The organism is Veillonella sp., assembly GCF_018381775.1.
GTDB lineage: Bacteria > Bacillota > Negativicutes > Veillonellales > Veillonellaceae > Veillonella.
In genome coordinates this window covers 1-57,671 of sequence record NZ_JAGZRH010000005.1, presented here as the reverse complement: position 1 = coordinate 57,671, position 57,671 = coordinate 1, and the positions used below count along the sequence as shown (strand labels likewise).

Sequence of the window (57,671 nt, the reverse complement as noted above, 5' to 3'; positions counted from 1 at the left end):
ATCCGTAAAGTCGATAACCTTAATCACCTCTACACTGCGATTAAGCTGTTTAATGATTTGTTCGTATGTCAAATCATCGCATGTGAGCTCAATGGTCATACGAGACATGGTAGGATCTTCAGTTTCCCCTACTGTCAATGTATCAAGGTTATAGTTTTTACCTGCAAAGAGGCCAGAAATTTTAGCCAATACGCCGATTTGGTTTTCTACATACGCTGAAATACAGCGTTTTTCCATATGTAATTCCATAGCCCCTCCTATTTTTTATCCTTTAATAACATATCGCTTAAAGATTTGCCAGCTGGTACCATTGGCAATACATTGAGCTCCGTTGGAATGATGAACTCAAGTAATGTAGGACCATCTTTGAAAGCATCTGCCAATTGGAACCCTTTTTCGATATCCTCTACTTTAGTAATGCGCATCGCCTTTGCACCATAGGCTTCTGCCAATTGTACAAAGTCCGGTACGTATTCAAACTCATCATTATCAATCATATCACGTGTCACAATGGAGCTTTCATCCATCAATAAATTTGTACATGCATATCGTTTATCATAGAACAATTGTTGCCATTGGCGTACGTTACCAAGGAAGCCATTATTCAAAATAATAAGTGTTACAGGTAAACGGTAATGCATAGCTGTGGCAAATTCTTGAATATTCATTTGTACGCCACCATCACCACAGATAGCAAATACTCGTTTATCAGGGTTGCCAATTTGAGCCCCTAACGCCGCTGGGAACCCATAGCCCATCGTACCAAGGCCGCCAGATGTCAACATTTGGTGTTGTCCTTTAATTTCGAGGAACTGAGTAGTCCACAATTGATTTTGTCCTACATCAGTAGCAACAATAGGTCGTGCATAGTGGTTATTAATATAATCAATAACAATTTGAGGTGTTAAGCCTTCTTCACCAGCTTGTGTAACAGGGCGGTCAGCCTTAAGTTGTTGTAATTGTGCAGGCCATTCACCAAGATCATGAGGTTCAATATATTCTAATAATTTTTCAATAGCTAATTTAGCATCTGCTACAATCGGAATATCTACCTTAATATTTTTAGAAATAGATGCTGCATCCACATCAATATGGATAATCTTACAATTTTGTGCAAAGGTACTTAACTTGCCTGTAATACGGTCGTTAAAGCGTGTACCAATAGAAATCATTACATCACAATCAGTGAGTGCCACATTCGGTGCATAGCCACCATGAATACCAATATTGCCGAGATATAAAGGATGTCGACTATCGATAGCACCTTTACCCATCAATGTAGTTACAACAGGAATGCCTGTTTTTTCTACTAGCTTCATCATGAGATCGTTAGCACCACTAATGCTAACGCCACCGCCTAATAAGAATAGTGGTCGCTTAGCCTTGCTGATAATAGAGCATGCTTTTTTTACTTGTCCTACGTGAACTGTTGTATTTGGTTTATAGCCACGAATATTGACTTCTGTTGGATACTCATCAGAGCCCATAGCCTTTTGAATGTTTTTAGGAACATCCACCACTACAGGACCAGGACGACCAGTACGGGCAATATAAAATGCTTCTTTCAAAATACGCCCTAGCTCTTTACGATCACGAACGGTAACAGCATATTTACAGATATTGCGCACAATACCAACCGTATCCACCTCTTGGAATGCGTCATTACCCATGAGGCCCAAGTCTACTTGACCTGTAATACAAACAAGGGGAACACTATCAGCGTATGCTGTAGCAATACCTGTCACAAGATTTGTAGCACCTGGTCCAGAGGTTACCATGCACACCCCTACTTTACCTGTACTGCGAGCATAACCATCTGCTGCATGAGCCAATGCTTGCTCATGACGTGGCAAAATTACTTTTACCTTATCTTGTTTATATAATTCATCCATGATATCAATGGTTGCTGCCCCAGGATAGTTGAATAGTATATCTACCTGCTCCTCTTGAAGGGCCTTCACCACATATGCTGCGCCTGAAATCATAGGTGCCTCCTTAACTATGTAAAAAATGCATATCGCATTCTCAATATTCTCATTCGATATATCTAAAAAATTGAATATCTTATATAGATGTGTTATACTCAGTAGTGTACCACATGTTGTGGTACATGAGTATGTAATAAATCTCAAATTATAGAAATATATATTAATTTTGTCTGGAAAGGACTGTAAAACCATGAAAGAAATCTTAGGTTTCCACTTAAACGGTTGCCCTTATTGTGCAAATGCATTCCGTGCTATCGATGAACTTGTTGCAGAAAACCCTGCATATGCAGACATTCATATCAACTGGGTTGAAGATCAAGACGCTCATGAACTCTTCAAAACTCACCCTTATGAGTATTATCCAAACTTATGGTTCGACCTCGACAAACAATATGAGGCTCAACCTGGTGAAAGCTATGACCAAACAAAAGCATTAATCAAAGCTGTATTGGACAAAGCAATCGCATAAGATTATTACATAAAAACGTGATAAAACCATTAAAAAAGAGGCTAGCATAGCTAGCCTCTTTTTTTGTCTTTCCATTCAAGATACATATGTCTAATGACTTGGATCGGTGATACCAATAACATCCTAGGTCCACCATACCGCATGATCTCACGGATTTTTTCACGATACGTAGGTGCATAACAGTGTGTTTTACACACGCTACAGAATGTTTTACTTTCCATATGAGGACATGCATCAATGCGATGCTCCGCATATTCCCAAACCTGCTCACAATCCTCACATAGCTGCCCTTTAGGAGTATGGTGCTTATTATGACAATAGATGCCAATGATTTGGTACATAGTTTTTAGTTCTAACTTACGTTTTTCATCAACTGTCATACTACCCTCCTATTTCACAGACCATGATACCCAAGCCACTTTATCAACCGTTTTATTATGGATTTCTCCATTAATGGCTAATGGTTCAATGAGATTTCTAATTTCTACTTTCATATCTTCTATATCGCCCCATGTATTATTATGAAGTCTCATAGCAAAGTAATTAACCGCTTTATCAAGGCTCATAACCTCTGTTTCAGGCACTGTCTTATAGGTTACTTTTACATTATGCCCTATTTCATGAATAACATCTAAACATGCTTTCATCTTACCATCCCAAGGGAATGAATCGCGACCAAAGAAATGTTCAGATAACATATCTACTGTTTCATCGCTGCGTTCACTAAAAGCAATCCACAAGCATTTGTCCTTACTTGATTCATGCATAGCGCGAATGTTTTCTACATCAAACATGATAGGGCAAAAAATACTATATGTTAAATCAAAGGTTTTATCCCATTTTAGTTCACGGCGAGTTTCATCAGACCACGGTGCAATATACAAGCTAAGATCTAAACCTTCTGCCTCTGCTAATTGTTTAGCACCACGAATCATACCATCAGATAAATCTATACCGGTTGCCTTATGGCCTTCACGAGCTAATCCTAACGCATAGTCACATACACCACAGCCAATATCAAGGGTACAACCGCCTTTAGGGGGCAAAAGATTTTCATCCTTCAAAAAGGATAAAAACTCTGTAACCTGAGCCTTACGATCATCTCGATTATGCATTTCTACAAAGTAATTGGAACGGTTATTCCACGCATCTTGCTCATCACGCCAAGCTTCGTTGACTGTAAGCTCTTGTATTGTATTTGTCATTCTATCTCCTCTGTATCACTACATCGAAACTATGCATTGATACAATTTAGTACTTTATTAATCTTAATTAGATAATGTATATGTATATGTTATTCATCACGTCCTATATGCCTAGTGTTCCAGCTAGGATGTTCAGATTTTCATAAGGACATTCTTATTGTACATCATTCTCAAAACAATTTGTGTTACCCAAATCACATTCCCATGTTATTTAGATATTATAAATATAAAATCCTATATGAATCTTTTATCTATCACACATCCCCTATATTGCTATATAAAAAACCTCCACTATAATGAGTGGAGGTTTCTCTATTACTTTAGTATTGATTTCCTATACGTATTTCTATAGTTGTGATATACAATTATTTATCTTCTTTTTTCTCTACTGAACTAGATACATCATTTGTTTTAGGTATCTCAGCTGTAGGCACATCAGCTTTAGGTGCCTCTACATCAGTTTTCTCTTCAGTCTTTACAATCTCATGATTAGAAGCAGCTTCACGCTCTTGTTTAAGGCGTTCTTCTCTCTTAGATTGTGCTTCTTGTTCGCGTTTTTCAAAGATAACCAATATGAAGTTTTATTCATGAAATGATATAGATCTATTAGTCACCAATCATAACTCGATATACTGGCATTTTCTCTACTGTTTCTACATATTCTAATCCTTCAAAACAATCTTGTCCCTCTTCTATTTTATTGGCAATTTGGTTATGAATTTTTCTTAATAGCTCTACATTAGTAAAATATCGTCTATTCTCTGCGCTTAACTCGACTTTAATATCGGTTTGAAATACACCATCAATGCGATTCTCTTCGTCTAAATCAGTTACGTCAACAATATGCTCATTACTTCGTAGTTGTTCAGAACCTGTAATGAATGCTTCATAAACGATACATACCTTACGATTATTAATAGCAATGCCATTAGGATTCCAATTATCTTTATTATCCGGTATATAATCAATAATATCCTTGTTAAAAGCATCATCATCTAGATATTCTTGATCAGAAAAAGCCCAATATACCGATGTCAATACATCATCTGTACTAGGAGCAGCTGCTAATTTCTTCTCTACTAATTTTCTTGTTTCTATTGTAAGTAAAGGTTTTTTGATAATGTAAAACATCCCCATTGTAGGTATCAGCATAACTGCTAACACGGATATCATATAGGCCAAACTGGTCATGGTACCACCTGATCGCCCTGCTTGAGAATGAGCGGTGCTCACTGTATTCGCTGTATTCGTCATATGATCCAGAAGCCATGGATATTCAAACATACCAGCTATAATTGCAATCAGTATTAAAGTAGCCATCGTAACACAGATAGCAAATAACTGCTTGGCTACCTTATTACAAACTATTTCCTTCTCAGCAAAGGATAATACATCCATCTCAGATATGCCTTTACTCCATTTAGTAGTTCGTGCATGTATGTCCATTTTTCTCTCCCATCAATAAATACAAACATCGCTTCAATGTTAACTATACACCGTATTTCATATATTACTTATATTTATTATAATAGAGAAAAGGAGGCCTTGAAAGTATGGGAAGCTATATGATAATACTAATGTTTATATTGATAGCTATTGCTGTAGTTTTTGCTACTTATAACCTATCTATAATTAAATCCATGCCTCCAGAAGACCGTTATAAACTTCTTTATTTTACAGATGATCAAGTCTCTATAGGCCTTGGATTAATGAAGAGAACCTATAAATTAAAAGATATTCGAGAAGTACGCTTCTCTAAGGGCAAAAAATTTCGTAGCATGGGAAGCTGGGCTGGCAGAATGAAGATTTGCTTACTAAATGGTAAGACAAGTCGTTGGATAGAATTTGATGGTACAGTCTACTACAAAAAGATGGTATATATAACTAATGAAGAAATCATTGATAAATCAATAGACATACTCATGAATGAATTTAAATCTAGGGGAATTCAGTGTAATAAATATAGATAGTAAACAAAAAAGGCTTCTCGAATTTTCGAGAAGCCTTTTATTTGATGCGCCTAGCAGGATTCGAACTTATAATTCGAATTTACAGTATGTATCAATTACATAGAGGAAAGTAATGTAAAAATTTGAATAAATATCTTTTCATTGATAAAAAACTCTTATTTAAGATTTCATTTCTTTATATAACTCTAATAAATGTCTAACACATTCTAACTCAGTAATATTAGTAGAAAATCCATAAGCTTTCATAACAGCGATATTATTATTTCGATGAGCATCTCTAAGATCAGAAGGCATAATCAAATCATTATAAAGCTCTCCTAATGTAGATGTATTATATTTAGCCCTAATATCTATAATTTGTTGAGCTGTATATTCTATATATTTTCTTTGCTCATCAGAAATATTTTTAGGCCAAGGGAAATTATTATACACAATTTCTTTAGAGTATCTATAGCGCATTTCCAATCGTCCTGCAAAGCTTCTCATCCAAGCCATATGTACATTTGAGATTAAAATTCCAAAATCATATAAATCTGCATCTTCAATAATAGTAGCAGAATTTGTTGGTATCGTATTCTCGTCTAGAAAGCCTAAAGGTATATATCTTCTATTTTCCGATGTAGTTAAAGGAAATAAAATATAGCGCTTTGGATTTTTAGTTTCTCTAAATAAACTAGGTTTATCTGCTAATTTTCTTCTATCTGCAGCACCTTTCAAGCGTTCTTCTCTAGAAGCTTTGATTCTTTTCATAACTTCAGGCATTTTAATTAACTCTGATGGGGCAACATCAACTAGCCATAAACAATATCTCTCCTTATTATGAATAAATTCTTCTGCTCCAACAAGTTTTTTAATATATTTGATAGACTTAGGATCTTTCTTTATAAACTCATTATAATCATCTTTTTCAATAATTAAGGCCTTTCCTGCTGGTCTATTACCTGTAGTCATTTCTTTTGCCTGTATATCTAAAGGTCTCGTTCTACTTTCAAGAAGAATATTATCAGTCTCTATTAAATAGGGACTTAACTTTTCAACCTTTTTAGCTACACCATTATTATAAAGTATACATTGTTTAGATTTAAAAGTAGAAAACCCTAAAATAACACAATGAACTGTAGCCTTCTTTGATGATTCACTATTCCATTTAAATGGAGTCCAAGCAAAGTTTATGTTTATTTTAAATCGTTCAAATAGTGGTTCCCATATCGGAGCTACTTGTTCACCTTGAACAATACTATTAGTAGAGACAAAGGCTACTTCAATATTTGTATTTTGAATAAATTCTGCCGCTTTAAAATACCATGCTGATACATAATCAATCTTCCCCGCTCTACTATAAACTTTCCCGTTTTCATCTTTCCATATAGAAAGCATCTCTTTCTTTTGCTCATCAGATTGATCACCATATCCCAGGAATGGTGGGTTACCTATAATATAAGTAAGTTTTTTAGGTGAGATAATATGCTTCCAGTCAATTTTTAAAGAATTCGCCTCATGTATGTTTGTATTATTATGTAGTGGTAAGAACTCCATCTCACGATTAATAATCCCCTCAGTTTCTGCGAACATTTGAGCTTCCGCTATCCACATAGCAGTTCTTGCAACAGCAACGGCAAAATCATTAATTTCAATACCATAAAACTGTTGAATAGTAACTTTAATAGGATTAAGTTCATCTTCATGAAAGCCTAATATACCAGATCCAGATTTATCAGTGATAGTCTCCCTTAAAATATCATTCTCTAATCTACGTAAAGATAAATAGGTTTCTGTCAAAAAGTTACCTGATCCTGTAGCTGGATCAAGAAAAGTTAAAGAAGAAAGATCTTCTTGCAACTTCTTTAACTTTTCTATTCGTTTCTTCGACATTCGCTCAGACATTGCTATCTTAAAATTTTCTTTATATTCATCTAAAAATAAAGGGTCAATTACTTTATGAATATTTTCAATGCTAGTATAATGCATTCCACCTTGATGTCTAGTTTCTGGGTTTAAAGTACTTTCAAATATTGCACCAAAAATAGTTGGAGATATAGCACTCCAATCAAATGCACAAGCCTTTTTAAGAATCATTTGAATCGCAGATTCATTAAATGGAGGCACTTCAATTATCTCACTAAAAAGATTTCCATTTACATAAGGAAACTCTAACAATTTAGGCTCATCAAATGGATCTCGCTTTTCAATAGGAGTGTCTAATATCCGAAATAACTCAAGTAATGCTTTTCTAAAATGCTGTGGTTTAAACTCACTTAAATAATCATGGAATAGTGCTTTAGTCCCAAATAAACCTGCATCTTCAGCATATAAACAGAACACTAATCGCACACACAGTTTATTAATATTTTGTAAGATATAATCTTCAGTTAAATCAATATTAAACTTATATTGTTCAAGTAATAAATCATAAATCTGACCTACAAGCTCGCCCGCCGTTTTAGAAATCTCTAATTCCTTTTCAACATAACTATCCTTTATATTAATCATAAAGTTGAGCCGATAAAAATCAGTTTCAAGATTTCTAAGATACACAATCTCTGGAGCAGAATTAGGATTATCCATATCCAGAATTTGAAATTCAGAAAAATTACAACCTATAATCCAGCGAGGTCTATCACTATAAGGTAAATTACCTGAATAACGTCTTGCTTGTTCTAAAGGAGTTAAATATGATCCATCCGACTGACGAATTTTTGCATTAAGCGGTTTATCGATACTCTTCTGCTCTATCATAGTATGTGTTGCAGGAATCATAGCATCAATATAACTGATATTTTCTAATTTAACACGTTGTTCAAAACGAATAAAATCAGATGGATTTTCTATACCATAAACAGTCTGTAAAAGTTCAAACCAAAATCGTTGTGTATCTTGTTTTTCATCACCAACACCAGCCCATTTTTCAGCAAATGCTTTAGCCGCTTTTTTTTGCTTTTTTAATGTTAACATATAATCACTTTCCCTTAATATCCCCACTACAATCCCTATATTTATTTTTTCATAAATGTCGTGACATTACGCTTTAAATAAAAGCTTTAGTTTCTAAAAGACTTATTTAGTCAATCTACACAAATACTTCTTCCCCCTTTAAAGTAAACAAACCTAAGCGTTAATGTTTCTATCACTTTATAATCATACTACTCGCCAATATCTGGATTGGTTATTAGATTAGTCCCCCCTATTATTAGGTTACTTTATTCGTATATGAAAATATATACACATTATTTATAAAGTGATTTTACATCTATAAGATTATCCTTATAAAATTATGCTATTTCCCATGATAAAAAATATCATAATAGTACCCGCTCATATTATATTACCAAAGGATCATTTATTAATATCTACAAAAGAACTAATTAAATTAATATATTTATCATTTTAATATTAACATATTATGATCCACTTTATAATATTGATTCATAATGGGACTAATTAAAAAAAAGCTTCTCGAAATTTCGAGAAGCCTTTTATTTGGTGCGCCTAGCAGGATTCGAACCTGCGCACCCGGTTCCGGAGACCGGCGCTCTATCCCCTGAGCTATAGGCGCATGAATACTTAAAAATTATACCATATTACGCTATGGTTCGATAGTATAAAGTATATACAAACACTAGGTTTATACGAAATGGCCCCTATAGTTAAGCATTTTGTTAGCTAACTGTAGGGGCTGTTTCTATTACCTTTGCTCTTTAATCAACGATAATAGAGCGTCACAACTACGACTTACATCGTCATAGGTTTCATCAAAATTTCCCGTATACCAAGGGTCCTTTACATCACGGCTTTCACCAACAAAGGACATGGCCTTATACACCTTAGAGTCTACATCATCGCCAATAATACGTTTTAAATTCCGCCCGTTATTTTCATCCATGATAACGAGGTAATCAAAGTTATGATAGTCATCAAGGGTTACTTGACGAGCCTTACGACGCGTATAAGGAATACCCATTTCATCTAATTTTTGTTTAGTCCCATAATGGGTGTCGTTCCCTATCTCCTCACGAGATGTAGCTGCAGACTCAACATAAATAGAATCGCTGAGTCCAGCCTGCTCAACGATATGCTTCATATAAAACTCTGCCATCGTTGAACGACAAATATTACCGTGACAAATGAATAAAACCTTAACCATCATAACTCCTCTAGTAACTCAACAATCGATGGGTTATTAACGCACAAAATTTGTAGATACTTTTTTCTCTTTATCTGTATCTGGATATGGCACACCTTGCTCCTTAGCTACAGCAAAGCTACGCATCATCCAAATCATATTTCTCGCCAAGTTGCGCATTGTTTGCATACCTTCCTCATCTTGCTTAGCATCTTCTGCTACTAGACCATGGCTTATATTCCAATATGTAGAGCCTGCAATTGGCATTTGAGAAATACCAAAGTATTTATTGAGTACATCAAAGGAAGCCGTTGTACCACCGCGACGAGCTACGGCGATAGATGCACCTGGTTTAAAGGCAAATGGATTTGGCTTTACACTTTCTGCACTAAAGAATACGCGATCTAAGAAGGATAAAATACGTCCACTCGGATGAGCATAGTATACAGGTGTTGCAAAGATAAAGCCATCTGCATCCTTCGCTTTTTCTACGAAGGAATTTACATCATCATCCTTGAATACACATTCGCCATGTTCAAAACAATAGCCGCATTGAATACAATCACGAATAGGTTTATTACCAAGCTGAATGACCTCTGTATCTACATTGGCTTCATTGAATACCTTTTGTACCTCTTGTATAGCTTGCATTGTTGTACCATTAACATGGCTACTACCATTTACGATTAGAACTTTCATATTATATCCTCCTAACTCTTACTTAAGAAGTTACATATTAACTAGCCTTTATATACTAACATAGATATACCAAATTGTTAAAGTATGACCATCACAGCAAGCCAGTTGATATTTGTCTATTGACCGATAAAGAATAATTCACATAGACACTTTTATATAAAAAACTCTGTAGCACCTTACCCACAGGCAACTACAGAGTTTTCATTTATTCAATTAGAAGTTATGTCTAACCCCAGCATCAATACGCCATGTATTATCTATAGTAGCACCAAAGTTTTTAGTGAATGTACCATATAGATATGTGCTAGGTCGTACGCTCCAGGATCCGCCAATTTCAGCATCGAGCCAAGTATCTTTCAAATCTACAGTTGTTTGTACTGTTGGATTTCCTGGTGCAGAGTATGTAGTATTTACCTTACCAGAGAATTCATGAGCCAACGCTAATTTAGCAAAGATATTGGATTTTTCTGTTTCTTTCCCAATGCCAATACCAAGTCTACCTACAGCCGAGTTAACAGCGTCAGATTTCACATGCATAGAACCACCGCCTGCAATAGCTGCATCATAGGATACACCTTTTAAACGGCCTACAATAAATTCTACACTAGGATCGATATAGAAGCCATTTTGCTTTTTAATCCGTTTACCATATTCAGCACTCAAAGATGTACCGTAAGTATGGTAATTACCATTCAATCGTTGGCCACTAACGGAGTATAGGTTATAGTCATTAGATAATCTGTTACCACGAGCAATAATATCTAAATAACGTCCATCATCATGTTGTTTTGTCCCATAAACGGCGATGCCACCAAGTTTGCCATCACCATTACCGTTAGCGTAAGAATTACTAGATGTACTGTAATCAAGGGCGCCACCGAAAATCCAACCATTAGATGCTTTATGGTCGTAACCAACTTGTACCCCATTATATGTCATATGCGCATCTGCACCGTCTGTAATTTTAGATTTACCGCCAATGTATTTTGCCCATACACCTTGGTTTGTATTAGCTAAACGAAGATCGCCCAATCGGCGTTGTAAATCATTAGTGTTATTCTTCCATGCCATAGCGGTCGATGTAAGGGCAGATTTTGTACCGCTCACCAATGAGGATTCACTACCACGAACAATCTTTGTTGTATCGTCTACAACGAGATGCCCTTGTGCATCAAAGTGATCTGTACCTAGCTCTGCAACAGCACTAGGGCTAGTAACGCCTTCATTAATTTGAACTGTTGTGCTAAGCTTCTTATCATTGCCTGTGTATTGTAATTTCTCAGCTAATGCTTGAATATTCTTTTTGTAGCTTGCATCGTCGATGGTATTACCGGAATGGTCGCCTTTCATTGTAATATGGCTATTATCCGCCGCATGTTCAACGACGATTTGGCCTTTTCCAGCTTCGCTTGCTGGTACGCCAGATTTATAAATAGCATTCACATAACCGCTATAATTCTGAATTGTTATAGGCCGCGCATCGATAGGATGAATGTTACCTGCTGCAGTTGGGTTAATACCACCTACAAGATTGCGAACCTTACTCCCCTTGTATAGGTACGCTGCATTATCCCCTGATGGACGTTCTTTTTTAGGTGTAGGACGCTCCATGCCAATCCATTCATTATTCCAAGTAGCTCCGTTTTGTAGGTAAATATCTGCACCAGAATTATGAGGGTTTTTATTGCTTTCAGCATATTCATTCAAAACAGCACCGGTAAGGCTAGAGTTAGGTGTTGTGAAAGCTAGTGCTATATTAGTTGGTTCTACATTGTGATTTGGATCGCGGCCATAATCCTTGTTGATAAGGCCTACATTACCAACAGCAACTAAGTCATGAGTGCCTGGATGTTTGCCATCAGCGCCTGCATTAACATATACATCCCCTTCTTCTGCTACTACAGAATAGGTATCAGATGTTTCTACAGGATGAGTGATAATCTTACCGCCTCCATCAACAAGGATATGACCTCGTTGATTGACTTGTAAACCAGAGCCGATAGCATCGATATCTACATTACCTTTAACGTGAATATTGGTATCCCCAAAATCTCGGTCCGGATTATCCTTGCTAAGACGTGGCACCTTCCCACCGTAACCAGCATAAACAGCACTCATATAATAATGACCTAATTCTCGCTTCGATGCTGGTGCATCATTCTTTAATCGTACAATAAGGTCTTTGTCTACCGTTAGTTGTGAACCAAAGCCATTATAAATACCTGTAACATTCTTACTTTTACCAGCCTCTGTTAAACTTTTACCATGTACATTAACTGTTAATGTATCCTCTATGTGTTTAACCTCAGGTTGCGTTTGTACTGGTGACCCCATTGTTAAACCGAGTAACTCCTCTGCTTTATCGCTAGAAGCATTAATTTCTGTAGCCATTGCAGAATAAGATATACCTGTTAATACTAGTGCAGTCATCACGGCTGATACATGACGTCTAATCTTCATAATTCTCTCCTTCTTATATCATGCTTATAATACTCTCACTAAATCACATAAAATTTATAACACCTAAAAAGCACAAAAAGACCCCCTTAGTCCAACTAAGGAGGTCTTCTATTAACTCACACACTCGGTAAGTACTAAAATTACTAATTATTATTCTTCAGGAGAAATAAGGAAGGACAATGCACTAAAGTATTTATTTTGTTCCCCTTTATTTTGTGTAGGGAATGCAACTTCAACACCTACTACATTTAAGCCATCTGCTGTAACAGCTACAGTAGCTTTACCATTTTCATCTGCTTTAGCTTCACCAGTTAAATCATTTACTAAATCTTTGATAAGAGGTGCATTCGCATATGGTTTACCATCTTTAAACACTTGGATTTCATATGTATCACCTTTTCTTAATGTCAATGGATTAACAGAAGGTACAATTTGAATAAATGCATTCTTATCTACAAATGGTTTTGCTTGTGCATTCCAGTAATGAACATCATATTTGATAGCATGTGTACTCTTAACCGCACCAGGAACTTCGGTGATTGGTTTATGAATTGTTTTACCATCTTTAGTCTTAGTCCAGTAGCCATAATCAAAATTAGTTACAGTTACACCAAGGTCTGCTGGTGGAATAATAGCTACATTTTTTTCATGCTTCACAACTTGTACAGGAATTTGTTTGCCTTGTACATCATATCCAGTAATATTTTTTACCATATCTGCACTATAAGCATTATCTACAGGACCCTCACCTAATACAAGTACTTTTTCATCTGTACGGTTAGCGAAGAACACACCATGTGCATCAACAGAAGAGCATACACTACCTGCAGCTAAACCTACAGCAAATAAAGAAGCTAGAATTTTCTTATTCATAAGAACCTCCATAATCAATAACTAATTTCAACAAACTTGATATTATTATACATCGTCATGGATATTCCGTATATACCGATACCCCTATCAGCAAGACTTTATGCAAAGTAAGTATATACAAGGTTCTATATAGCAATTAATCATAAATGATAAAATTATCATCTATTTTTCATATGAATATAATAAATAGGAATATCCTCTTTGTTATATGTAATAAAAACGACGCCCCCATAGGAGCGTCGTTTTATATCACTAAGGATATTATTTTTTGTTTTTAGCAGCTTTCGCACGTGCGTTACGATCAAGGATTGTTTTACGCATACGAATACTTTCAGGTGTTACTTCAACAAGTTCGTCATCGTTGATCCACTCAAGAGCTTGTTCCAAGGAGAAGATACGAGGTGGAGTCAAGCGAACTGCTTCGTCAGAGGAGCTGGAACGCATGTTAGTAACGTGTTTTTTCTTACATGGGTTAACATCCATATCAAGTTCACGAGTGTTTTCACCGATAACTTGGCCTGCATACACGTCTTGGTTAGGACCAACGAACAATGTACCGCGATCTTGAACAGAGTTTAAGCCATATGGAGTAGTTTCGCCATTTTCGAATGCTACCAAAGCACCGCGTGTACGGGAAGGAATTTCGCCTTTGTATGGTGCATAGCCATGGAATACATGGTTCATGATACCATTACCTTTTGTAGCTGTTAAGAATTGTGCACGGAAACCGATCAAACCACGCGCAGGAATTACGAATTCCATGCGAAGGTAACCAGCTAACTCAACCATGTTAGTCAATTCAGCTTTACGTTGGCCAAGATTTTCCATTACAGTACCCATGAATTCTTGAGGTACGTCGATAGTCAATGCTTCTAATGGTTCGCACAATTTGTCGTTAATAGTTTTGAAAATTACGCGAGGTTTACCTACTTGTAATTCATAGCCTTCACGACGCATAGTTTCGATCAATACAGCCAAATGCAATTCGCCACGGCCAGATACTTTGAAAGCATCTGCAGAATCAGTTTCTTCTACCTTCATAGAAACGTTAGTTTCTACTTCGCGGAACAAACGATCACGTAAGTGACGGGATGTAACGAATTCACCTTCGCGACCTGCGAATGGAGAGTTGTTTACGGAGAATACCATGGACAATGTTGGTTCGTCGATGGAGATGGATGGTAATGCTTCAGGATTTTCAGCATCTGCTACAGTTTCGCCGATATTGATATCGTCGATACCAGCGAACGCAATGATATCACCCATTTCAGCTTCGTCAGTTTCAACACGGTTCAAGCCATTATATGTATATACACGACCGATTTTCGCTTTACGAGTGCTTTCACCAGTCATGATAGCCACTTGTTGGTTAGGTTTCATTTTACCGCGAACGATACGGCCTACTGCGATTTTACCGATGAAGTTATCGTAATCAAGTGTAGTAACCATGAATTGAAGAGGACCTTCCAAATCACCTTGTGGTGCAGGAATTTCTTCGATCAATGTTTCAAACAATGGTTCCATATTTACAGCTTCGTCATCCCAGTTAGTTTTAGCCACACCAGCACGAGCAGATGCGTATACTACAGGGAAATCTAGTTGGTCATCATCAGCTTCAAGTTCCATGAACAATTCAAGAACTTCATCTTCAACCTCTTTAACGCGTTGGTCAGGACGGTCGATTTTGTTGATAACTACGATTGGTTTCAATTTTTGTTCTAAAGCTTTACGTAAAACGTATTTAGTTTGAGGCATTGGACCTTCATAAGCATCTACAAGAAGCAATACGCCGTCAACCATGTTAAGTACACGTTCTACTTCGCCGCCGAAGTCAGCATGGCCTGGAGTATCAACGATGTTGATTTTAATGCCATCATGCATAACAGCAGTGTTTTTAGACAAAATAGTAATACCGCGTTCACGTTCCAAGTCGTTGGAGTCCATTACGCGTTCTGCTACTTTTTCATTTTCACGGAACACATGGCTTTGTTTTAATAACGCGTCCACCAAAGTAGTTTTACCATGGTCAACGTGGGCGATAATCGCTACATTACGAAGATTTTCGCGAATCATAAGATCCTCCCTTTAATTCCTTTAGTATATTCTATATCATATAACGCTTGTGAAAGTCGCTATATAGGTATATTCCCAAAATTGGCAACACTTAATTATAACGTAGTCTATAGAAAAAAGTCAAAGAAGTATAGGATTTCTAATCATGGCAATTTCTACATTTGATTATACTTTTGACTCATCTTAAGACTAAATTAGCTACATAAGCATATGGTATTAAAAAAGATTTCTTATGCTACCTTGCCTCAAATAAGATAAAAGGAACGTCACATAAGAAATCTTGTATTAATATTTAGTTTGTATTAATCTTCACCAATCATACGTACTTCTGGCTCCAGATGTACACCATGTTGATCATATACGCGTTTTTGTACCTCTTTAATAAGATCAAGTACATCTTTAGCTTTAGCATTGCCAGTATTGATAACAAAACCAGCATGCTTATGAGATACTTGTGCGTCACCAACAGATAACCCTTTAAGACCTGTTTGTTCAATCAAAGTACCTGCAAAATACCCTGGTGGGCGTTTAAAGGTTGAACCCGCGCTAGCATACTCTAAAGGTTGTTTAGATTCACGCTTTTCTGTGAGCTCATCCATGCGAGCCTTAATAGCATCCTTATCACCAGGTTGTAACGTCATAATAACCTCCCCAATAACCTCATGATTATCGTGGAATACGCTATGACGATATCCAAAATCTAAGTGAGATGCATCGTACTCCTTAATATTGCCCTCGAAGTCTACAGCTAGTACTGAAGTGACAACATGGCTCATTTCCCCGTCATAAGCACCTGCATTCATAAATACAGCACCACCAAGTGTACCTGGAATACCAATGGCAAATTCAAGGCCAGATAGTCCATTTTCCCAAGCAAATTCAGAAGCATCTTTTAACATATAACCAGAACCAATGCATAATACATTATCATTGCAATCCATGATTTGTGTCATATGTCGAACCGATACGACAGCACCGCGAATACCACCATCTTTCACCAAAATATTGGAGCCGCAACCAATAATAGTTACAGGCACTTGTAATTCGTGAATATTGCGTAGCGTAAAGCTCAACTCATCCATCGTCGTAGGTTCAATAAATAAATCAGCAGGACCACCAATTTTAAATGTCGTATGATGACAAAGCAGTTCCTGTTCTCGTACACGTGTACTAGGTAATTTCTCTAATAAGGCTTCTTTTAAGTCCTTAATGTTTTGGTTGTTGTTGTTCGCCATGATCTAACACTTTCATCCCCTCAGTGATTGGTTCGCTAATGATTTTATAAATATCATTAGAGATTTGGCTCCAACGCATTTGTGCTTGTAAATAAGCAGCCGCTGCAGCATTTTCTTGAATTTGAGGCATCAATTCCTCTTGTTTCTTTTGCAATTCATCAGCTTCTGGTGCACCAGACAACTTTGCGTATTCCCATTGCATTTGTTGTGCCATAAATGTGCGTACCAACGCCGCTGCTACTGCATCAGCTTTCAAAGTCTCTTGAGCTGCCATTAACTCTTTGTACTCTTCGGATTCACGCATAGCGTGAGCTAAATCATGAGCTTTATCGTAGTTCATAATATCCTCCTCTAACAACACCTGTCAAAATACTACCTCTCATGTAGATTGGGTAGGATTTCTAACATATATTTATTGTATATATCTCAATGGTGAAAGTATATTTATTTAGGTTGAATCCAGTTGCCTTCGGCTTTAAGATCTGGATAATCAAGTTGGCGCATAGCTTCATACGCAATAATGGCTACTGCATTAGATAAGTTTAAAGAACGCGCCTCATCTACCATTGGTATGCGAATACATGTTTCTTCAACACCTTCTAATAAACTTTCAGGCAAGCCTCTTGATTCAGGGCCAAATACGAGCATATCTCCGATTTCATACTTTACCTCGGAGTGGGTATGCTTTGCTTTTGTAGTAGCGTAGAAATATCTGCGATCAGGATATTTCGCATACAACTCTTGAATATTTTCATGTACCTGTACATCTACCAAATGCCAATAATCGAGACCAGCTCGTTTCACGTGCTTATCGTCGATAGAAAAACCAAGTGGTTTGATAAGATGTAGGGTCATATGATTAGCTGCGCATAAACGCGCTATATTTCCTGTATTGCCAGGGATTTCTGGCTCATAAAGTACTATTTCCATTTTCGTTCCCCTATTCTTTATATCTATATTATTCTACAAAGGAACGCACAAAATGTCCACTTTTCCCGCCTTCTTTTTCTACGAGGTATGTAGGGCCCATAATCATGCCTTTATCAATGGCCTTACACATATCGTATACGGTGAGCAATCCCACTTGTACAGCTGTAAGGGCCTCCATTTCAACGCCCGTTTTTCCAGTAGTCTTAACGATGGCACGTACCTTGACGGCCTTGTTATGATTTTCATCAGTGCAAGCAGGGCTTTCACCATCTACTAAAGAGCAGTGAACCTCAACCTTTGTGAGTGCTAATGGATGACAAAGAGGAATGAGATTGCTCGTTTGCTTAGCCCCCATAATAGCAGCTAGTTGCGCAACACTAAGGACATCGCCCTTTTTTATAGTACCTGCTGCAATGCGCTCATAAATTGCATCATTGATTGCTATGAATCCTTCTGCGATGGCTGTGCGGGATGTGATATCCTTATCGGATACGTCCACCATCCAAGCATTACCATCTTGGTCAAAATGTGTTAAATCCATACTATATCCTTACTAATTATGCATAAATTATCATCAATAGTTTTATTTTCATTAGTTATATTATACAATAGAATTAAGATTTATATGTATAAGGAAGGAAGTGTTCCTATGAAAACAAAACTAACTTATTTCGGTCATGCTTGCTTTATGCTCACTCGCGGTGATGTGTCCATGATTTTCGACCCATTCTTAACAGGTAATACATGGGATATCGCAAAAAAAGAAGATATCAAATGCCAATATATCTTTGTCAGCCATGGTCACGATGACCACTATGGCGATACAGATTTCATTGCTAAAGCAAATGATGCGCTCGTTATCTCTACTGCAGAGGTAGCTGGTAAAGCAGCAGCTGCTGGTTGTCGTACACACGCTATGCATTTAGGCGGTAAATTTGACTTTGAATTCGGTTCTGTTCGCATAGTTCCAGCCTTCCACGGCGCAGGTATCCCTGGCGGTCATGCAGCAGGTTGTATCGTAGACTTCTACGGAGATATTGTATACTTCGCAGGTGATACAGCACTCTTTAGCGATATGAAGTTGTTGAATCGCTTTGGCGATCTTGACTACGCTTTACTTCCTATCGGCGATAACTTCACGATGGGCGTTGAAGATGCAGCTCTTGCTGCTTCTTATGTAAAAGCGCGTATCTCCATTCCAATTCACTACAAAACATGGCCTGTTATCGACCGTGAACCAGGTGTATTTACAAGCTTAGTTGAAGGCAAATATAATCAAACAGCCCTCATTATCGATCCAGGTTCCTCGATCGAGCTCAATAACTAAAATAAAAAATAGCATCTACGTAGAAATGACGCAATTCTAAGGAATTGCGTCATTTTTATATGCTTTTATAAACGCTTCTCTAGGTTAAACCAAAATATATCACTGCTCACCTTTATAAAGCAGCTTATACCTCTTGGTTAGCCATAGAAAAGCCACTACGACTAGACATACGTACAAATTCATCTATATCTTGTGTTTCATCTACACCCACATAACCTAGTTCACGAACCATGCCATACGGATTATGAAGAGATAGTTGAGGATTTTCTCCTGTAAGAACCCATAAAACCTTATACCCTTTCGGAGCCTCTCGTAATCGTTCCTCGCCTTTGCCATCTGTGAAGTAAACCAATAAATCCACACGGTTTTGATTGGCTAAAGAAAATACTGGCGAGAAAGCTGTTGCACCGCGCACATCAAGGCGAGGCTTTACATCTTTTACTGATTCCATCGTATAAGTACGGCGCACCTCATTATCACATTCTACAACGGTAATGCGATGGTTATAGGCATGTACAATTTGCAGTACTTGTTCTAAGGCGTTCGTAAACTCTGCATCGGTAATACTACCACTCATATCGAGAGCAACCCATACATTAGCCTTATGTTGACGCAAGGTACCAGACAACTCCAAGCGCTCAGGTTGACGACGATTGCGACGCATCGTCGTTTTTTTGTACCCACTTGCTACCTTGCCCATGAGCTTTTTAAGGTAGAAATACCACGGAAGAGCACGACGCGTCTTTTGGAAGGTATCGATGAGACTCTTCACATATCCTTCCATATCACCTTTTGAGGCTTCGTTGATATAGCGCTCCGTAATTTGGTCCATCGTATCCGTATCAATGGAATCAGATTCATCCCAAATATCATGGCTAGTTTGAGGATCAAACTCCATAGCTACAGCTGTATCAGAATTATCTACAGGTACAAAGAGTTCAGGCTTTTCCTTCATCGCCTTATCGATGGCCTTGGCGTAATACTCAATGGTACGGAATCGTTTGAGCATCAATCCAAAACGTTCATTTACATTGGCTACAGTAACCGCATCACGATCAACATGTTCTAAGTAGTCATTTACAACCATATCCATCGCCATATGTACAGCCGTTTTATTAAAGCTTTGACTCAATGTTTTTACGCGCATCAAATGTGCAGAAATAATATGTAGAATTTCACGCTTAATGCCATCTTTCATAACATCTGGTGGCTGGCGTAGTAAGATAAAAGGATTTACATATAATACATAGCCACCTTGTTTTAAGTTAATACCGAAGGCACTGGTCATATCAAAACGAATACGATGAGCCATTTGTAAATAGAAATAACCAAAGAATTGGTCCTCTTCAAGGAGTAAGCTATTTACATCATGCAAAATATTCCATAATCGTTGCTCAAAGGCAGGTGTCATAACGGCTTGTTGCATTACTGCAAAATCGGTGCCTTCAATTTGTATCTCATCTAAGGCACGTCCTATGGTCCCTATATGACTATCTGACATATTGTGATTCATCATATCTGCCGCTATACGTTCTGGTTCCATGCTATGATGTTGTGCTTCATAACTATCTACATAGGCTTCGTAGGCAGCATAGATTTGTGTGTACAAGGCCTCTGCTTCACGATGAATACGTTCCCGTTTTGCATGCCAACGATCGAGAGCCTCGATGGCCTTCTCATCATAGGAACCTGTTTTCTCCCACCCGTCTATATGAGTGAGTAAATCAGAGGCGTCGCGAATATCATCTTTATCTAAATTTCGTTGCATTATTCCACCTCCTTTTTCGTTTAACATCAGATTTTATGTATATCATGTTTTATATATTGGTTATTGTATCCCCAATCATTCGCTAAATTTCTTTGTCCATATAGACAGCTTCATTTAATTAACTATAGAGCAGAACTATTTTTGTGCTTCAAAGAAGGTATCGATGAACAAGTCATCTTCAATCGCATAGGCGTATACCCGCTCATAAGTGTTTCGTAAATCTTTCATAACTGCTACGCGTAGATCACCAGGATACAATGTAAGGAATTCAATGAAGTGATGAACTTCTTCGGCATTGCTATTGCGGTTTAAACGATGCAACATATTTTTAGCCGCTACGTATAAGCGTGTTGGACTTTCACTTTTAACCTGTTCAGCCATAGACATAATGGCCCCTGGCTTTTGAACTGCCGCCAATACATCATCAAAGGTAATAAGTGGTTCTTGGTCTGACTCGATAAAGCTTACGAAAGCCTCCGCAATGAGTTTACCAACGTTACCGCGGATAACATTCATAAATACGTCACGACTATAAGCTGAACCCTCTTGGTTTTTATAAATTGTATATAGGCCAGACACGCGTTCGAAGGAGCGAGGTGTAGCATCAATATCGTCTTCGTGGCGTTGATTTAAATATTCAGGATAAGAAGAAATGAATTCGATAACCTTTTCTTCAATGCCTGCGCCGATAGCCCAATCGATCCATTGCATGTAATCCGCATTCATATAGAGCCATACAAAACGGTTTTGTTGGGCTGGATCCATATCAATCGTTTGGTAATCAAAGGAATCCTCAGGGTTCATAGCGGCGATGATACGCACTTGATCACTCAAGGAGAAACCATTGATTTCACGGTTCAAGATAAGGTTCATCAACTCTTGTTGTACCGCATGTTCTGCACGGTTAATTTCGTCGATAAATAGCAATACTTGGCGGCCTTTATCTACGGCTTGTGCCACATGTTCTAACGTATGATGTACTGCGTATACCGTAGTTTTCACTTCACGAGTATGGCCATAACCATCTGTGTGCGTCACCGTTTCCACCGTTGGCAAACCGCCGATTTCACCTTCTTTTAAAAGGTTGCCATCGATAGTAACGAGTTCCCAATCATGTACATCTGCTACGCGCGCTGCGAGAGATGTTTTACCGATGCCCGTTTCACCGACGAGCAATGGTACTTGATTTGCGGCAAGCACTAATTCAACGCTCGCCATTGTATCTATAAAGTTCATTGTATCTCCATTTCTAATACTTCAAATATTCACTGACTGCAATTTTCTTAACAGCCCTAGTTCCATAAGCATCTATAAGTGACAATAAGTCGATATGCCATTTAGATTGGCGACCACCGATAGCTTGGTTGTTAATCAATTCACGAATATAGTCTTCATCAGCTGTATCACTAGAGATGGCGCTAATGATGATCGATTTAATTTCGTCCACAGTGACACCTAAATTATTTGGTATATACCCTAGTGTGGCAGCACTTACACCAAATAGGTGCAATGCCAAGTCCTTTGTAAGCTTTGTAATTTGTCGCATCGCTTGAGAATCTTGTTTAACTGCTGCTTCTAATACGGCTACGCTAGGCTCATCAATATAACGTAATGCCAAGTAATTCTCTTTAACCGCTTGCAATTGTACGGCTTCACTAGGCTCCTTAATATATTGCAAAGCATCATAGTTGGACTTTACAGCTTCTAACTGCAGTGCTTCAGATGGATTTGCAATATAGCGAATAGCCCACCCAGATTGATCGAGAGCACATTGAACAACTGCATCAGATGGGTTGTCGATATATTCTAAAACAGCCCAATCTTTTTCCACCAAGGCCTGTAATAGTCCTTCTGTAGGATGTTCCACGAATTGTATGGCTCGTGGTGATTGTGAAAGCGCCGTTTCAATAACCTTTTCAGTAGGTTCTTTAATGTATTGCAACAACATGCCATTTTGAGCTACGCAGGTAAGTTGCATTGCTTCTGTAGGGTTTGGAATATTCCGAATTCCATGGGGGTTATTGGTCAGCGCCGTTATGTATTGTTCTTCTGTCATACTAACCTTCATTTCTATCTAAAAAGGCCATACGAATACGTATGGCCTATACTGAATTCTATTTTTATTGTATCATATTTTTTCGATATAATTATATCTCTTTCGTATACTTACTACACCGTTAATGCATCTAAATCAGAATTATTCCCAATTACTAATAATTTATCATCTTCACCGAGAATGGTAATTGGGTTTGGTGGAACTTCTAAATCTTCACCGCGTCTTATGCCTACTGCATTAAGATTATATTTCTCACGCAAATTAGAATCCTTTAAGTTAGACCCCACCAAGAATGTTGGCACCTTAATTTCTATGAGACTAATATTTTTAGATAGTTGTAAATAATCCATCACATGGTCTCTAGTTAAAAACTGTACAAGGCGTAATGCCATATCGTATTCAGGGTAAATCACTTGATCTACACCTATTTTATGAAGCATTTTGCCTTGTATATTATTTTCAGCCTTGGCCACAATTTTAGGTGCATTTAATTCTTTAAGAAGCATAGCTGTCATTAAATTAGCTTGAAGATTTCCACCTATAGCCACAATAACCATATCAAACTGGCTTAGGGCCAATTCTTTGATTGCCTCTTCATCAGTTGTATCTGCAACTATAGCATGTGTTATAAATGGCGAAATTTTCTGTACAACTTCTGGATCAATATCTACACCTAATACCTCATGCTCCATGGAAGCTAACATCTTGGCAACAGTGCCACCAAATTGACCAAGACCTATTACTGCTATCGTTTTATGTTTCATATATGCCCCCTTTTATATTCAATCTAATCTATTTTTATAACAATACACGCTCTTCTGCATAGCTAATTGGTTTAGTCGGTGCCGTTCTTAGCGCCCAAGTACCAATAACAGTCATAACCCCTACACGACCTGTAAACATGACAAGCATTAACACCCATTTACTACTTTCAGATAAATTAGGTGTAATACCCGTTGTAAGACCTACGGTCCCAAAGGCAGAAGTTACCTCAAAAAGCAGTCGAATAAAGTCATATGGCTCATCCCAAGCCAAATAACAAGTAGCAAATAAAACAAAAAGGATAGATAAAAAGATTATCCCATTTGCCTTAAGTACAGTAATCAACGAAATACGACGTTCAAAAACCTCTGTATCAGGACGGTTATTAAATAATGTACGCGCTGCTAGAAAAGCGACGGCAATAGTACTAATCTTAACACCGCCCCCTGTAGAGTTAGGACCTGCCCCAATAAACATAAAAATGATGGTAATAAACAGTGTAATTGGATGTAAATCATTATAATCTACAGTTGCAATCCCCGCTGTACGAGGTGTAATCGATTGAAATAGAGATGCCATGACCTTGTTCCATATAGGTAAAGGGCCAAACGTTTTGGGATTCGCCCACTCAACCCCCAAGAAAATAATCGTCCCTAAAAAGATGAGCGCCGTTGTGCCAACTAACATTATTTTTGTATGTAGTTTTAAATCTACAAATCGTCGTAGCTTGCGATGCGACCAAATATCAAATGTTGCGAGATAACCAAAACCACCTATTACAATAAGGGCCATTGTATTCATATTAAATAATACATCGCCCACCATAGCATAAGGTAGATCATTATCAAAGAATATAAATCCTGCATTACAAAAGCTGGAAATAGATTGCATAATCCCCGTATATAAAGCAGCATCACCAATATAGGGATATAGCTGAATAGTATAGATAATACCCCCAATTATTTCGACACAAAAGGTATAAATGGTTAGCTTCTTCGTAATATGTAGAAGCCCTTTCATGCCATCTTGCCCTACATCCTCTGACAAAAGCACGCGATTTTTCAGGCCTACCCGTCGCCCTAATACTAGAGCAATAATAGTGGTAAAAGAAACAATCCCTAAACCACCTAATTGGATAAGGATTACCATGACGATTTTGCCAAACAAGGACCAATGATGATAGGTATCTACTGTTGACAATCCAGTTACAGAAACACAAGATACTGCGGTAAAAGCTGCATCTACAAGCGTTGTACTATGGCCTTGAGCATTTGATATGGGCAACATGAGTAATATCGTCCCTATAGTCATGGTAGCAAAAAAGCTAAGGGCTAATAGGCGATAAGGATTTTGTTGCATATATTGCTGAACTTGATTTTTTGAAGTATTTTTCCACATAACTATAGTCCTATCCTATTAGTTCCTGCACTGACTTTAACGTTGGTAGTGGACTGCGCCCGCCTATGCCTTGTGTATTTAAAGAAGCTACTGCAGATGCAAAAATAGCGGCCTTCTCTAAATCGGAATGCGCACAAGCTTTTAACAACTCTACAGCATGTATAGATGCACGGTCATGCTTAGTCGTCGAAGTTGTGTCTTGCCCCTTCATATGATTAATTGTATGTACTAAATTAGCTAGAAAAGCACCATGAAAGCTATCCCCAGCCCCCGTTGTATCTACTACGGTAGATTGAGTAAATGGTTCACATCGATAAAATGTTCCATCAGGCCAAACAAAATAACTACCATTTGCACCATCCGTAACACCTGCAATACATGCACCTCGTTCATGAATGATACGACAAGCCTCTTTTAGATTAGTTGTGCCCGTATATTTTTCAGCATAATCACGAGCTACGATAACGATGTGACTGGCTTCAGTAATAGGCTTCATGTCTTCATCGTAACGCTGAGCACCACCATCTAAAGAAATGATAGTGCCTACCTCTTTTGCAACAGTCATAGCAGAGCGCATGAGTTGGCGATGTCGACCATTGATATGCAGAATATAGGCTGATCCTATGAGCTGCTTATGGGTATCTAAAAACTCAGGCTCAGTTGAAGTAGACCGTTCAAAAAATACAGCACGCTCACCAGTACTCTGTTTTACGAGGATTGTTGCCACACCGCTGTTAGCACCGCGTTCAACTTGAATTGCCTCTGTATTAACATTGTATTTTTCAAAGTCATCTAATATATGACGACCTACCATGTCATCACCAATGCTATCAATCATAGCGGTACGAGCACCATATTTTCCTGCCACTGCTAGTGCTGTAGCCACTGGCCCACCACCATCTGTAGTAGACGATACGACTTGTTGTACCTCACGGCCTGTAGGATAATGATCGACGACGATAAATCGATCTAATGTACTGGCACCTATGCCAACAATATCTATATATTTTTGAGGAAATGTACTCATACTAATCTCCTAACTCCGAAACCACAACGATTCATGCAACAATATTACTTCTTATAGTTACAGAATACCTTTCACCTTATAAAAAGTAAACCCCAGACCATGGTCTGGGGCTACTTTGTAGTACAAAGTGTACTGTATGTCACGTAGTTTGTCTTATTTAGTATATGTTGTGTGAGAAAGGTTGTTAGATATAAGGTGTAATATAACAGGTTAAGACATCATACGTTCCATCATATATTCAATTTCATCAGCACTCAAATTGTACATAGCTTGTACCATTCGATTAGCTGACTCACCAGAAGCACCGCTTTTGGCGATTTCCGCTTTTGCTTTTGCAATGAGAGCTTCTTTACGTTGTGCTTCTGAATCTTCATCTGTAGGTACCGAAATATTAGCTTTACCTTGACCAATACCACGTACCTCTTGGTTAGGATTATCTTTAGACGTTGTTTTCGTATCTTGGGCAGCCACCGCTTCCATAGCGAAGGAGTTTTTACCAGTCATGATATACTCCACAGCCTCCAAGGTACTTTGTGTAAGATTTACCGTCCAAAATTCACCAGCGGCAGTCAATTTATAAAGTAACCCATTGTAAGTTAAAAGACCACGCTCTTCCCATAATTTATAGAGCCAGTTTAATTCTTCTAGTCTTGGATCTAGTGTTACCAAACTCATAATATTGAGGAAACCTTGTTCAAGTTGGCTTACCACTTGATTTACGACGGGTTGTAAATCACTTTGTTTCATAAGAGCCATGAATGGTTTTTCACCGCGGCTAACCATATCTTCGTATGGCTTTAATGCACGATGTAACATCATGCCGTACCCATCGACATTACCACCGGCACCGCTACCAAATGGGAACATAGGCACGCCCGCTTTAGCCAAGATATTATACAAGCTACGTTCACGATTGTTTGCACTCCAGTGAGCAGCGCTTAATCGGCGATAGGAGCGCTCATCAAGGTACTTACGACCGAATTTGAACATATCCCCTTGCATTGCTGTTGTCGCAGCAGCTGGCACCTTACCTTTTGCAATATCTTTATTAAGATCACTGCCATCAAATACGTTTAATTGATATAGGTCAGCACCATCTACGCCAGAGCTTACTAAATCAGCTAGATCTTGTTCCCAAACCTCCATAGTTTGACCAGGCAAACCATAGATTAAGTCGATAACAACAGAGCATTGACCATAGGCTTTCAACGCAGCCAACCGTTCTAATACGGTTTCTTTCGTATCTAGACGGCCTACCATTTGACGAACTTCTGTGTTGAAAGATTGTACACCAATAGACATGCGGTTTACGCCGTTTGCCATCCAAACATCGAGATTTTCAGGAATCAAATCGTGAATACGGCCTTCTAAGGTAAGCTCGTAATCGTTAGCTAGTGGCAAATATTCTTTAATTGCTTTTAGCAATCGTTCAGAGTTTGCTGGAGATAGCGATGTTGGTGTGCCTCCGCCGATAAATACGGCGTGGATTAATCCATCTTTTAATCTTGGACGCTCACTAGCTAGTTTTAACTCGCTAACAAGACCATCAATATATTGGTCCTCTATACTTTGACTTGTACCATTTTGGAAGAAGCCACAATATGTGCATTTTGTCTTACAAAATGGAATGTGAATATAGGCGCATTGCATTTCACCCTTTTTCGGTGTGCCATTCATTAAGGTATCCCAAACGGCTTGTGTTTCCTTTGGAGAAACTAAGGTACCATTTAGCCCTGCATGAACAACCCGTTTATGCGGGAATGCACCACTCATCGGATTATCGCATTCTAAACCTAATTGTAGATTGCGTTGTTTCTCCGGAATGGATTCAAAGAAACTTGCTAAACTCATACTCCAATCCCCTTTCAGTTTAGGCTTGCAACTTTGCAAGTACAGATTTTGTAAATTCTTTTGCATTTGCAAAGTCTTGTTCGTCTGGATGTGTTTCAGCCGCTTTATGTAAGGCATCGCGTTCAGGGCTTTGACCATGAGCAGATCCAGGTGGGAACATTTTATACATCATTTCGATGACTTTCGGATCAATTTTACCTTGGCATACGAAGCCATCTACAAGGGATTCTTTATTTTGTAGTAATTCAGATGCTTTTTCAATACTTTCACGAGCGTGTTCAGAATCTGCATACATACCTAATGTGGCAAAGAATACGATGTTAGGATTTGTTAAGGTTTCAATCAATTTTGCAGCCTCTTTATTTGCTGTACCGCGATCTACCCAGAAGCCTACGAACACTGTGTCATAATCAGCTAAATTCTCAGGCGCTTCTTTTACGGGAACGCATGGTGTACCTTCAGGCATTACGGAAGCCATTGCTTCCGCTACCCTTTTTGTGTTTCCCGTGAGGGAAGAATATAAAATAATGGATTTCATAATTAGCTCCTTTAATTCTTGGATGAGTATATTACTAAAATAGATCTATTACATAGATACTTTTATTCCTCCTCATCATCAGAGGATTCGTGACCTCTAAACTCAACTGGTACCTTGATATCGATATCTTCGCCTGTTGGATTTTTATATGGTGTTGCGGCCACTACGGCAGACATTGCCGCATCATTGAATATTTCATTTGTAGAAAATACGATACTTTGTCCAATAAGACTACCATTTGTATCAAGTGTTACTTGTACAGTCACATCGCCTTGTAATTTTCTTTTTAAAGCCATGGAAGGCATTTGTGCATTGTCTTGCACTCTTGCACGGAATCCCTCCGTATCAAAGGCAGCTTTCACCGTACCATGATCATCACCATTACCATTGCCATTACCGTTGCCATTTCCCTGACCTTGGCCATCGCCATTACCAGTGCCAACACCTGTACCGTTACCACCGCCAGAGCCGCCACCATGTCCGGGGCCGGAACCCCCTGCGGAATTATCGCCAGAGGTATTACCTTTATGTTCGCCACCTTTTTTGGCTACATCTACTGCATCAGGAATATCTGTTGTAGGAGATGGATCTATATTCGCTACAACAGCCTTTGTTCTTGCCGCCACTTCATCTGCTGACAATGGTTTAGGGAATAGGTCAGATCTATTACCTCCTCCACCGCCGGCATGACCACTACCGCCATCATCGAGCACACTTTGTGTGAGGTCGATTTCATAAGTTTCCATGTCTTGAATTGCTGGAACCACTACGAAAAAGATTACGGCAATAAATAGAGCAATAAGATGAACTATGGCGGATATAATGGCTGCTTTTTTCCATGATATGCCTAGTCCCATAGCTATCCTTTCTGTTCAGCTGCAATAGCCAAGCGTTTAACACCAGATTGTTTTAGCATATCCATAATCGCTACTACTTGACCATGAGCTGCACGTTTGTCGGCTTGTAAGATAACACTAGCGTTAGGATTTTCTTGAATCCGTTGTTTAATCATAGCTTCTGCTTCATCAATACTCATTGGATTGTTATCAATTGTAATATGCCCTTCCGCATCAAGTGTAAATACAACAGGCAATTGAGCTGGTGCAGATGCACTAGTAGCTTGTGGTAGTTGTACAGATAATGCTTTTTGAGCTACTGTTTGTAAGCTATTCATCATGAAGAATACCAACAAGAAGAAGATAATATCAATCATTGGAATAATCATGAATTCAGGCTTTGTTTTCATACGAAAGCTTTGTAAGTTCATAATCATTTCCACCCTTCTCGTTTAGCACTAACGATGCTTACGCACATACCTTCAATTTGATTAATAATAGAATCTAAACGATGGCTAAAGAATGTGTACACAATGAATGCCATGATGGCTACACACAAACCGGACGCTGTAGCGATAAGGGCCTCACCTACACCACCAGTGATAGCAGATGCGCCCGCACCGGAGTCGAGGATACTGAAAGAACCAATCATACCTGTTACTGTACCTAATAGGCCCAATAATGGAGAGATTGTAACGGTAGCACTGAGGTAATCCATATATTTACGGAAGCCTACTGCGTCTACACCCATTTGGTCAGCAAAGGCTGTTTTCATAGCTTCTTCGCTAGAAGTATTATGTAAACCTGCTTCTGCAATACGACTCGCAATAGATGGGTTTTCTTTGATTACTTTATCAATTTCTGCCCAATTTTGTAATTTTGCTAGTTCATTGACTGCATGGGTAACAACGAAAGTTTTACCGGCATATTTGTGATAGTAGAAAGCTCGTTCTGCAGCGATAGCGATGACCATGAAAGACAAGAGTAATAATGGATACATTACATACCCACCGCTATAAAACAAGTGAATGACATAATTTAAGTTTTCCATATTAGTAACCTTTCTGCCTGTTTACAGACTGAATATTAGAACCTGTAGGTCCCTTGAATTCTTGTATAATCGCCTAACTTAAAGCTTTCACTACCATATAACGTATCTCGTTTATTAGTACCCTTCGCATCGAACGTGTAGAATGCCTCAAGGAGTAAATCCTTGCGAGGTACATAGCCAGCACCAAATGTAAAGCTGCGAATACCGTCAAGATAACGATCCGGTACTGCGCCAGTACCATTGCCACCAAAGAAGGAGCCATGTTCAAAGTATTTGTAATCGATGAACGCATTCCAAGATTTAGGAATATCTAGGTCGGCACGACCAATGTCGAGACGAGCCATCCAGAAGTGTGGTGTACCACCCATTTGATGACCTTTAAGAGCAAAGTCGGCTGTGCCACGTTCGTGTTGGTATACAGTGTTACCATTTAAATAACGGCCCAAGTTGGAACGGTTTTGGCCGTAATCAACGGTAACAGATGCATTCGCACCTAATTGATATTTAGCGCCAATACCGAATACATGCGCTACATTGGAGAAGCTATATTCATCATTACCGTTGCCATTTGCATTTAGGTATGTATGCGTTTTACCGCCAAAGGAGCGTAAATACCACGCTTGTAACCCAAGACGAGAGCCTATTTGTTTCTTGTATTGAACAAAGGCAGCTTTATCAATAGCTGGTACATTGTCTTTTTCAAGAACTACCCCTTCTGTTTGAATCAAGTTACCAATGATCTTACCAATCGCTTCACGTGGTAATTTATTTTCAGACTCTGCATCATGTACAACCTTTTCAAGATTATACATATAGTTGAACAATGCATTTGGCATGCCCCAACCATAGTAAGAACTACCTTCACCCCAATCATTGGAGGACATTGTAAAGTTCTTTTTGTAAATCGCATCTTTAGCATCATAATCACTAAATACATAACTACCACTATCGTATTTATACGTTTTAGCCCCTAAGTAACCAGTGAACTCATAATCACTAGCTGGTTGTCCATAGTAATCATACGATTGTTTGAACGTGCCATCTGGCTGTTTAACCCAAACCACATCAAGCTCACTATTGTTATAGTTGCTCCAGTTATCTGTAGCATTATATTTAGCAATTTCTGCTACGGATTGATTGATCTCGTCACCATGTTTTTCAACATAGGCTTTAGGATTTACTAAAGCATCTTTATTATCAGTAGATACGATAAGACCTTTAGCCTTTTCTTTTAAGTATTCAGGGTATAAAGATGAGTTCACATTATACATAATGTCGCCGGTCTTATAGAGTTTTTCCCCTGTATTCTTATTAGTGATTTCATACATTGCATAACCACCAGATGGAATATCGAGGGAGAATTTCTTCTCAGCCATATCTGTAGGGTATGCCTTTGTAAGAATATCTTGTAAGCGGCTCATCACTTGAGCTTGTTTTTGTTGTGTTTCTACAAGCTTAGCATTTGCCTTTTCAAGCTCTTGATCGCGATTTGGATTACTCCATCTTAAATCCAAGGTTTCTTTATAAGCTTCATATTCAGCTTGCAATTCTTTAAGTTGTTGATAGAAGTAGATGCTATCTGTCTTACCTTTATAAGTAGAATCATAAATACCATTAGGGCTATCTGGTGCAGCTGTATCTTCACTAGATTTTTTCTCACCATCAGAACCGGTTTTAGTAGCACTTTCAATATCGTATGGGAACTCATCGCGATTAATACCGATTAACTCAGCCGCTGTTGGCGGTCTGTAGATAACTTCATGTACTGCGTGAGTATAGGCAGAATCAGTGATACCTGTACTATGTTTGAAAGTACCAACACCGATACGAACTTGAGAGTCATGACCATTCCAAACGGCACGAACACCGTCATAAGATTGACCGAACCAATAACCACTCGCACCCATAGGCTCTGTTAAGCGGCCCACAGATACATCCCATTTTTTAACGCGTCTCGTGAGATCCACTGTATCGAGTCGTTGATGGTTAAAGCCTTTAGAATCAGATTGAGTCCAGCTTGTATCTACACCACTCATGCCAGTCGCACTGCCGATAACTTTGAGGTTTGTAAACTCATTAAGACGTGCATCAAAGCCAAGTCGTAAGCGTTGTTCAAAGCTATGACGATTAGCATCGTACATATTTGCTTTGGCAGAACCAATAGCAGAGTTCGCTCTAAATGGAGATTGTGGTCTATTAGAGCCGTCATGTGCCATCCAGCGCGCTCTGTAATCGCCAACTAATGTAACACCACGTTCTTTTGTGGTATCAAAATCAGAACGAATAAAATCAGTTAAACGAACTACATCTGCTACATTTTGTACACCAGATTCAGCATTTACTACTTCGCCATTAGCGCCATTAGGTGTATTGGCCCCTACTGCATTAACAGTTGTGCCATCCTTGGATTTGCCGATTGCTGTAGTTTTGCTGCTATCACCACCACCGAATTTAAGGTTAACGCCCACACGATATACCCGTTCTTGTGTAGCTCGATCATCATCGCGATGATTAAAGATATTGTTGATACCAAAGTACATCATGGCATTTTTATTGAATCGTTTTTGAACCATTACATTCCAAATGCCAAATGTTTTCTTTTCATAAGTTTGCTTATTATAAACGCCTGCATCACCAGACAAGATATCTGGCCAGTAGTTACCGCCATTATTTAGTGTATTACTATCAAGCATGTTGATATAGTAATCACCCCAGATGGAACCATTCCAACCGGATTTAGGATTGTCATAAGTAATACCGATGTCAACTTTGTGCATTGGTTTATCAAGCAATTGACGAGGCATACTTGGATCGCTCTTGTTGATGGCATGCAAGTATGTATAACCTAACTTACCAGACCAATATTTGCCGAACTTTTGTTGTACTTCCGCTTGAACACCTGTGATTTCTGCTTTACCAATATTTTTAAAGCTGTAAATCATATCTGGGGCCCGTTGGTACTTCGCATCGCCTTTGAGGTATGGCGCAAAGTCCATGAAGTCCCCTGTGAAGTACACAGACATATAGTTCTTGATGCGGTTGTGGAATACACCTACGCGCGCATAAGTATTTTTATTTTCACCTTCCAAGCTCATATCAAAGTTGACTGATTTTTCAGGTTTTAAATTAGGATTACCCGCCCAGTACCAACCGAGTTTTGCTACTCCAATCCCTACAGGGTTAGAAGCGTACATTTCCCAGTTATACCATAATTCACCCATACCAGGCTCTGTATAACCAGTACCAACATTGGCTTTAAATCTACGGTGTGTATTGCCCTTTACGTTATAGGTCATCCCCAAGGACGCAGACAAATTAGAACCAAATAGACTACTATTATCAAAACGAAGAATTGGAGATAAGGTTAAATTCTTATTCACCTGCCAAGTATCAGAAACATAAGCATTTAACTTGCGAATCGTACCACTACCAGTTGTTAAGCGTTGATCACGGCTACGATATTCTTCTAAGAAGGCTTTCCCATTTAATTTAGGCGCCTTTTTACGCATTTCTGGGTCATTGGACTCGCCATATTTAAAGTAGTCACCTACAATATTGGCACGTGTGGCAGATAATACAGGATTTTCTGCTTTTAAACGCTCTTCTAAAGCTTTATAACGAGCTTTAAACTCATCCGTTACAGGTTGATTATTAGGGGATGTACTAGACCAATCACTTAATCGACTTTCAGATAAACCATAATTTATATAGTCATCGTATGTAATGCCTGGTTTTTGAGCATCTGTTTCGGCGCCATAGTATTCATAATCCATATCCCATTGTGGCATGCCACCACCGGAATTGATGAACTTGTAGTCGTGGATGTGAGAATATACCTTAATACTGTTATCGCCTTTACGTCTTACAAGACGATCGAGTTTATCCACTAGCAAGCTCTTATCGTAATCCCATGGATCGATGTACATTGTGCTTGTATTAGGAGAGCTCTTCAATCGGCTACCAGAACCTTCTTCGCGAGCATAGCTCACGCCGTAACTAAGCAGATGATTTTTATTGAGCTGTGTATTCGCATTAGCTCGAATGTCTAATTGACGGTGATCGATATTATCGATATAGCGCAACTCATTGGAGCCTTCATAAGCAGAACGACCAGTATAACTAATGAGGGCTACGTCATTTTCTTTGATGCGGGAGTAGTTAGTTTCAACAGTCCAGTCGCTTTTACCAGCTCGAGAGGACCATTGCAAGTTTGCCGTATTACGATCTGCAGTACGTTTAAAGTGTTGTTGAGGCTCTAAGTCGGAGTCAGAGTGTTTAACATCGCGTACAAGATCTTCTGTATAACGGTTGAGACGCATTTCAAATTTATTTTTATCGTTTGCATCATAAGTTGCTACAAGACCGATATCGGCCGCATCACCATAGTAACGAAGTACATTGGGTTTGAAGTTATGCTTAGCATAATCAAAAGCCATACCGGAGTCACGACGTTTAACGGATGCTAAAACAGGCATAAGATCACGTTTACTACCAGATAAACCGGCCTTTAATTTCCCCATTTGACCAGAGTCGGCACGAATGAAAAAGTTTTGGAATGGGAACGCATCGCCATCGCTCTTACGACGCATACCTTCTGCATTTAATTGCAAAGATGGTTTCTTTTGCGCCTTTTTAGTGATGATATTAACGACACCACCTATAGCATCAGAGCCATATTTAGCACTGGCAGCACCTTGGATAACTTCTATACGTTCAACGTTTTCTGTACCTAGCCGTTGGACTTCGTCTGCTGCACCAGAGTACTTATCAAAATCGCCGAGTACGGGTTGACCATCTACAAGGATTAGTGTGTGACGCGCTTCGGCACCGCGGATGGATACACCAACACGGCCCATAGCATCAACGGTTCTAGATACACCTGTTTGAGTAAATATAATATCTTCGACGGACTTCGCCTGTTTCTTTTCAATCTCTTTCTTGGTAATGATTTGCACTTGCTGTGAGTTCAATTTTGCTTCTTCTTCAGCCCATGTTCCTTTAACATGAACTACATCTGTCGTGACAGTCGCATTCCCCGCCCACACTACAAGCGGTGCACTAAGCCATAAGGCAACTGCACTTGATAGAATAATGCTACGTTTTGCATGTCCCCACCGGTTCATTGTGCCCTCCTCAATTTCTAACTAACCATATGTTTTGTATCTCATACACAAAATAAAAAAGATACACTCTACCAACATATAATGACATTGAATATCATTTACATTTTAATGTTAGCAAAGTGTATCTTGCATATCTACTCCGAAAAGACCAAAAATATACATTTCGGACAATATTAAGTTTTTATAACCTACTAGTTCTAAACCTTAAACACTTATATTTTAAATATTACTAATACTATAATGCATGTCTTGGTTTAGTTTGAAGGTATTTATACTTTACGATAAGCACTAGGCGTTACACCTGTGGCCTCTTTGAATGCACTAGTAAATTTACTACCATTCTCGTAGCCTACGGCATTAGCAATTTCTAAAATAGATTGATCTGACTCTTGAAGCAAGCGCTTAGCTGCATTAATACGACATTCCTTTAAATAGTGATGGATTGTCGTACCATATACCCCTTTAAAACAACGCTTTAATGTTGATGTAGGAATATCAAATTGGTCAGACAAGGAATCTATGGTTATCCGTTTCATAAACTGTGTAGATATATATTCATTAACAGCTTTTACAATATCTACTTGTTGTTTACGATAGGAGCTTCTCTTTTCATGATTAGTTGTAGAAATAATAGATAATAATAAGAAAATTTCAATAACTTTTAATTTAAAATAGTGCCCCTTGATTTGATCAGGCACTTTATATAAACTGGAAAAAATCTGACGAACAGATTCTGTCTCTTCCATCATCATACCAAAGTCAGAATGCTCACAGAATCGATTTGCTAATTGTGTCAAATCGATGCGCGCTTCAGTCACAAGTGCATCTAATACGGGTTGAGCCTTTTCAACATCTACGAGTAATACAATCCCTTTAAAGAGCTTTGTAGGGAAGTAGTTCTCATGTTGATAATCAGCATGAATATGCCACCCTATGGACATATCACCTGGCCCCATATATAAATAGTCACCAGATGTAAACTTGCACTCAATGCGCCCCTCTTCACAATGATTTATGGCAAACGTCTTCGTATGGGATTTTGCATAAAATTGAATCGTTTTTTGCTTCACATCAAGGAACATCAAATCGATACCATCAAACACTGTATGTCTCGACATAGAATTTCCTGCATGTGAAACTGCATGATTATGTGGATTCATACGATCACCATATAAACAAATACTATATAAATTACTATATACACAGTTATCATAGTATAATTGTTGATATTCATTGTCAAATTCAATTTTGTAATAATTCATTTTTTCTTTAAAAATATAAGTTTCTACTATTTGTAATCCACATAAGACAATTTCAGTAATATATAGCGCTCTATTCATTAAAATCCATTCATTACACAATCTACTCTATGTATGATTGATTTTCCAATAAAATAAGCCTTGCAAGTTAAACCAACGCAGTCTAACTTACAAGGCTATATTTAGAGTTATTAGAGATAATTCTTTATTTTTTTGTTTTTACAATAAAGACTAATGCTATAACATGACCAATCCATACAAAGGCCATAACACCAAGTGCAATGGGCATATTTTGACTAAAATAGGCACCAATTGCCATTATTGTACTAACCGATAAGAGAATGGACAACTTTGTCCGCAACGTCAACGCTTTATCGCGCTCATAAGCACCAACAGTCTTTTGATATAAACTAGATTCTAAGAACATGTTATGAAAACGTTCCGATCCTCGAGCTAAACAAAATAAAGTAAGCATATAAAAAGGAACTGTTGGCAATAGTGGTATTACAATTCCTGCTGTACCGAGAACAAAACTGATTGCTCCAACAGTCAAGAATATATATCGCACAACCACATTACTATGTTGCTCAGTTGTTTTCATTACTCCTCTTCTACGTAGTTAATAACTTTACCTTTTGTTTTAATAAAGTTTGGAATAATAAGTACAAGAGCTGCAATGGCTACGATACCATAGATGCCAGCCATACCTATCCATTCGAATGCATGACCTAATACAAGACCCATTACTGCAAAGTCTGCATCACCAAATGTTGTATTTTGGAAACCTAATTGACCAAGAACTGGCAATGCCAATGCTGGTAAGAAGGTAATAGCCAAACCATTAAGGAATGCACCTACTGCTGCACCACGACGACCACCTGTAGCATTACCATAAATGCCTGCTGTTGCACCACAGAAGAAATGAGGTACAAGACCAGGAATGATCAATACACCACCTACAGCACCAAGGATAAGCATGCCGATGATACCGCCGATAAAGGAGCTAATGAATCCCAATACTACAGCCGTTGGAGCATATGTAAAGAATACTGCACAGTCTACTGCTGGAATTGCATTAGGGATAATTTTTGTAGCAATACCTTGGAAAGCAGGAATCAAATCGCCTAAGATCATACGTACACCAGAGTATACGATTGTTACGCCTACAGCAAAGTTCATAGCGCTCATAACAGCATATAAGTAAGGACTCATATCACCGGATAAAGTAGATACAAATTCAGAGCCTGCTGCAATAGCTGCAATCAAATAGAATACGATCATAGTCAATGCAGTAGATAATGTAGAGTCACGCAAGAAGCCCCATTTCTCAGGAATTTCAATATCTTCTGTGCTATCTTCAGCTTTACCTACATATTGAGCAACCCAAGCAGATAAATAGTAACCTAAGCTACCAAAGTGACCAATCGCAATTTCATCACCATCAGTAACTTTAGATGTGTAGCTTTGACCAATCGCTGGAGAAATTGCAGACCATGCGCCCATCAAGAAACCACCTACAAGGATGAGTTCCATACCAGATAAACCTGCTGTACCAAGTACGGCAGACATAAGACATGCCATAAACAAGCTATGATGACCTGTTAAGAACACATATTTGAACTTGGTGAAACGAGCAATACATAAGTTCATCAATAAGCCTACAACGAGAATAGACATCGTTTCAACACCAAGTACCTTTTGTGCTACAGCTACGATAGCTTCGTTGTTTGGTACAACGCCAGTAATATGGAAGCCATGCTCAATCATCTTACCTAGTGGATCAAGGTTATTAACGATAACACCTGCACCGGCTGCGAGCATCAAGTAGCCAAGAATAGGTTTTAATGTACCGGTCATTACCTTATGAAACGGACGTTTCAAGGCAATTAAACCTATACATGACATAATACCAATCAAAAGTGCTGGTTGAGACAGCACATCGCGTAAGAACTCTAATACCATTTCCATGGCACTACCTCCTATATATAGTTGTTACATTTTATTGAGCTGCTTGTTTCAATGCATCAAGAATATCTTCAGTGATTTTCTTTTTATTGATATAGCTGCGAACAATAGCGACATTCTTATCTTCAAATTGTTCCGCTAACTCTTTTACAGTTACAATAAGGTCTGCTTTACGGCCTTGTGCAGCATTAAAATCAATAGATTCAACTTGTGCATCAATACCATTTTCAGCACAAATCTCTTCAATTTTCATTTTTAGCATCAAGCTAGAACCAATGCCATTACCGCATACAGTTAATACAGAAATCATACTTGCCTCCTCCTAAACGTATTCTTGATCTTCTAAACGCTCTGCCAAGAATTCTTGTACATCTTCAATACTTTCAAAATCAGCTGCTGCATCTAAAAACTCGTCATCTTCAAATAACGTAGCAATATCAGTCAACAATTGAATATGTTCATCCTTGTTAGGAGCACATAAGAATAATGCAACAGAAACCGGATCGTTATCAGGGCTACCAAAGTTTAATGGTTTTTCTAAGGTTACTAAAGCAGTACCTACACGTTTTGCCCCATTTTCCGGGCGAGCATGTGGCATAGCAAGACCTGGTGCCAATACAATATATGGCCCCATTTCACGTACAACCTCGACCATAGCCTCTGTATAAGATGGATCAGTAAAACCTGCATCAACCATAAGTTGACCACCGTGACGAATTACCTCTTCCCACGTTTCTGCGGGATAATGAAAAGATACATTATCCTCAGATAGTAAATCTTGTAACAAGCTAACACCTCCTAAATTTACTCACGTATATACTTTTATTATATCCATTCTATCAGTTTTTTCATATAACAAAATTGGAATTATTATACTATATACAACGAAGAAGGTCCCAATTCTATAAATTGGGACCTTCTTCGTACTGCTTGTATTGCACACAGCATATTGTAGAGAGTAGAGATGTGTTGTAGTTGAAAGATTTAAAATGGATTATTGTAAAATAGATGTAAAGTTTATTAAGTTGTATATGCTGTGACAATGCCTTTTTTATCTATTTCGATTATATTGTTGCCTATATTTTTTATCATTATTTGCCTTAATGGCCATAATTAATGGTTTGAGTGAAAGAAACTCTTCATCACTGAGTCGAATGGTTCTACCAATACGTTTAATCGGATTACGTGGGCGCCCGGCACCGCGTCTAGTTCCACCCCATGCCATATACATACCTCACTTTTCACTTGAAAAACTCCTTCTACCGATAGTATAACTGCTCATACATAAGTATGCAATATCTATTCATTATAAATAATCTCATAATAGTCTTTAAACGTGTAATAAACTGCATTTATTAATAAAATGCATAATCAAGAAAACCACATATTTATAAGCATTTCCCTATTCTCAACTTGAATTGTAACATCAATGTTGCCAAATATAGATAAATCGCTTTTATAGAATATAGTATTTAAAAGCTAATGTATACCTATATTCTTTGATTACATACTAGATACAACTAGTCAAATTAAAGTGTTAAAATCTCATCAACAAATGGGATAACTTAATCAATCTAATACTTTAACTACAGAAAAAAAAGACCGCTCTCGCAGTCTTTTTATTTCTATATATGATTGTATTAACCAAATAGTAAGTGACCTACTTCATACGCAATAGCTGCTACAATACCAGATAATGGAATTGTTACAAACCACGCCAACACCATAGATCTTGCTACGCCCCAGTTAACAGCTTTCAAACGTTTAGAGGAACCAACGCCTAGCAAGGAACCACTTACAACGTGTGTAGTACTTACAGGTAAATGTAAGAATGTAGCTGTAAAAATAGTGATGGCAGAGTTTAAGTCAGCAGCGAAACCATTGATAGTTTCCAATTTGAAAATCTTAGTCCCCATAGTAGAGATGATTTTCCAACCGCCTACTGCTGTACCCATGGCCATAGCCGTAGCACAACAAAGTTTAACCCATACTGGTACCTCTAATGTATCGATAAAGCCACCGCTAAGTAATGTTAAGGTAATAATCCCCATGGCCTTTTGCGCATCATTAGAACCATGAGAAAAGGCCATCATGATGGCAGATACAATTTGCATGGATCTAAATCTATCATTCAATACGATTGGAGAAAATCTACCAAAGATAAGCAACAATACTTTCATCACAATATAGCCACCAATCATGGCTACAATGGGAGATAAAATAAGGGATAAGAAAATCTTTATAATCCCTGCCTCATTTAAAGCATCGAACCCTACGGACCAACCTACAGCACCGATGATACCACCGATAAGAGCATGAGATGAGGAACTAGGAATCCCCCAATACCATGTAAGCAAGTTCCATGTTATGGCACCAATAAGAGCTGCTGAGATAATCGCACTATTAATAAGAGACGCAGACATTACGATGTCACCACCGATTGTCTTTGCAACGCCTGTACTAACCATGGCCCCCAAGAAATTGAGTGCCGCAGTCATCATAATTGCCTTTTTAGGCTCAATAGCACGGGTCGAAACAGATGTAGCAATAGCGTTCGCCGTATCGTGGAAGCCATTGATATAGTCAAAGGCTAATGCTAGAAATACAACTAGCCATACTAAATATTGAGCATCAAGCATACTTCAATACTACCCGGCGGAATGTACCAACCAAATCTTCGCAACCATCGATTACATCCTCCATGGCACTAAGGATTTCCTTCCATTTGATAATTTCAATAGGATCTGTACACTCAGTAAAGAGTTTAGCCATTTCTTCGTGGTAAATATTATCCGCTTCAGACTCAAGTTTCAATACTTGGTGTACACGGCCTTCTACCTTTACATGGTCCTTTTTAAGGCTACCCATATAACCAATAGATTTATTGATATGCTTAACGCATTTTACAACGATTTCACTCATACGGATAGCACCATCACTTGGCTTACCAACGTGGTACATAACCATTTTATCCATGATTTCTTTAATATTATCCAATGTAGTATCCAATTGGTCGATTAGAAGCTGAATATCTTCGCGATCCATTGGAGTGATGAATGTTTTACGCAAACGTTCTACAGTTTCGGTTACTAATTCATCGGCAGCTTTTTCCTTTGTATCAATTTCAAGAAAAGCCTCTTCTTTAGAGATATCGCCTTTAAACACACGTTCCATCATTTCTGCACTTTCATATGTAAGAGCAGCATGATTTTCTAAAATACTGAAAAATTTTTCTTCTTTTCCTTTTAATTTAAAAGCCATGAAGATCCTCCTGAAACAGTATTGATTGCTTCTATAAATATAATTTAATTATAGCACACTAACAATAATTCCTAAACAATTTACCATGCTCTATATTTTAACCCCTATGCGTATATGGCATATATAGTATCTCATTTCGTGAAAACAACTATAATAGTATTTACGTATTATAGGTGTACTCTCTAAACATTCTAGATCACAATAACTCGTAAGATGAATAGTTCTATGATTCTTCATAACATCCAATACAAGTCTAAAGACAATAATAAAAAAGCAGATAGCTGATTAATTATCAACTATCTGCTTTTTAACTTAAGCCACATACGAGTTTGTATAATATATAGCAACGAATTACAACAGTTAACAGTTAGAAATACGGTTAATTATTACTGTTACTATTTTTTACCTATTAGTTATTAGCTTCTGCTGCAGCTTTAGCTGCTTCTGCGGCCTTTTTCAAGTTAGGCACAGATGTTGGGCATGTAGCAGGTGTACAAGCACCATTAGGACCCAAGTCTTCAGAGCGATTTACAAATGTTGTATGTAACATGTGATGTGCTTTATGGCTCATAGGTTTGCCATCGAAGAACTCAGCATATAATTTTTGGATATCTGGATTATCACAAGCTGCTTTCACTTGTACCTCTGCATCGCGAGTATACAAGGACGCAATGCGAGCTTCACGAGCTTTATCAGCCATCGGTAATTTAACGCGTGGTTGACCACCACCACCGATACAGCCACCACGGCAAGCCATTACTTCAATGAAGTCATAATGGATGTTTTCTGCACGCATGCGTTCGATAAACTTACGCAAGTTGCCTGTACCATGAACAGCCGCTACATGTAATGTTTTATCACCAATCACTACGTCTGCTTCACGAGCACCGTCCATACCACGAATTGCTTCGAATGGGATCAATGTTTGAGGTGCATCTTCACCAGTTGCTAGTTTGTAAGCCGCACGCATAGCCGCTTCCATAACGCCACCAGTATTACCGAAGATGATACCACCACCAGATGCTTCACCCATCAATGGATCAAATGTAGAATCTTCTAATTCATCAAAGTTGATTTCTTCTGCACGTAACCATTTTGCAAGTTCACGTGTAGTAATACAGTAATCTGTATCGCGCATTTCTGGTACATCCCAGTATTCAGCAGAGGAATTCATTTCGTCACGACGAATCTCGAATTTCTTAGCTGTACAAGGTGTTACTGCAACAGCAACGATTTGTTTTGCATCAAGGCCCATTTTTTCAGCAAAATATGTCTTTTGCGTAGGCGCTTGCATTGCAATTGGACTCTTAGCTGTAGACAAGTTTGGCAAGAATTCTGGATAAAATGTTTCAGCAAACTTAACCCAAGCAGGACAGCAAGATGTGAATTGAGGCAATACCGCATCACTATTGATAACGCGTTCCAACAATTCAGATGCTTCCTCCATGATAGTCATGTCAGCACCAAAGTTTGTATCTAAAATATAGTCGCCACCCAATTTACGAAGAGCAGCTACCATTTTACCTTCTACGAATGTACCCGCATCAAGACCGAACTCTTCACCTAAGCCAACACGTACAGCAGGTGCAGTTTGGAAAACGACGATTTTATTAGGGTCAGCAATAGCTGCTTTTACTTCATCAATTTCAGAGCGTTCATTGATGGAATCGAATGGACAAATAGATGCACATTGACCGCAATGAATACAAATTGGATGATCCCCATTAGTTGTTAAGTCATAATAATCAAATACGCCCATGTCTACAGCACAAGCTTTACGACATAAGGAGCAGTTTTTACATTTGGATAAATCTTGAACTAATGCAATATTGCCGTCTTCAATAGGTACACGACGGTCTAAAAATTGGTACTTACTCATAAGTTCCTCCTACTTAGGTAACGTTGTTATCGTTAATCGATGAAATTATACTATACATTGTGATTTTTATCAATAAATTTACATGTAATTCCTTTGCATAACAGATATTAAAAAATCGCATGATACAAGGAATTATAGGCGTTCTTCTAATTCCATCCACCGTTCTGTGAGCGCATCTATTTGGGATTGAGTCTCTTCTCGCTCAGCCATCAAGGATTGCATCTTTTCATAATCAGTAGCAACTTGACTGATCATGACATCGAGGCCCTTTACTAAATGCTCTAATTTAGGTAACTCATCCATGATGTTAGCATACTCTGCTTCTTCCGCTTTATTGAGTCCCTTCTTCGGTGTTTCTTTGAAAGTATCTTCCCCAAATATAGCCATATTACTATCACTACCATCTATCGAAGTACTTAATGATGAATCATCAGAGCCAGTACCAATTTCAGATTTGTCAGTTTTATCAGTTTTAGAAGCAATAGATGTATCAGTATTGGCCATGTAGAATGGGCGCTTTCCACCACTACTTTCATCTAAAGAATCCTTGTAATCGGAATAGGAGCCGTGAACAATTTCAATTTGACCATCGCCACTAAAAACAAAGAGTTTGTCTACAACACGGTCTAAGAAGTAACGATCATGACATACTGTGATAATGACCCCACTAAAGGAATCAAGGAAGTCCTCTAGCACCTCTAATGTAGGAATATCAAGATCATTGGTCGGTTCATCTAGTAATAAAACATTAGGCGCGCTCATAAGCAATTTCAATAGATATAAGCGACGTCGTTCACCGCCTGAAAGCTTACGAATCGGCACACCATGTAACTCTGGTGTGAAAAGGAATCGTTCAAGAATCTGACCAGCACTCAACGTAGAACCATCGCCCAGAACCATATAGGAATGATCTTCACGAATATAATCGAGAACACGCATATCTTCATCAAACTCTGGTAGTTCTTGTTTGAAATGGGCAATGCGAACGGTCTCGCCCTTACCAATAGTACCGTTTGTAGGTTCATAGGTTCCATCAAGAATATTCATAAAGGTAGACTTGCCAACACCATTAGGGCCTACAATACCAATACGATCATGACGCACTACATGGTAGGTAAAATCCTTAATCATAGGGCGCTCACCAAAGTAGAACTCTAAATGTTCAATATCAAAAATGGTTTTCCCTAAACGCGTTTTTAAAGCAATGGGATCCATTTGATCGGGACGTCTAGTTTTCTCCATATTCTTAAGTTTTTCATAGCGGTCTAAACGAGCCTTTTGTTTCGTGGTTCTCGCCAAAGCTCCACGACGTACCCATTCGATTTCTCGTTTCAAGAACTGACGGCGTTTCTCTTCCGTAGCGGCCTCGCGAGCCTCTCGATCCGCCTTCAAGGCAATAAATTCTTCGTAATTACCATCATATTGATACATACGACGATTAGAAAGCTCTAAAATTCCATTACATACAGAGTCGAGGAAATATCTATCATGAGTACTGATTAATAGGCCCCCTTGACGAGCACTTAAGTAGGACTCAAGCCAGTCGATGCTATCTTCATCTAAATGGTTTGTAGGTTCATCTAACAATAGTAGGTCACAAGGATATAATAATGCCTGTCCTAATGCGAGACGACGCTTTTGACCACCAGATAACATAGCCACTTTTTGATCCATCTCAGGAAAACCTAATTTAGTTAAAATAATACGAGCCTCTTGCTCTACTTGCCATCCATCTTGTTGATCCATTTGTTCTAACGCATTCATATAGTTACGTGATATTTTACTATCCTCGCTACCAGACTCTTGCATTTCACGATATTCACGACTAATACGTTCAAAGGATTGCACCATCCGCAAACGAGGATGGTCTCCATCAAGAACAGCTTCTAGCAAAGTTGATTCTGGATCAAACTCTGGGGTTTGAGCCAAATAATGAATACTCGCCTTACCATTCCGCTCAATGGTACCCTTATCAGGCTCCATTCGGGCTGCCAAAATTTTAAGGAATGTAGACTTACCCGTCCCATTAATCCCTACAAGCCCTAAACGTTTATCTGTGGTGAAAGTAATATTCACATCTTTAAACAGCAGTCGCGTGCCATATGATTTTTCTATATTTTGTAAACTAATAACGTTCATCGTATGCTCCTATTATGTCATTCTGTTATTTATTATACTACACATTACCATTGACAGTAACAGGCGCCGTCAGTAGAATAAACGTAACGTATATATTCATGAGGAGGTCCACATGGCAGCAGATATCGTTTTAGACTTTTATGAAACTATCAACTTTGAACTTATCGATATCGATGGGTATGACACATTATTTACAGAGCTCTTAGAAGATGGCACCTATGCAACTGTGTCCGATGATGACGGTCATTTGCCAGAGGATTTAGAGACGCCAATCGTATTCAATGTGTACGACGATAACGACTCCTTCCAATGGAGTGTGACCCTAGATGATTCCTACCAACTAAAAGACTTGTTGGACGGTGCTGAAAGCACAGATACATTCTTAGAAACACTTCAAAAAATTCGACAAGAACATATCGAACAATACCAATAAAGCAAAAGCGATGACCTAAAGGTCATCGCTTTTTATTTCATATAAAGCTACTAATATCTCTATATTACTAATCAAGAAATACGCTCATTACCAATAGCTAATTATATTCGTACTAGCCACTACAAGAGATTAGTTAATAAACTCTTCCGCTTTTATTAGTTCAACAGGTTCGCCCGTATTAGTAGCATCTAGAATTTCAATTAAGCTATTTACGATATTCGCTGCACCATCAACATGCCATTCACGAGCGCGCTCAGACATTTGTTGAAGTCGTGGTAAATTGATGAGAAGGGCTGTCACAACATCTTCTAAGTTATGAATATCACGAGCCCAACGAGCACAACCCCGTTGCTCTAATAGCTCTGCATTAGCCTCTTCTTGCCCTGGAATAGCATTAAAGAACACCATAGGTAAACCAATTGTAACAGCCTCCATACAGGTTAATGCACCAGGCTTTGTTACCAGCAAGGAAGAGGATTTCATAAGCTCCGAAATATTCGTAGTATATCCATACACAATAGTCTTAGTACGCATAGATTCACTAAGGGTAACTAAGGATTCATAAAGAGATGTATTTTGACCGGCTACAACGGTAATTTCACCAATGCCATTAACTTCATCTAAGTGTTTTAATGCCGTTTCTAGAGAACCCAATCCAAGGCCCCCACCCATAACGAGCACTTTTATGGGTTCCTCTAAGCTATATTCTGCAATAGCATCACGGAAGAAGGCACGACGCACTGGAATCCCAGATACATGGATACGTGAGGCATCGATACCAGACGATACCATTTCATCTACCATCGATTCAGTAGCTACATAGTATGTATCAATTTGTGGATATAGCCAAAATTGATGACTACTAAAGTCCGTCATGATAGCCACTAATGGTACATCGATATGACCTTGACGTTTTAAGATAGACGCTGCACCACATGGGAATGGATGAGTAAATACCATCACATCTGGTTCTTCTTGTTGCACCAACTTAAGCATGCGGCTTTTCAATAGGTATGATAATGCAGTTTGCAAAATCGTACCTCGTTTTTCCCCTTTTGATACACGGTAAATCATATCATATAGCATAGGAAATACGTCAATCATCTTGATATATGTGCCCTTGATCAAATGCTCTACAGACATGGTTTCTGTATCAAGAAAGTCTACATGTGTTATGGACGCTTGTGGCTCTTTCTCTTTCCAATATTCTTCTATGGCTCTGGCGGCCTGCATATGTCCGGTCCCAATAGAAGCGGACACGATGAGAACCTTCCGTGATCTTTCGTTATTCATAGTACACCCTTTCTCTGTGCATTATACCATAAATAGACGAAAAAAAGAGACCTCGAAAGGTCTCTTTCCAATCCATTAAAGATTATTTTTTGCGTTTTTTAGCTTTTGCAGCGTTAACTTGTTCTTTCAAACCTTTACCAGCTTTGAATGCAGGGGATTTGGAAGCTGCGATTGTAATAGTTTTACCGTTTTGTGGGTTACGGCCTTCACGAGCTGCGCGTTCACGAACTTCGAATGTACCGAAGCCGATAACTTGTACTTTACCGCCAGCAGCTAATTCTTCAGCAACTGTGTCAAATACAGCTTTTACCGCTTTTTCAGCGTCTTTTTTAGTTAATTCAGTTTTTTGTGCAACACTTGCGATTAATTCTGTTTTGTTCATGACAGAACCTCCTTAAAAATACTATACCTAAGAAGCATGCAAACCTCTAGGCTACTTTTCCTGCACTTTAGCCTCCTCCCAAAAAGCATCCAGCTCAGCTAATGAAAAGTCTTCCCATGAGCGATCGCTTTGGTTAACACAAGCTTCTACATGTAAAAAACGCTGTCGGAACTTTGTGTTTGTGCGATTTAGTGCATTTTCACCGCTTATTTTATACCATCTTAATAGATTAATCAAGGAAAAAAGCACATCTCCCGCTTCTTTTTCCATATTTTCTCTATCTTTTTGGGCAATAGCCTCCTTAAATTCATCCATTTCTTCCGAAACTTTCGCCCAAACCGGATCGAGCTCATCCCAGTCAAAACCTAGCTTCGCAGCCTTTTCTTGCAACTTATAAGCCGCCACTAAAGCAGGTAAACTTTTAGATACACCATCTAATACAGATTTTTGTATATTTTTCTTTTCTTGTGCCTTTAATTCATCCCAACTGTATGATTTTTCATTATTTTCAGGGTCAAAAACATGGGGATGACGACTAATCATCTTCTGAGTCACATCATTAATTACATCTTCTAATGTAAACTGACCAGCTTCTTCAGCCAATTGACTGTGAAAGACAACTTGTAATAATACATCACCTAGTTCTTCACGAAGATTAGCCATATCTTTATTATCGATAGCATCTACTACTTCATAAGTTTCTTCAATGAAATATCGACGTAACGATTCATGAGTTTGTTTTTGATCCCAAGGACAACCATTAGGAGCTCGCAAGGCTTTTACTACATCTACTAATGGTTGTACCGATACAGGCTTATCAGTATTGTTCTTCATATAGTTTAGCCTCCTCCTTATCTCGGCGAGCTTGTAAGCGCTTGCCTATAACAGGGAAATGATACATATCAGCTTTTACAACGGCCTTTGTTAACCATAAGGATAAACCATATACAAATACAGCCACAATAATAGCCGCTGCCACTGCACCACCATTGCCGAATAACTCTACAGTAGTCACATATACTACTTGTGTAGCACCGCCCATAGCCATGGCAGACACTACAATTTTTAATAGCTCTAATTTATTAAGTACAGATCCTACATATTTTTTAACAAATATATAGTTTATGAATGCCGCAATGGCAAAATTCAAATTCGTTGCCCATGCAGCACCATTAATGCCTAGCTCAATAGTACCTGTCAATTCATAGTCTAAGAAGGTCTTAGCCAACAAACCAATAAAAATGGCTATCATAGGAATAACAGTTCTGCCTAACCCTTGCAAGATGCCTGCTGTAATCTGTTGCCAACCTAAGAATATAATGCTCAAGCTAATAACAGCAATAACAGGACCTGCATGAGGCGTTGCATATATCAGTTTAGATATAGGTGTCGCCAACACACAGAGGCCGATACAGGCTGGAATAGTAAAGATATTTGCAATTTTAATGGCTGTCCCAGCGCGCTGCACAATACGATGTACATCACCTTGGGCATGCGCTTCCGATACAGCTGGGACAAGACTAGCTGCTAGAGATGTAGTCAAAATAATGGGCAATCCAATCAACGATGTAGCCATCCCTGTAAGATAACCAAATTGTGTGGTCGCTTCATTGAGATAATACCCAATATCCATCAAACGCTTTGGGACGATGAATGTATCGATAAGGGATACCATAGGCAGCATAATATTGGCCATCGAAACAGGTATGGCCAAACTAAATAGTCGTTTCACTACAGAACTGTTACTTTCACCAACAGCATTCGGATTCTGCTGTGCCAACATTTGCGCCCGTACACGACGTTGACGATAGTAAAAGTAAATTAATACGAGTAATCCCGCTAGTACGCCAGGGAATGTAGCAAAGGTTGCACCACCAGCCGCTAAGTGTAACCCTCTATCAATGAAGTAATAGGCTAAGCCCACCATAGAGGATACGCGGAAGATTTGTTCAAAGACTTGGCTAGTCCCGGTAGGAACCATATATTGGAAGCCTTGGAAGTAACCTCTAAAACAACTCAAAATTGTAACGACAAAGATTGCTGGTGATAATAGCTGAATGGCAAGCAATGCACGAGGATCTGTAATAATATGAGAATCTATGAGCCACTGCGCACTACCGTATAAAGCAACACTAAATACAAGGCCTAACAGTGTTAATACCTTTAAAGATACGGAAAATACTTGTTGTACGCCACGCATATCATCATTAGCTAGCTTTTCCGCAATCATAATAGATATGGCCACAGGAATGCCAGCCGCGGAAATACTAACGATAATTTGATAAATCGGATAGGCCATCATATATAGGCCAATCCCTTCACCACCGAGAACACGTGCAATAAGGACTTTACTGAAAGCACCAATAACCTTAACGATAATCCCAGCTAAGGTTAAAATCATAGCACCCTTTAAAAATCGATTCATAGGCCCTCCTTAGACGATGATTTCTGGCTAAGAGCCTTCATCACCGCTTCCGTAATGGTCAAAATAGAACCTTTCATGCCATTAAGGCTTACATATAATGTGGCTGGCTTGGTGTCTGCAAATTTCATCTTCTTCCATAGATCTTCTCGTACAGCCCCCATATCCCAATCGGCCATCTTAGAATCATCATGCCAATGGATAGTAAGCTGTTGATCTCTACGGACGATACTTTTAATGCCAAGTAAACGTGCTTGCTCTTTAATTTGGGCAATGCGCAATAGTCGGTCCACCGGATCTGTTGGCGTACCGAACCGGTCGATGAGTTCGTCTGTCATATCATCAAGCTGTTCTTTTGATTTAATATGTAACAATCGTTGGTATACAGAAATTTTGCGGGCACTATCTTTGATATATGCATCGTCGATAAAGGCATCTACCTCTAAGTCGATGGCTGGATCAATGGAGACCTCGCGTTCTACCTCTTTATGTTGAGCCTTCGCAATAGCTTCTTCTAACATACTTACGTACATACCAAAGCCGACAGAGGCGATGTTACCATGTTGTTGTGAACCTAAGAGATTACCAGCCCCACGGATTTCTAAATCTCGCATCGCCAATTTAAAGCCAGCACCGAGCTCGGTGAACTCTTCAATAGCTTTCAAGCGCTTTTCTGCAGCCTCTGAAAGCATTTTGTCAGGTCGATACATAAAGTATGCATAGGCCCGTCTACGAGAACGCCCTACGCGTCCACGCATTTGATATAGCTGAGATAAACCTAATCGGTCCGCATCATAAATGATGATAGTATTGGCATTAGGAATATCTAAGCCGGTTTCAATGATACTTGTAGACAATAATACATCATAATGGCCTTCATAGAAATCCGTCATAATTTCTTCAATTTGACGGCCCGTCATTTGACCGTGAGCAATAGCATAGCGTAAACCAGGTAATGCTGCTTCTAATAACTCACCCATATGATTAATTGATGCAACGCGGTTATATACGAAGTAAACTTGTCCGCCCCGTGCCAATTCTCGCTTGATGGCATCAGCAACGATGTTCATATCATATTCCACCACATAGGTCTGAACCGGCAATCGTTCCTCTGGTGGCGTGTTGATAACAGACATTTCCCGAACACCTACAAGAGACATATGTAAGGTCCGAGGAATTGGGGTTGCACTTAAGGTGAGCACATCAATATTACTAGCCCACTCTTTCCATTTTTCCTTTTGAGCTACCCCGAAGCGTTGCTCTTCATCAACAACAAGCATGCCTAATTCTTTAAAGACTACTTTTTTATTAAGTAGTGAATGGGTGCCGATAAGAACATCGATAGAGCCATCCTCTACACCTTTTAGCACTTGTTTCTTCTCAGATGTACTGCGGAAACGATTGAGCACATCGACTTTGACCCCAAATGGAGCAAAACGATTCCAGAAGGTTTGGAAATGTTGCTGTGCAAGAACTGTTGTCGGTACGAGCACCGCAACCTGTTTGCCACTCATAACGGCCTTAAAGATGGCACGCATAGCCACTTCGGTTTTACCAAAGCCTACATCACCTGCTAGCAAGCGATCCATAGGAACAGGTTTTTCCATGGATGCCTTGATTTCTGCTGTAGCCTGTAATTGGTCTTCCGTTTCTTCATAAGGGAAGGCGTCTTCAAACTCTTGCTGCCATGGTTGATCTGGCAAAAATGCAAACCCTTCTGTAATTTCTCGTTGTGCATAGATCTCAACGAGCTTATCTGCCAAATCATTGATGGATTTTTTGGCCTTTGTAACAACCTTAGCCCAATCACGGCCACCCATTTTATGGATGCGCGGCACATCACCTTCATTACCAATGTATTTTTGTAACTGATCTAGATTGTTTGCTGGTAGGAATAACTTATCCGTTCCGGCATAGGCGATTTCAATATAGTCCCGGTGAATGCCTTCTGTTTCTATCGTTTTAAGGCCAATATACTTACCAATACCATGCATGCTATGAACTACATAGTCACCTGGTGTTAAATCCGTAAAGTAATTGATTTCTTGGCCCTTTTTAGGCTTGTTGCGAAGCTTACGTTTTTGTTGTCCGTAAATATTACCTTCTACAACAACTACTAAATGGCTATTTGGCAATTCAAAACCATCGGTCAATAAACCTTGCAAAATAACGACCGTATTAGGTTTTGCAATCCATTCCTTACTATGAACAAAGGCAATCCCTTCACCTTCAAGAGCTCGTTCAATACCTTCTCGTCGTTGTTGGTTATTTAATACCAATACAACTTGATGATTTAGGCGATGCCATTGCTTAATTTCATCTGTTAGGAGTGGAATTTGACGCTCAAAGCTCGTCATCGTCTTACCTTGAATACCGATTGGATTAAATCCAGGTAGACCAATAGAGCGTTGTTGCATAAATGTGAAAGCTACTTGATTTGTAGCCTCTACAGTACGTTGTAATTCACTCCAGTCGCAATGATTTTTCCGATGTGTAGGATCTTCCTTGAGGAACTTCTTTAATGCTTCCTGGATACGACCGGGCTCATCATAGATGAGAGTCCCTTCTTTCACATAAGATAATAAGGTGCAATCTGCATCACTTTTACCAAGGAAGAACGGTGTCACCGTATACGAATCAATTTGTTCAATAGAACGTTGGTTCTCAACAGAGAAGAACCGCAATGTATCGATTTCATCGCCAAAGAACTCAATTCGTATTGGATGTTCACTATTAACAGGATAAATATCTAGAATATCCCCACGCACGGCAAAATGACCACGTTGTTCCACCTGGTCTACACGTTCATATCCAATTGTAACAAGCTGTTCAAGAGCTGTATCGCGATCAATCGTATCATTCAAAGAAAAATGTAACGACTGGCCTTTTAAATATTGTGGAGATACTACATATTGTGTAACCTCTTCTGCATTCGCTATAACTACGGCAGGTTCTTGCCATGCTAGCAATGCTAAAGCACGCATTTGTGCACCTTGATCTTCAAGGCTACGAGCAGTGGTTGTAAACTCCACATTGTCAGTTATAGGAAATGATAGGACTGGGATATTAGGCCAGAAAAAGGCTAAATCTCGTTCCCACATCTCTTTATGGTCCTTATCATGGACTACGATAACTACGGGCTTTGTAAGACCTGTAGCAAAAGCTTGGTTTAAGAGGAAACTCTTTTGAGACCCACTTAGACCATATATGACTGACTTTCCTTTCCGCTGAAATGCGTTTAGCCCATCCACAAAGGATGGGTTCTGTGAAAGCAGCTTAGTTAATGTATTATCCATACTGCACCATATAGTATTCATGATTATTTAAATAAATAGTTCTAACTCATTTATTATAACATTTTTAGGCAAAAAAAATAGCACCTCAAAAGGTGCAATAAAGTTGGTGCGGGAGAAGGGACTTGAACCCCCACGCCGTAAGGCGCCAGATCCTAAGTCTGGTGCGTCTGCCAATTCCGCCACTCCCGCGTCTCAACTGAAATAATAATATCATGTATATAATTCATCGTCAATCATTTTTTTAGATTTAACTAAAATTTCATGTTGCCTCTAAAATATCTACTATATGACTAATTAAATATCTACTATATAACTAATTCTATTTTTCTTATTTTAACCTTACATATTGGTTATTATATAAACTGTAAAATGAAAAAGAGACTGACCCAGAATCCGAACTACTAGAATCCTGGGTCAGCCTCTTTTTTAGGATGATGATGAATAAATGCATGCCCTACATTTACCATAAAAATATATTAACAGTCATAACACATGTCATGCTGGTAATACCAAGAAGGTATTATTCACCATGACCATGCCATCGACATTTAGGTCTTTCGAATACAATCTAACTCATAAATGATGAAGATTGTATAGAACTAAAAAATCCTTTTTACGGGTACGTAAAAAGGAGCCATTAACTTCTCCTCCCTATCTCTCGTAGGTCAAATGGTGAATGTTGAATAGGCAGTTCTCCTGACTCGGCGTCATCGCTTATCTAGCCTTCCCAGTTTCCCAGTGACTTAATTTAGACTCGCTCGACCATACAGTGGCGGGACCGTGCTGGCATTTAACCAGCTTCTCTATTATGCTTTTCAGCACCTATTCCCAAATATGATGTTTTCTATGAGTTAATATTAACACCGCTATCGTATTAAGTCAATTTATTTTTGTAATTTTATTTACAATTTTACTGTCCATTAATTTATACATATATAAACATGAGTTATACACTATTTAGATATCTTCACCGCTTTTACTATTTCATCTCTTATTCATCTATTGCCATATATGATATTTTTAATTACAATATAAAGGTATCTAAAAATAGGAGGAATCTATGTATATCGGAGATTTCATTAAAGAATATCGTGAAGCCAATGGTGTATCCGTTGAAGGCTTCGCCACAAAAGCAGGCTTAACAGTTACAGAAATTGAAGCCTTAGAAAATAACTTACAAGAAGATGGTACTGTAATACCAGTTGCGATGCGACAAATTAAAGGTATAGCCGCAGCTATGAGTGTACCAATGCCTGTAGTTTTGGCTCAGATTCCTTCCGATCAAGAATTAGTTGTCCATGTAGTAGCTGAGTCTGATCAGCCACATGCAAAGTAATAAGGAGAATAAATGAAGCGTAGTTTATTAATTGCAGCAGCTTTCACAATCTTAGGCATCCTGCCCTCTCAAGCAGTCAATATTGCTGACTTAGAGAATGCAAGAGGTTATGCCTACTTATATCGTATGAATGGTCAAAACTATTACGCAGAACAACGCGTTAAAGTTATCGCTGGTGAAGGTAATAAATTTGAAATTATCGGTCGTACCTATAGCCATCAAGGGGCTCAATATTATATGACAGAGTACATAAACCATTATTACTTTGATCAAGATGCCGATACAATTCAATGGGTCCAAGAACAACGTAATATTATCGATGCCCGTACAGGTAGAGTATTACGCGAGGAAAAACGACCTAAAGCAAAATTGATTACTTTAAAACCAGATACTTATGGTTATATGCAAGCTATCTATTGGAGAGATCTTGCCGTAGCTGCAGGTCAGCTAAAATAATCTAAGTATTATCTAATCGACAATTTTTAAAAGCTCGCCATATAAAGTATACATATAATAAAGGACTCTACTGATTAGAATGTAGAGTCCTTTTGATTATACTATTACTATAAGTAGATAAAATAAAAAAGCACCACATTACTGTGATGCTTTAATTTGGTGACCCAGAAGGGATTCGAACCCCTGGCCTTTTGATTCGTAGTCAAACGCTCTATCCAGCTGAGCTACTGAGTCATGTACTTGGTACTCACTTATATTAACACAACGCTTAAATCTATGCAAGCATTTTTTAATATTTTTTTGAGTAATTTTATGGACATGCGGTCCGAAGACCGCAATCCAAATTTGGCAGGGGCAGTAGGACTTGAACCCACAACCAACGGTTTTGGAGACCGCTACTCTACCAATTGAGCTATACCCCTATGTTCATCAAGCCGTGCTTGATACTTGATTAGTTTAACAAAAAATAGACCCTATGTCAAGAAACAAAGCGCTTTAAAATAATGAAATAATAGTGAATTTAAAAGGAAAAAGAGCCCTTTTTCAAGGGCTCTTATGTCTACCTAACTTTTACCTTTATATATACGGGAGATGGTATATATAATTAGAGAGTTTTGTATATGTATTGTTTTGTTTATACACAGGGAGAGTATTGTTGTGTATTTAAGTGTTGTTTTATGTGTTGTATTGTTTTGTGTTGTGTTGTTTGTATTATTTGTAAAAGGGACAGGTAAAAGTTATTTGCAGTAGACCTCCATTTCCTTAGTTGATCTCAATCAACTATTGCTAGTATATAGATTCTATGTGAAAACATAGTGAAAGTTTTATGAGATATATATGAAACGAGTAAATTTTGGTACATATTTAAACATTACAAATATAGCTATAAAACTTGTATTTACCTATGCTTTTAGGTTTATATATAATTTCTAGATAAAACTATGCATGAATAGAATATGTAGTAGATAGTCATTATTAGAATTTATAATTAAAGCAATATTAATTACATAAAAATGATTAGTTAAAAATTTGATTAAAGAATGTCTTATATACTGTTTTGATCAATCAAGTATTATGTATAGATATATCCATTAAAATAGTAATATTTGAGTTATACTGTTGTTTTTATATCATTAAGAAGTCTATACCTATTGAATAATACAACTAACGTTTACGGATAAATATTTAAAGTTAAAAATGAAGGATGATGGTATATTATGGATAAGTATATATAGAGATAGAGATATAGTGATACTTTAGTATTAATCGATATATAATACTTAGAACGTAACTCTAAATAATCACCCCTATAAGCTAGTTTAAGATGGCTTAAAGGGATCTTTATATGTGTGAGTACCTTAACAAAAGATAGTTACAAATTATTGAATTTGCTCAACAGCCTATATTGTTCAGTAACATGGGCACTACGTGCCGCGTTACTGATTAGATATATCTACGTCCTACCATTAGACGCGGCTTCCTATCACACTCGCCCATGACAGTATATAATACAACAGTTTAATGTACGGTACATCGTTTAGGGCTTCGTCGAACCTGATGCAATGGACGTATGCATCGCTGCGCTCCTTTACGCCCTATTGCCCTAGGTTTCACACGCCGTCCTACAGATTACTATCCATAGATAATACTTGTACAACTTTGGCTGGAGACGGCTCTAGTAGGTATGAGAGCTGTGCTCGTTAGAGCACAAAAATAGAGGGCCAACCCTTTAGGGTTGACCCTCTATTTTATGCTTAATCAGCAGCTTCCTATCCTCCCAGGCCGTCTCCA

49 protein-coding genes, 4 tRNA genes and 1 riboswitch (1 of these 54 running past the window's edge) are annotated in these 57,671 nt (G+C 38.4%); of the genes, 6 read left to right on the top strand and 47 right to left on the bottom strand.

Annotated features, from left to right (window positions below):
• Both ilvN and ilvB read right to left on the bottom strand, forming a co-directional pair.
• Positions 1–249, bottom strand: the 5' portion of a protein-coding gene (ilvN, locus tag KH109_RS04390; RefSeq protein WP_060924047.1) for an acetolactate synthase small subunit. Its footprint begins 264 nt before the window's first position; 249 of the gene's 513 nt are visible here — the first part of the coding sequence; it begins with the start codon at positions 247–249; its stop codon lies off the left edge, out of view.
• Positions 250–257: 8 nt separating this feature from the next.
• Positions 258–1,985, bottom strand: coding sequence for a biosynthetic-type acetolactate synthase large subunit (ilvB, locus tag KH109_RS04385; RefSeq protein ID WP_295216207.1), 1,728 nt, complete (start codon positions 1,983–1,985; stop codon positions 258–260).
• 193 nt (positions 1,986–2,178) lie between these two features.
• On the opposite strand from ilvB, the gene KH109_RS04380 reads away from it, so the two are divergent.
• Positions 2,179–2,457: a hypothetical protein gene (locus tag KH109_RS04380; RefSeq protein ID WP_005385785.1), complete on the top strand. Its 279-nt coding sequence runs from the start codon at positions 2,179–2,181 to the stop codon at positions 2,455–2,457.
• Positions 2,458–2,507: 50 nt separating this feature from the next.
• Here KH109_RS04380 and KH109_RS04375 read toward each other — a convergent pair whose 3' ends face one another.
• From KH109_RS04375 to KH109_RS04360, 4 genes are all read right to left on the bottom strand, one after another.
• Positions 2,508–2,837, bottom strand: coding sequence for a nitrous oxide-stimulated promoter family protein (locus tag KH109_RS04375; protein WP_295216204.1), 330 nt, complete (start codon positions 2,835–2,837; stop codon positions 2,508–2,510).
• A 9-nt stretch (positions 2,838–2,846) separates the two neighbouring features.
• Entirely contained in the window at positions 2,847–3,662 is an 816-nt protein-coding gene (locus KH109_RS04370) for a class I SAM-dependent methyltransferase (RefSeq protein WP_295216201.1), read from the bottom strand.
• 365 nt (positions 3,663–4,027) lie between these two features.
• Positions 4,028–4,234: a hypothetical protein gene (locus KH109_RS04365; RefSeq protein ID WP_295216198.1), complete on the bottom strand. Its 207-nt coding sequence runs from the start codon at positions 4,232–4,234 to the stop codon at positions 4,028–4,030.
• Positions 4,235–4,268: 34 nt separating this feature from the next.
• Complete coding sequence (locus tag KH109_RS04360) at positions 4,269–5,108, bottom strand: hypothetical protein (protein ID WP_295216196.1); 840 nt, start codon at positions 5,106–5,108, stop codon at positions 4,269–4,271.
• 107 nt (positions 5,109–5,215) lie between these two features.
• Here KH109_RS04360 and KH109_RS04355 point away from each other — a divergent pair, with 107 nt between their 5' ends.
• Positions 5,216–5,632 carry a hypothetical protein gene (locus KH109_RS04355; protein WP_295216193.1) on the top strand — a complete coding sequence of 139 codons (417 nt, stop codon included), beginning with the start codon at positions 5,216–5,218 and terminating at the stop codon, positions 5,630–5,632.
• Positions 5,633–5,791: 159 nt separating this feature from the next.
• Here KH109_RS04355 and KH109_RS04350 read toward each other — a convergent pair whose 3' ends face one another.
• From KH109_RS04350 to moaC, 11 genes are all read right to left on the bottom strand, one after another.
• Positions 5,792–8,584: a DNA methyltransferase gene (locus tag KH109_RS04350; RefSeq protein ID WP_295216191.1), complete on the bottom strand. Its 2,793-nt coding sequence runs from the start codon at positions 8,582–8,584 to the stop codon at positions 5,792–5,794.
• 526 nt (positions 8,585–9,110) lie between these two features.
• Positions 9,111–9,185 (bottom strand) — tRNA-Arg (locus KH109_RS04345).
• 129 nt (positions 9,186–9,314) lie between these two features.
• A complete protein-coding gene (locus KH109_RS04340) occupies positions 9,315–9,773 on the bottom strand; it encodes a low molecular weight protein-tyrosine-phosphatase (RefSeq protein ID WP_295216339.1) in 459 nt (152 codons plus the stop codon).
• Between the two features lie 36 nt (positions 9,774–9,809).
• The gene (locus KH109_RS04335; RefSeq protein ID WP_295216188.1) at positions 9,810–10,451 is read right to left on the bottom strand and encodes a flavodoxin family protein; all 642 of its coding nucleotides are present in this window, start codon (positions 10,449–10,451) and stop codon (positions 9,810–9,812) included.
• Positions 10,452–10,664: 213 nt separating this feature from the next.
• Positions 10,665–12,911 (bottom strand): autotransporter outer membrane beta-barrel domain-containing protein, encoded by a 2,247-nt coding sequence (locus KH109_RS04330; RefSeq protein WP_295216185.1) that lies wholly within the window; start codon positions 12,909–12,911, stop codon positions 10,665–10,667.
• Positions 12,912–13,061: 150 nt separating this feature from the next.
• Entirely contained in the window at positions 13,062–13,784 is a 723-nt protein-coding gene (locus KH109_RS04325; protein ID WP_105089507.1) for a DUF4198 domain-containing protein, read from the bottom strand.
• 261 nt (positions 13,785–14,045) lie between these two features.
• A complete protein-coding gene (gene typA, locus KH109_RS04320; protein ID WP_005385769.1) occupies positions 14,046–15,857 on the bottom strand; it encodes a translational GTPase TypA in 1,812 nt (603 codons plus the stop codon).
• 302 nt (positions 15,858–16,159) lie between these two features.
• On the bottom strand, positions 16,160–17,092 hold the full coding sequence (gene murB, locus KH109_RS04315) for a UDP-N-acetylmuramate dehydrogenase (RefSeq protein ID WP_060924058.1): 933 nt from the start codon (positions 17,090–17,092) through the stop codon (positions 16,160–16,162).
• The gene (locus KH109_RS04310; protein WP_295216180.1) at positions 17,064–17,432 is read right to left on the bottom strand and encodes a YlbF family regulator; all 369 of its coding nucleotides are present in this window, start codon (positions 17,430–17,432) and stop codon (positions 17,064–17,066) included. The genes murB and KH109_RS04310 overlap by 29 nt, the downstream gene beginning before the upstream one ends.
• Positions 17,433–17,536: 104 nt before the next feature.
• Complete coding sequence (trmL, locus tag KH109_RS04305; protein WP_005385766.1) at positions 17,537–18,022, bottom strand: tRNA (uridine(34)/cytosine(34)/5-carboxymethylaminomethyluridine(34)-2'-O)-methyltransferase TrmL; 486 nt, start codon at positions 18,020–18,022, stop codon at positions 17,537–17,539.
• Between the two features lie 28 nt (positions 18,023–18,050).
• Positions 18,051–18,563, bottom strand: coding sequence for a cyclic pyranopterin monophosphate synthase MoaC (gene moaC / locus KH109_RS04300; protein ID WP_024064775.1), 513 nt, complete (start codon positions 18,561–18,563; stop codon positions 18,051–18,053).
• Positions 18,564–18,671: 108 nt separating this feature from the next.
• On the opposite strand from moaC, the gene KH109_RS04295 reads away from it, so the two are divergent.
• Positions 18,672–19,349, top strand: a complete 678-nt coding sequence (locus tag KH109_RS04295; protein WP_295216177.1) for a metal-dependent hydrolase — start codon at positions 18,672–18,674, stop codon at positions 19,347–19,349.
• A 124-nt stretch (positions 19,350–19,473) separates the two neighbouring features.
• Here the strand turns inward: KH109_RS04295 and KH109_RS04290 are convergent, their stop codons facing one another.
• The 22 genes from KH109_RS04290 to KH109_RS04185 form a co-directional block, all read right to left on the bottom strand.
• The gene (locus KH109_RS04290; protein ID WP_295216175.1) at positions 19,474–21,117 is read right to left on the bottom strand and encodes a VWA-like domain-containing protein; all 1,644 of its coding nucleotides are present in this window, start codon (positions 21,115–21,117) and stop codon (positions 19,474–19,476) included.
• A 135-nt stretch (positions 21,118–21,252) separates the two neighbouring features.
• Positions 21,253–22,353 carry an AAA family ATPase gene (locus tag KH109_RS04285; RefSeq protein ID WP_295216172.1) on the bottom strand — a complete coding sequence of 367 codons (1,101 nt, stop codon included), beginning with the start codon at positions 22,351–22,353 and terminating at the stop codon, positions 21,253–21,255.
• A 13-nt stretch (positions 22,354–22,366) separates the two neighbouring features.
• The gene (locus KH109_RS04280) at positions 22,367–23,173 is read right to left on the bottom strand and encodes a hypothetical protein (protein WP_295216169.1); all 807 of its coding nucleotides are present in this window, start codon (positions 23,171–23,173) and stop codon (positions 22,367–22,369) included.
• A gap of 113 nt (positions 23,174–23,286) precedes the next feature.
• A complete protein-coding gene (locus tag KH109_RS04275) occupies positions 23,287–23,937 on the bottom strand; it encodes a TrkA family potassium uptake protein (protein WP_005385754.1) in 651 nt (216 codons plus the stop codon).
• 34 nt (positions 23,938–23,971) lie between these two features.
• Positions 23,972–25,333, bottom strand: a complete 1,362-nt coding sequence (locus KH109_RS04270) for a potassium transporter TrkG (protein WP_295216166.1) — start codon at positions 25,331–25,333, stop codon at positions 23,972–23,974.
• A gap of 10 nt (positions 25,334–25,343) precedes the next feature.
• A complete protein-coding gene (locus KH109_RS04265; RefSeq protein WP_295216163.1) occupies positions 25,344–26,360 on the bottom strand; it encodes a PfkB family carbohydrate kinase in 1,017 nt (338 codons plus the stop codon).
• A 210-nt stretch (positions 26,361–26,570) separates the two neighbouring features.
• On the bottom strand, positions 26,571–28,211 hold the full coding sequence (gene hutW / locus KH109_RS04260) for a heme anaerobic degradation radical SAM methyltransferase ChuW/HutW (protein WP_295216160.1): 1,641 nt from the start codon (positions 28,209–28,211) through the stop codon (positions 26,571–26,573).
• A 19-nt stretch (positions 28,212–28,230) separates the two neighbouring features.
• Positions 28,231–28,749, bottom strand: coding sequence for a flavodoxin family protein (locus KH109_RS04255; protein WP_295216157.1), 519 nt, complete (start codon positions 28,747–28,749; stop codon positions 28,231–28,233).
• A gap of 62 nt (positions 28,750–28,811) precedes the next feature.
• Positions 28,812–29,606 carry an energy transducer TonB gene (locus tag KH109_RS04250; protein WP_295216154.1) on the bottom strand — a complete coding sequence of 265 codons (795 nt, stop codon included), beginning with the start codon at positions 29,604–29,606 and terminating at the stop codon, positions 28,812–28,814.
• Positions 29,607–29,608: 2 nt separating this feature from the next.
• Entirely contained in the window at positions 29,609–30,016 is a 408-nt protein-coding gene (locus tag KH109_RS04245; RefSeq protein ID WP_287539990.1) for a biopolymer transporter ExbD, read from the bottom strand.
• Positions 30,017–30,018: 2 nt separating this feature from the next.
• Entirely contained in the window at positions 30,019–30,636 is a 618-nt protein-coding gene (locus tag KH109_RS04240) for a MotA/TolQ/ExbB proton channel family protein (protein ID WP_295216150.1), read from the bottom strand.
• Positions 30,637–30,671: 35 nt separating this feature from the next.
• Complete coding sequence (locus KH109_RS04235) at positions 30,672–35,759, bottom strand: TonB-dependent receptor (protein ID WP_295216147.1); 5,088 nt, start codon at positions 35,757–35,759, stop codon at positions 30,672–30,674.
• 269 nt (positions 35,760–36,028) lie between these two features.
• The gene (locus KH109_RS04230) at positions 36,029–36,919 is read right to left on the bottom strand and encodes an AraC family transcriptional regulator (protein WP_295216145.1); all 891 of its coding nucleotides are present in this window, start codon (positions 36,917–36,919) and stop codon (positions 36,029–36,031) included.
• 304 nt (positions 36,920–37,223) lie between these two features.
• Complete coding sequence (locus tag KH109_RS04225) at positions 37,224–37,619, bottom strand: YbaN family protein (RefSeq protein ID WP_295216142.1); 396 nt, start codon at positions 37,617–37,619, stop codon at positions 37,224–37,226.
• Positions 37,619–38,986: a PTS ascorbate transporter subunit IIC gene (locus KH109_RS04220; protein WP_156720043.1), complete on the bottom strand. Its 1,368-nt coding sequence runs from the start codon at positions 38,984–38,986 to the stop codon at positions 37,619–37,621. Before KH109_RS04220 ends, KH109_RS04225 begins: the two co-directional genes overlap by 1 nt.
• 31 nt (positions 38,987–39,017) lie before the next feature.
• Entirely contained in the window at positions 39,018–39,293 is a 276-nt protein-coding gene (locus tag KH109_RS04215) for a PTS sugar transporter subunit IIB (RefSeq protein WP_005385725.1), read from the bottom strand.
• Positions 39,294–39,305: 12 nt separating this feature from the next.
• Positions 39,306–39,770 carry a PTS sugar transporter subunit IIA gene (locus tag KH109_RS04210; protein ID WP_024047885.1) on the bottom strand — a complete coding sequence of 155 codons (465 nt, stop codon included), beginning with the start codon at positions 39,768–39,770 and terminating at the stop codon, positions 39,306–39,308.
• A 264-nt stretch (positions 39,771–40,034) separates the two neighbouring features.
• Positions 40,035–40,208: a hypothetical protein gene (locus KH109_RS04205; protein WP_213467737.1), complete on the bottom strand. Its 174-nt coding sequence runs from the start codon at positions 40,206–40,208 to the stop codon at positions 40,035–40,037.
• A 415-nt stretch (positions 40,209–40,623) separates the two neighbouring features.
• Entirely contained in the window at positions 40,624–41,622 is a 999-nt protein-coding gene (locus KH109_RS04200; protein ID WP_213467736.1) for an inorganic phosphate transporter, read from the bottom strand.
• The gene (locus KH109_RS04195) at positions 41,615–42,244 is read right to left on the bottom strand and encodes a DUF47 family protein (RefSeq protein ID WP_005385708.1); all 630 of its coding nucleotides are present in this window, start codon (positions 42,242–42,244) and stop codon (positions 41,615–41,617) included. The genes KH109_RS04200 and KH109_RS04195 overlap by 8 nt, the downstream gene beginning before the upstream one ends.
• A 409-nt stretch (positions 42,245–42,653) precedes the next feature.
• Positions 42,654–44,123 (bottom strand): [FeFe] hydrogenase, group A, encoded by a 1,470-nt coding sequence (locus KH109_RS04190; RefSeq protein ID WP_295216139.1) that lies wholly within the window; start codon positions 44,121–44,123, stop codon positions 42,654–42,656.
• Positions 44,124–44,255: 132 nt separating this feature from the next.
• Positions 44,256–46,262 carry an ABC-F family ATP-binding cassette domain-containing protein gene (locus KH109_RS04185; protein ID WP_295216136.1) on the bottom strand — a complete coding sequence of 669 codons (2,007 nt, stop codon included), beginning with the start codon at positions 46,260–46,262 and terminating at the stop codon, positions 44,256–44,258.
• A gap of 112 nt (positions 46,263–46,374) precedes the next feature.
• Here KH109_RS04185 and KH109_RS04180 point away from each other — a divergent pair, with 112 nt between their 5' ends.
• A complete protein-coding gene (locus KH109_RS04180) occupies positions 46,375–46,695 on the top strand; it encodes a hypothetical protein (protein ID WP_295216133.1) in 321 nt (106 codons plus the stop codon).
• Between the two features lie 129 nt (positions 46,696–46,824).
• Here the strand turns inward: KH109_RS04180 and KH109_RS04175 are convergent, their stop codons facing one another.
• From KH109_RS04175 to KH109_RS04150, 6 genes are all read right to left on the bottom strand, one after another.
• Positions 46,825–47,988: a glycosyltransferase gene (locus KH109_RS04175; RefSeq protein ID WP_295216130.1), complete on the bottom strand. Its 1,164-nt coding sequence runs from the start codon at positions 47,986–47,988 to the stop codon at positions 46,825–46,827.
• 82 nt (positions 47,989–48,070) lie between these two features.
• A complete protein-coding gene (locus tag KH109_RS04170; RefSeq protein ID WP_005385694.1) occupies positions 48,071–48,370 on the bottom strand; it encodes an HU family DNA-binding protein in 300 nt (99 codons plus the stop codon).
• A 51-nt stretch (positions 48,371–48,421) separates the two neighbouring features.
• Positions 48,422–49,204, bottom strand: a complete 783-nt coding sequence (gene mazG / locus KH109_RS04165) for a nucleoside triphosphate pyrophosphohydrolase (protein ID WP_295216127.1) — start codon at positions 49,202–49,204, stop codon at positions 48,422–48,424.
• Positions 49,188–50,795 (bottom strand): polysaccharide biosynthesis protein, encoded by a 1,608-nt coding sequence (locus tag KH109_RS04160; RefSeq protein ID WP_295216124.1) that lies wholly within the window; start codon positions 50,793–50,795, stop codon positions 49,188–49,190. The genes mazG and KH109_RS04160 overlap by 17 nt, the downstream gene beginning before the upstream one ends.
• Entirely contained in the window at positions 50,792–54,088 is a 3,297-nt protein-coding gene (gene mfd, locus KH109_RS04155) for a transcription-repair coupling factor (RefSeq protein WP_295216121.1), read from the bottom strand. Before mfd ends, KH109_RS04160 begins: the two co-directional genes overlap by 4 nt.
• A gap of 104 nt (positions 54,089–54,192) precedes the next feature.
• Positions 54,193–54,277: transfer RNA gene (locus KH109_RS04150), tRNA-Leu, on the bottom strand.
• A 479-nt stretch (positions 54,278–54,756) separates the two neighbouring features.
• A riboswitch (cobalamin riboswitch) is annotated at positions 54,757–54,929 on the bottom strand.
• A gap of 219 nt (positions 54,930–55,148) precedes the next feature.
• Here KH109_RS04150 and KH109_RS04145 point away from each other — a divergent pair.
• Together KH109_RS04145 and KH109_RS04140 are read left to right on the top strand one after the other, a co-directional pair.
• Entirely contained in the window at positions 55,149–55,424 is a 276-nt protein-coding gene (locus tag KH109_RS04145; RefSeq protein WP_295216118.1) for a helix-turn-helix transcriptional regulator, read from the top strand.
• 12 nt (positions 55,425–55,436) lie between these two features.
• A complete protein-coding gene (locus KH109_RS04140; protein ID WP_156720037.1) occupies positions 55,437–55,880 on the top strand; it encodes a hypothetical protein in 444 nt (147 codons plus the stop codon).
• A gap of 157 nt (positions 55,881–56,037) precedes the next feature.
• Here the strand turns inward: KH109_RS04140 and KH109_RS04135 are convergent.
• Both KH109_RS04135 and KH109_RS04130 read right to left on the bottom strand, forming a co-directional pair.
• Positions 56,038–56,114: transfer RNA gene (locus KH109_RS04135), tRNA-Arg, on the bottom strand.
• Between the two features lie 112 nt (positions 56,115–56,226).
• Positions 56,227–56,302 (bottom strand) — tRNA-Trp (locus KH109_RS04130).
• Positions 56,303–57,671: the final 1,369 nt, after the last annotated feature.

What these genes read in the sequence shown, in the direction of transcription:
- KH109_RS04370 (WP_295216201.1), bottom strand. Translation starts at nt 3,662, where the DNA reads ATGACAAATACAATACAAGAGCTTACAGTCAACGAAGCTTGGCGTGAT.
- hutW (WP_295216160.1), bottom strand. Translation starts at nt 28,211, where the DNA reads ATGAGTTTAGCAAGTTTCTTTGAATCCATTCCGGAGAAACAACGCAAT.
- mazG (WP_295216127.1), bottom strand. Translation starts at nt 49,204, where the DNA reads ATGAAGAACAATACTGATAAGCCTGTATCGGTACAACCATTAGTAGAT.
- KH109_RS04190 (WP_295216139.1), bottom strand. Translation starts at nt 44,123, where the DNA reads ATGAGTAAGTACCAATTTTTAGACCGTCGTGTACCTATTGAAGACGGC.
- KH109_RS04170 (WP_005385694.1), bottom strand. Translation starts at nt 48,370, where the DNA reads ATGAACAAAACAGAATTAATCGCAAGTGTTGCACAAAAAACTGAATTA.
- KH109_RS04265 (WP_295216163.1), bottom strand. Translation starts at nt 26,360, where the DNA reads ATGAGTACATTTCCTCAAAAATATATAGATATTGTTGGCATAGGTGCC.
- KH109_RS04270 (WP_295216166.1), bottom strand. Translation starts at nt 25,333, where the DNA reads ATGTGGAAAAATACTTCAAAAAATCAAGTTCAGCAATATATGCAACAA.
- KH109_RS04180 (WP_295216133.1), top strand. Translation starts at nt 46,375, where the DNA reads ATGGCAGCAGATATCGTTTTAGACTTTTATGAAACTATCAACTTTGAA.
- trmL (WP_005385766.1), bottom strand. Translation starts at nt 18,022, where the DNA reads ATGGAAATAGTACTTTATGAGCCAGAAATCCCTGGCAATACAGGAAAT.
- KH109_RS04310 (WP_295216180.1), bottom strand. Translation starts at nt 17,432, where the DNA reads ATGAACTACGATAAAGCTCATGATTTAGCTCACGCTATGCGTGAATCC.
- KH109_RS04285 (WP_295216172.1), bottom strand. Translation starts at nt 22,353, where the DNA reads ATGAACTTTATAGATACAATGGCGAGCGTTGAATTAGTGCTTGCCGCA.
- KH109_RS04375 (WP_295216204.1), bottom strand. Translation starts at nt 2,837, where the DNA reads ATGACAGTTGATGAAAAACGTAAGTTAGAACTAAAAACTATGTACCAA.
- KH109_RS04360 (WP_295216196.1), bottom strand. Translation starts at nt 5,108, where the DNA reads ATGGACATACATGCACGAACTACTAAATGGAGTAAAGGCATATCTGAG.
- KH109_RS04380 (WP_005385785.1), top strand. Translation starts at nt 2,179, where the DNA reads ATGAAAGAAATCTTAGGTTTCCACTTAAACGGTTGCCCTTATTGTGCA.
- murB (WP_060924058.1), bottom strand. Translation starts at nt 17,092, where the DNA reads ATGGCGAACAACAACAACCAAAACATTAAGGACTTAAAAGAAGCCTTA.
- KH109_RS04215 (WP_005385725.1), bottom strand. Translation starts at nt 39,293, where the DNA reads ATGATTTCTGTATTAACTGTATGCGGTAATGGCATTGGTTCTAGCTTG.
- KH109_RS04240 (WP_295216150.1), bottom strand. Translation starts at nt 30,636, where the DNA reads ATGGAAAACTTAAATTATGTCATTCACTTGTTTTATAGCGGTGGGTAT.
- KH109_RS04245 (WP_287539990.1), bottom strand. Translation starts at nt 30,016, where the DNA reads ATGAACTTACAAAGCTTTCGTATGAAAACAAAGCCTGAATTCATGATT.
- KH109_RS04350 (WP_295216191.1), bottom strand. Translation starts at nt 8,584, where the DNA reads ATGTTAACATTAAAAAAGCAAAAAAAAGCGGCTAAAGCATTTGCTGAA.
- KH109_RS04330 (WP_295216185.1), bottom strand. Translation starts at nt 12,911, where the DNA reads ATGAAGATTAGACGTCATGTATCAGCCGTGATGACTGCACTAGTATTA.
- KH109_RS04250 (WP_295216154.1), bottom strand. Translation starts at nt 29,606, where the DNA reads ATGGGACTAGGCATATCATGGAAAAAAGCAGCCATTATATCCGCCATA.
- KH109_RS04335 (WP_295216188.1), bottom strand. Translation starts at nt 10,451, where the DNA reads ATGAAAGTTCTAATCGTAAATGGTAGTAGCCATGTTAATGGTACAACA.
- typA (WP_005385769.1), bottom strand. Translation starts at nt 15,857, where the DNA reads ATGATTCGCGAAAATCTTCGTAATGTAGCGATTATCGCCCACGTTGAC.
- KH109_RS04295 (WP_295216177.1), top strand. Translation starts at nt 18,672, where the DNA reads ATGAAAACAAAACTAACTTATTTCGGTCATGCTTGCTTTATGCTCACT.
- KH109_RS04145 (WP_295216118.1), top strand. Translation starts at nt 55,149, where the DNA reads ATGTATATCGGAGATTTCATTAAAGAATATCGTGAAGCCAATGGTGTA.
- KH109_RS04185 (WP_295216136.1), bottom strand. Translation starts at nt 46,262, where the DNA reads ATGAACGTTATTAGTTTACAAAATATAGAAAAATCATATGGCACGCGA.
- KH109_RS04255 (WP_295216157.1), bottom strand. Translation starts at nt 28,749, where the DNA reads ATGAAATCCATTATTTTATATTCTTCCCTCACGGGAAACACAAAAAGG.
- KH109_RS04175 (WP_295216130.1), bottom strand. Translation starts at nt 47,988, where the DNA reads ATGAATAACGAAAGATCACGGAAGGTTCTCATCGTGTCCGCTTCTATT.
- moaC (WP_024064775.1), bottom strand. Translation starts at nt 18,563, where the DNA reads ATGGATTTAACACATTTTGACCAAGATGGTAATGCTTGGATGGTGGAC.
- KH109_RS04140 (WP_156720037.1), top strand. Translation starts at nt 55,437, where the DNA reads ATGAAGCGTAGTTTATTAATTGCAGCAGCTTTCACAATCTTAGGCATC.
- KH109_RS04195 (WP_005385708.1), bottom strand. Translation starts at nt 42,244, where the DNA reads ATGGCTTTTAAATTAAAAGGAAAAGAAGAAAAATTTTTCAGTATTTTA.
- KH109_RS04275 (WP_005385754.1), bottom strand. Translation starts at nt 23,937, where the DNA reads ATGAAACATAAAACGATAGCAGTAATAGGTCTTGGTCAATTTGGTGGC.
- KH109_RS04220 (WP_156720043.1), bottom strand. Translation starts at nt 38,986, where the DNA reads ATGGAAATGGTATTAGAGTTCTTACGCGATGTGCTGTCTCAACCAGCA.
- KH109_RS04160 (WP_295216124.1), bottom strand. Translation starts at nt 50,795, where the DNA reads ATGAATCGATTTTTAAAGGGTGCTATGATTTTAACCTTAGCTGGGATT.
- KH109_RS04280 (WP_295216169.1), bottom strand. Translation starts at nt 23,173, where the DNA reads ATGACAGAAGAACAATACATAACGGCGCTGACCAATAACCCCCATGGA.
- KH109_RS04325 (WP_105089507.1), bottom strand. Translation starts at nt 13,784, where the DNA reads ATGAATAAGAAAATTCTAGCTTCTTTATTTGCTGTAGGTTTAGCTGCA.
- ilvB (WP_295216207.1), bottom strand. Translation starts at nt 1,985, where the DNA reads ATGATTTCAGGCGCAGCATATGTGGTGAAGGCCCTTCAAGAGGAGCAG.
- KH109_RS04355 (WP_295216193.1), top strand. Translation starts at nt 5,216, where the DNA reads ATGGGAAGCTATATGATAATACTAATGTTTATATTGATAGCTATTGCT.
- KH109_RS04290 (WP_295216175.1), bottom strand. Translation starts at nt 21,117, where the DNA reads ATGCAACGAAATTTAGATAAAGATGATATTCGCGACGCCTCTGATTTA.
- KH109_RS04205 (WP_213467737.1), bottom strand. Translation starts at nt 40,208, where the DNA reads ATGGCATGGGGTGGAACTAGACGCGGTGCCGGGCGCCCACGTAATCCG.
- KH109_RS04340 (WP_295216339.1), bottom strand. Translation starts at nt 9,773, where the DNA reads ATGGTTAAGGTTTTATTCATTTGTCACGGTAATATTTGTCGTTCAACG.
- KH109_RS04225 (WP_295216142.1), bottom strand. Translation starts at nt 37,619, where the DNA reads ATGAAAACAACTGAGCAACATAGTAATGTGGTTGTGCGATATATATTC.
- KH109_RS04200 (WP_213467736.1), bottom strand. Translation starts at nt 41,622, where the DNA reads ATGCTTGATGCTCAATATTTAGTATGGCTAGTTGTATTTCTAGCATTA.
- KH109_RS04235 (WP_295216147.1), bottom strand. Translation starts at nt 35,759, where the DNA reads ATGAACCGGTGGGGACATGCAAAACGTAGCATTATTCTATCAAGTGCA.
- KH109_RS04230 (WP_295216145.1), bottom strand. Translation starts at nt 36,919, where the DNA reads ATGAATCCACATAATCATGCAGTTTCACATGCAGGAAATTCTATGTCG.
- mfd (WP_295216121.1), bottom strand. Translation starts at nt 54,088, where the DNA reads ATGGATAATACATTAACTAAGCTGCTTTCACAGAACCCATCCTTTGTG.